The organism is Candidatus Poribacteria bacterium (assembly GCA_021295755.1).
In the GTDB taxonomy this organism is placed as follows: Bacteria; Poribacteria; WGA-4E; order WGA-4E; family PCPOR2b; genus PCPOR2b.
In genome coordinates this window covers 4,414-53,607 of the sequence record JAGWBT010000028.1, presented here as the reverse complement: position 1 = coordinate 53,607, position 49,194 = coordinate 4,414, and the positions used below count along the sequence as shown (strand labels likewise).

46 protein-coding genes are annotated in these 49,194 nt (G+C 47.9%); 24 read left to right on the top strand and 22 right to left on the bottom strand.

What is annotated here, in order from left to right:
* Positions 1–121 precede the first annotated feature (121 nt).
* The gene (locus J4G02_05730) at positions 122–1,105 is read left to right on the top strand and encodes a Gfo/Idh/MocA family oxidoreductase (protein ID MCE2394079.1); all 984 of its coding nucleotides are present in this window, start codon (positions 122–124) and stop codon (positions 1,103–1,105) included.
* 47 nt (positions 1,106–1,152) lie between these two features.
* On the opposite strand, the gene J4G02_05725 is transcribed toward J4G02_05730, so the two are convergent.
* On the bottom strand, positions 1,153–1,335 hold the full coding sequence (locus tag J4G02_05725; protein MCE2394078.1) for a hypothetical protein: 183 nt from the start codon (positions 1,333–1,335) through the stop codon (positions 1,153–1,155).
* 97 nt (positions 1,336–1,432) lie between these two features.
* Here J4G02_05725 and J4G02_05720 point away from each other — a divergent pair, with 97 nt between their 5' ends.
* Positions 1,433–2,197, top strand: a complete 765-nt coding sequence (locus J4G02_05720; protein ID MCE2394077.1) for a phytanoyl-CoA dioxygenase family protein — start codon at positions 1,433–1,435, stop codon at positions 2,195–2,197.
* Positions 2,198–2,208: 11 nt separating this feature from the next.
* Here the strand turns inward: J4G02_05720 and J4G02_05715 are convergent, their stop codons facing one another.
* On the bottom strand, positions 2,209–3,252 hold the full coding sequence (locus J4G02_05715; GenBank protein MCE2394076.1) for a dipeptidase: 1,044 nt from the start codon (positions 3,250–3,252) through the stop codon (positions 2,209–2,211).
* A gap of 115 nt (positions 3,253–3,367) precedes the next feature.
* Here J4G02_05715 and J4G02_05710 point away from each other — a divergent pair, with 115 nt between their 5' ends.
* Both J4G02_05710 and J4G02_05705 read left to right on the top strand, forming a co-directional pair.
* On the top strand, positions 3,368–3,616 hold the full coding sequence (locus tag J4G02_05710) for a hypothetical protein (GenBank protein ID MCE2394075.1): 249 nt from the start codon (positions 3,368–3,370) through the stop codon (positions 3,614–3,616).
* Positions 3,616–3,900, top strand: a complete 285-nt coding sequence (locus J4G02_05705; protein ID MCE2394074.1) for a hypothetical protein — start codon at positions 3,616–3,618, stop codon at positions 3,898–3,900. Before J4G02_05710 ends, J4G02_05705 begins: the two co-directional genes overlap by 1 nt.
* A 108-nt stretch (positions 3,901–4,008) precedes the next feature.
* Here the strand turns inward: J4G02_05705 and J4G02_05700 are convergent, their stop codons facing one another.
* From J4G02_05700 to dnaA, 19 genes are all read right to left on the bottom strand, one after another.
* Entirely contained in the window at positions 4,009–5,754 is a 1,746-nt protein-coding gene (locus tag J4G02_05700) for an ABC-F family ATP-binding cassette domain-containing protein (protein ID MCE2394073.1), read from the bottom strand.
* 88 nt (positions 5,755–5,842) lie between these two features.
* Positions 5,843–6,277 carry a glycine cleavage system protein H gene (locus tag J4G02_05695; protein MCE2394072.1) on the bottom strand — a complete coding sequence of 145 codons (435 nt, stop codon included), beginning with the start codon at positions 6,275–6,277 and terminating at the stop codon, positions 5,843–5,845.
* 56 nt (positions 6,278–6,333) lie between these two features.
* On the bottom strand, positions 6,334–6,948 hold the full coding sequence (locus J4G02_05690; protein MCE2394071.1) for a YigZ family protein: 615 nt from the start codon (positions 6,946–6,948) through the stop codon (positions 6,334–6,336).
* Between the two features lie 132 nt (positions 6,949–7,080).
* Entirely contained in the window at positions 7,081–8,238 is a 1,158-nt protein-coding gene (locus J4G02_05685; GenBank protein MCE2394070.1) for a hypothetical protein, read from the bottom strand.
* A 151-nt stretch (positions 8,239–8,389) separates the two neighbouring features.
* A complete protein-coding gene (gene folP / locus J4G02_05680; protein ID MCE2394069.1) occupies positions 8,390–9,223 on the bottom strand; it encodes a dihydropteroate synthase in 834 nt (277 codons plus the stop codon).
* Positions 9,220–11,088: an ATP-dependent zinc metalloprotease FtsH gene (gene ftsH, locus J4G02_05675; GenBank protein MCE2394068.1), complete on the bottom strand. Its 1,869-nt coding sequence runs from the start codon at positions 11,086–11,088 to the stop codon at positions 9,220–9,222. The genes folP and ftsH overlap by 4 nt, the downstream gene beginning before the upstream one ends.
* Before the next feature lie 173 nt (positions 11,089–11,261).
* Positions 11,262–11,537, bottom strand: coding sequence for a transposase (locus tag J4G02_05670; GenBank protein MCE2394067.1), 276 nt, complete (start codon positions 11,535–11,537; stop codon positions 11,262–11,264).
* A gap of 5 nt (positions 11,538–11,542) precedes the next feature.
* Positions 11,543–11,725: a helix-turn-helix domain-containing protein gene (locus J4G02_05665; GenBank protein ID MCE2394066.1), complete on the bottom strand. Its 183-nt coding sequence runs from the start codon at positions 11,723–11,725 to the stop codon at positions 11,543–11,545.
* 235 nt (positions 11,726–11,960) lie between these two features.
* The gene (locus tag J4G02_05660; GenBank protein MCE2394065.1) at positions 11,961–12,929 is read right to left on the bottom strand and encodes a hypothetical protein; all 969 of its coding nucleotides are present in this window, start codon (positions 12,927–12,929) and stop codon (positions 11,961–11,963) included.
* A gap of 89 nt (positions 12,930–13,018) precedes the next feature.
* Positions 13,019–14,812: a hypothetical protein gene (locus J4G02_05655; GenBank protein MCE2394064.1), complete on the bottom strand. Its 1,794-nt coding sequence runs from the start codon at positions 14,810–14,812 to the stop codon at positions 13,019–13,021.
* A 26-nt stretch (positions 14,813–14,838) separates the two neighbouring features.
* Complete coding sequence (locus tag J4G02_05650; protein ID MCE2394063.1) at positions 14,839–16,284, bottom strand: tetratricopeptide repeat protein; 1,446 nt, start codon at positions 16,282–16,284, stop codon at positions 14,839–14,841.
* Between the two features lie 26 nt (positions 16,285–16,310).
* Positions 16,311–18,770 (bottom strand): DNA gyrase subunit A, encoded by a 2,460-nt coding sequence (gene gyrA, locus J4G02_05645; GenBank protein MCE2394062.1) that lies wholly within the window; start codon positions 18,768–18,770, stop codon positions 16,311–16,313.
* A gap of 44 nt (positions 18,771–18,814) precedes the next feature.
* On the bottom strand, positions 18,815–19,144 hold the full coding sequence (locus J4G02_05640; GenBank protein MCE2394061.1) for a hypothetical protein: 330 nt from the start codon (positions 19,142–19,144) through the stop codon (positions 18,815–18,817).
* Positions 19,145–19,323: 179 nt separating this feature from the next.
* Complete coding sequence (locus J4G02_05635; GenBank protein ID MCE2394060.1) at positions 19,324–19,791, bottom strand: cupin domain-containing protein; 468 nt, start codon at positions 19,789–19,791, stop codon at positions 19,324–19,326.
* A gap of 1 nt (position 19,792) precedes the next feature.
* The gene (gene gyrB, locus J4G02_05630; GenBank protein ID MCE2394059.1) at positions 19,793–22,246 is read right to left on the bottom strand and encodes a DNA topoisomerase (ATP-hydrolyzing) subunit B; all 2,454 of its coding nucleotides are present in this window, start codon (positions 22,244–22,246) and stop codon (positions 19,793–19,795) included.
* 183 nt (positions 22,247–22,429) lie between these two features.
* Entirely contained in the window at positions 22,430–22,939 is a 510-nt protein-coding gene (locus tag J4G02_05625; GenBank protein ID MCE2394058.1) for a DUF721 domain-containing protein, read from the bottom strand.
* Entirely contained in the window at positions 22,923–24,098 is a 1,176-nt protein-coding gene (gene recF, locus J4G02_05620) for a DNA replication/repair protein RecF (protein MCE2394057.1), read from the bottom strand. Before recF ends, J4G02_05625 begins: the two co-directional genes overlap by 17 nt.
* A gap of 200 nt (positions 24,099–24,298) precedes the next feature.
* Positions 24,299–25,402, bottom strand: a complete 1,104-nt coding sequence (gene dnaN, locus J4G02_05615; GenBank protein ID MCE2394056.1) for a DNA polymerase III subunit beta — start codon at positions 25,400–25,402, stop codon at positions 24,299–24,301.
* Positions 25,403–25,733: 331 nt separating this feature from the next.
* Positions 25,734–27,083, bottom strand: a complete 1,350-nt coding sequence (dnaA, locus tag J4G02_05610) for a chromosomal replication initiator protein DnaA (protein MCE2394055.1) — start codon at positions 27,081–27,083, stop codon at positions 25,734–25,736.
* A 440-nt stretch (positions 27,084–27,523) separates the two neighbouring features.
* On the opposite strand from dnaA, the gene rpmH reads away from it, so the two are divergent.
* The 4 genes from rpmH to J4G02_05590 are packed head-to-tail and all read left to right on the top strand — an operon-like array spanning position 27,524 to position 30,544.
* Positions 27,524–27,658, top strand: coding sequence for a 50S ribosomal protein L34 (gene rpmH, locus J4G02_05605; GenBank protein MCE2394054.1), 135 nt, complete (start codon positions 27,524–27,526; stop codon positions 27,656–27,658).
* A gap of 17 nt (positions 27,659–27,675) precedes the next feature.
* Positions 27,676–28,680 (top strand): AIR synthase family protein, encoded by a 1,005-nt coding sequence (locus tag J4G02_05600; GenBank protein MCE2394053.1) that lies wholly within the window; start codon positions 27,676–27,678, stop codon positions 28,678–28,680.
* Between the two features lie 15 nt (positions 28,681–28,695).
* On the top strand, positions 28,696–29,265 hold the full coding sequence (locus tag J4G02_05595) for a tetratricopeptide repeat protein (GenBank protein ID MCE2394052.1): 570 nt from the start codon (positions 28,696–28,698) through the stop codon (positions 29,263–29,265).
* Positions 29,266–29,287: 22 nt separating this feature from the next.
* The gene (locus tag J4G02_05590) at positions 29,288–30,544 is read left to right on the top strand and encodes a 4-hydroxy-3-methylbut-2-enyl diphosphate reductase (GenBank protein MCE2394051.1); all 1,257 of its coding nucleotides are present in this window, start codon (positions 29,288–29,290) and stop codon (positions 30,542–30,544) included.
* Positions 30,545–30,569: 25 nt separating this feature from the next.
* Here J4G02_05590 and J4G02_05585 read toward each other — a convergent pair whose 3' ends face one another.
* Positions 30,570–31,640, bottom strand: a complete 1,071-nt coding sequence (locus tag J4G02_05585) for a hypothetical protein (protein MCE2394050.1) — start codon at positions 31,638–31,640, stop codon at positions 30,570–30,572.
* A gap of 307 nt (positions 31,641–31,947) precedes the next feature.
* Here J4G02_05585 and rpsF point away from each other — a divergent pair, with 307 nt between their 5' ends.
* The 16 genes from rpsF to J4G02_05505 form a co-directional block, all read left to right on the top strand.
* Entirely contained in the window at positions 31,948–32,361 is a 414-nt protein-coding gene (gene rpsF / locus J4G02_05580) for a 30S ribosomal protein S6 (GenBank protein MCE2394049.1), read from the top strand.
* 58 nt (positions 32,362–32,419) lie between these two features.
* Positions 32,420–32,869 (top strand): single-stranded DNA-binding protein, encoded by a 450-nt coding sequence (gene ssb / locus J4G02_05575; protein MCE2394048.1) that lies wholly within the window; start codon positions 32,420–32,422, stop codon positions 32,867–32,869.
* Positions 32,870–32,904: 35 nt separating this feature from the next.
* On the top strand, positions 32,905–33,267 hold the full coding sequence (rpsR, locus tag J4G02_05570) for a 30S ribosomal protein S18 (GenBank protein ID MCE2394047.1): 363 nt from the start codon (positions 32,905–32,907) through the stop codon (positions 33,265–33,267).
* A 358-nt stretch (positions 33,268–33,625) separates the two neighbouring features.
* A complete protein-coding gene (gene rplI / locus J4G02_05565; GenBank protein MCE2394046.1) occupies positions 33,626–34,078 on the top strand; it encodes a 50S ribosomal protein L9 in 453 nt (150 codons plus the stop codon).
* A 38-nt stretch (positions 34,079–34,116) separates the two neighbouring features.
* Positions 34,117–35,448 carry a replicative DNA helicase gene (gene dnaB / locus J4G02_05560; protein ID MCE2394045.1) on the top strand — a complete coding sequence of 444 codons (1,332 nt, stop codon included), beginning with the start codon at positions 34,117–34,119 and terminating at the stop codon, positions 35,446–35,448.
* A 75-nt stretch (positions 35,449–35,523) separates the two neighbouring features.
* Positions 35,524–36,372, top strand: a complete 849-nt coding sequence (locus tag J4G02_05555; protein ID MCE2394044.1) for an ABC transporter permease — start codon at positions 35,524–35,526, stop codon at positions 36,370–36,372.
* Positions 36,373–36,472: 100 nt separating this feature from the next.
* Positions 36,473–37,210: an ABC transporter ATP-binding protein gene (locus J4G02_05550; protein ID MCE2394043.1), complete on the top strand. Its 738-nt coding sequence runs from the start codon at positions 36,473–36,475 to the stop codon at positions 37,208–37,210.
* 21 nt (positions 37,211–37,231) lie between these two features.
* Positions 37,232–38,797: an MCE family protein gene (locus J4G02_05545; GenBank protein ID MCE2394042.1), complete on the top strand. Its 1,566-nt coding sequence runs from the start codon at positions 37,232–37,234 to the stop codon at positions 38,795–38,797.
* A gap of 31 nt (positions 38,798–38,828) precedes the next feature.
* On the top strand, positions 38,829–40,187 hold the full coding sequence (gene radA, locus J4G02_05540; GenBank protein ID MCE2394041.1) for a DNA repair protein RadA: 1,359 nt from the start codon (positions 38,829–38,831) through the stop codon (positions 40,185–40,187).
* 83 nt (positions 40,188–40,270) lie between these two features.
* Positions 40,271–41,935, top strand: coding sequence for a 2-C-methyl-D-erythritol 4-phosphate cytidylyltransferase (gene ispD / locus J4G02_05535; GenBank protein ID MCE2394040.1), 1,665 nt, complete (start codon positions 40,271–40,273; stop codon positions 41,933–41,935).
* A 41-nt stretch (positions 41,936–41,976) separates the two neighbouring features.
* Positions 41,977–42,450 (top strand): 2-C-methyl-D-erythritol 2,4-cyclodiphosphate synthase, encoded by a 474-nt coding sequence (locus J4G02_05530; GenBank protein ID MCE2394039.1) that lies wholly within the window; start codon positions 41,977–41,979, stop codon positions 42,448–42,450.
* 61 nt (positions 42,451–42,511) lie between these two features.
* A complete protein-coding gene (cysS, locus tag J4G02_05525; GenBank protein MCE2394038.1) occupies positions 42,512–43,963 on the top strand; it encodes a cysteine--tRNA ligase in 1,452 nt (483 codons plus the stop codon).
* Between the two features lie 123 nt (positions 43,964–44,086).
* Entirely contained in the window at positions 44,087–44,701 is a 615-nt protein-coding gene (locus J4G02_05520) for a hypothetical protein (GenBank protein MCE2394037.1), read from the top strand.
* An 84-nt stretch (positions 44,702–44,785) separates the two neighbouring features.
* On the top strand, positions 44,786–45,385 hold the full coding sequence (locus tag J4G02_05515) for a hypothetical protein (protein MCE2394036.1): 600 nt from the start codon (positions 44,786–44,788) through the stop codon (positions 45,383–45,385).
* Positions 45,386–45,397: 12 nt separating this feature from the next.
* Positions 45,398–46,573 carry a DNA-processing protein DprA gene (gene dprA, locus J4G02_05510; protein MCE2394035.1) on the top strand — a complete coding sequence of 392 codons (1,176 nt, stop codon included), beginning with the start codon at positions 45,398–45,400 and terminating at the stop codon, positions 46,571–46,573.
* Between the two features lie 79 nt (positions 46,574–46,652).
* Positions 46,653–49,194: DUF3857 domain-containing protein (locus J4G02_05505; GenBank protein ID MCE2394034.1), on the top strand; the 2,542-nt coding region annotated here is incomplete at its 3' end.

Below are 49,194 nucleotides of genomic sequence, written 5' to 3'. Positions count from 1 at the left end.
GTGTGTCTATACGGGAGACGGATATTCTCAAAGCAATGCGAGAATCCCAATCCTTGAGGGTTGGGAGTAGGTCAAAGATTACGCAGGCTAAAGCAAAAATGGCAACTTAGAGGAGTACCGTATGAAAGTTGCAGTGATTGGGTTAGCGGGCGTTGGTCGCGCCCATGTTGATCGGTGGGCGGGTAATCCTGACGCCGAGTTGGTCAGCGTATGTGACATCGTCCCACAAATTGCAGACGATTTCGCGTCACAGTACAGTGTCCAAGGATATACCTCTGCGGAGGCGATGCTGGATACGGAGGATCTGACGGCAATCAGCATTTGTACACCCCCGAAAATTCATCTCGCTTTAACACGCGCAGCGGCCGAGCGTGGCATCCACGTACTGTGCGAGAAGCCGATGGCAAGCACGGTTTCGGACTGTCAGGCGATGATCGATGTGTGCAAGTCCGCGGGTGTCGTTTTGCAGATTGGGCATAAGAAACGATTTATCCCACCACTCCTACGTTTGAAGGAACTGACGGAAGGTGAATTTGGACCGATTCAGTACATGGTTCACCGGTATCCGCATCCGGGGATGTCGAATAAAGATTGGTTCTGGGCAGAGGACGACGGCGGTGGACCTATCCTCGAAAACGCTGTGCACGCCGCAGACATTCTCGGCTTTTTGATGGGAGATGTCGAACGAGTTTACGCCGAGGGCGGGACCTTCTTTGCACCACATCGGAAGCCACAGATTGACTGTGCGATGTTCACGCTGCGCTTCAAAAGCGGCGCGATTGGGGTTGTTAATGCCGGCATGGTTTCGATGGGAGGGTTCAGTTTTGAGGATTTCTACGTCGCTAACGAAAACGGCGTCGCTGAAGTGACAGGCGGATTCGACCGCGTGGACACTTTGCATTATTCCTTCCGAAATGATCCGGAGACTTTGCAGGAGGAAAACTACCCGGATTTTGATTCTTTTCGTGCAGAGATTGAGCATTTTATCGAGTGCATTCAAACGGGGAGCGAACCACGGGCAAGTGGTGAAGCGGGTATGAAAGCGGTGGCGATTTGCCGTGCGGTGAAGCGGTCAGCAGAGATTGGGGAGCCAGTTAAACTGTAGGATTCAGAAGGAGAACTATGTTGAAGTAGTGTTCATAGATGAGACGATTATTTCTCGTCAGCAGTAGCACGACCTGAAGCAGAGGACACAGCAGTTTCAGTACTGCCAAGGGCAAGCGTAGAAATCCCTTGATCCTCTAGCAGCACGTGGCTTTGCACTTTGGCTGTATGCGCGGATTCGATGAGATCTTCAGTTTTTAATTCTTTGACGTAATCATCTAGTGTTTTCATAGCGACCTCGTCAGAAATCAAAACCTTATTGTATGCGAAGTATACCATCAAATGCGAGTACGAGTAAAGCGAAATTGAAATATCAAAGGAGAATCCTATGAAACTCACGCCACAACAGGTTGAACAGTTTCAAGAGAAAGGGTATCTCAAAATTCCACATCGCCTCATCGCAGAAAATCACCTCGATTTGCTGCGCGAGCATTATGATGCGCTGTTTGCGAAAAAACGTGGGACAAGCGGTGAGGGGTTGCGCAACCTCGCCGTCGTCGGTGAGGCGGAGCAGGACGAAACCGCAGACCGTTCGGAGGAGATGCTACAGATCATGGAGATGTGGCGCTATGATGAGATGTACCGTCAACTGCTCTATCACGAGCCACTATTGGACATCGCCGAGAGCTTGATTGGTCCTAATATCCAGTTGTTCCATGATCAAGCCCTCTATAAGCCTGCCCGCCACGGTGGCGAAGTGCCGTGGCATCAGGACAACGGCTATTGGCGTTGTACGCCGGCGAACCTCGTGAGTATCTGGATGGCACTCGACGATGCCGATGAAGAGAATGGGTGTATGAACGTCGTCCCCGGCAGCCATTTGGAAAGCGCGCCAGATCATGACCGCGCCGTATCAGAGAAGGGGAAACTTCCTGCGTTGCTGCAGGCAGACGTGGATGAAAATCGTGCGGCACCTATACCGCTCAAAGCGGGATACGCAATGGTGCATCATTGTCTGATGCTGCACCAGACCAATCCGAATCGGTCACAGCGCAGGCGCCGGGCGATGGTTATTCACTATATGCCGACCGGCACGCTTAACGGTAAGGGTGAGCCAATGACGGATCGTCTGTTGCTGCGTGGAGAGTTGTAGGGGAGCAATATTTATCCGGGACACGCCTCTGCGAACGCCCGCAGATGATTTTCGCCTAGAATCTTCCTGATTGATGCCGTCGAATAACCTCGCTCCAACAACGCTTCGGTAATTTTCGGAAACTCTGTCGCATCCCTGAGTTGTTCGCCGCCACCATCGAAATCAGATCCGATACCAACGTGGTCATCTCCGACCAGATTGACGATGTGATCGATATGATCGATATAACGGGAAAATGAGGGTGCATCGTCGTCAATGAACCACGTTACAAAGGTCGCACCGATGACCCCGCCGTTTTCGGCAATGCGCTTAATCTGTTCGTCAGTTAGGTTGCGCGGATGACCGCAGAGTGCTTTACAGTTGCTGTGGGAAGCGATTACAGGGCGTTCGGCAATTTCCAGCACATCCCAAAAGCCGCGTTCACTGATGTGGGAGACATCGACAAGCATCCCCAGTCGATTCATCTCTTTCACCAGTTGGACGCCAAATCGGGTGAGTCCACCACCGCTATCTGTTTCGGCGTTGCCAGCGGCCGCCCATGAGGTTGGGTCGTGGGTCAACCCAACAGATCGGACACCCAAGTGGTGGAGGCTTTTCAGGATGTTCAGGCTCCGCTCCACACCGTCACTGTTCTCAATGACCAAAATTGCAGCAAGTTTGCCCGCCGCTTTTGCCTCTCGAATATCTTCCGCTGTCTCCGCGATGATGATTTCATCGGCGTGCGTCTCGACCTCCGCCTTAAAAAAGCCGATGGCATCTAGGGCGTAGCTAAGATGGTTCTTCCACGCTCGCGTCACATCAATGGCAAAAAAGGCAGCGTCCACCCCACCTTGACGCATCTTTGGCAGGTTGATCTGGATATCCATCTGGCTAGCTACCCGGTCTAGAGGGCCACGCATATATGCAATTGTTCCATCGTGCCGGACGCGGTCAGGGGTCTCCTTATCCGCAATACTGACGTTTCCCCGACGGATATGCCCGACAATCGTATCGTTGTGAGAATCAATGACGAGGGCTTCATTATGAAAGTCGATAGACGACAATTCTGATGTCAAAGCTATGGTCTCCTTATCCTAGAAGAGGCTCCGGTTGAATCTTGCTATTGACGATTCGTTCGTCAAAATGGTATAGTAGTGGCCACCTTAATATCTGACTGAAGGGGAAAGAATTATGCCAACCGTTGAACCAACCAACTACAAGGCAGTCATCAAAATTGTTCGCGACTGGCCACCTGCTAGCCGCTTCTCACTCGTGCAAGATGTTCTAAAAACACTTGTACTAGAAGAAGTAGAAAAATCTCGATCTAAACGCAATACCTTGGAAAAGGCTCTCGGTCTCCTATCAACAAACCAAGCAGCACCGTCGGATGTAGAAGTTCAACAGTGGCTTGACGAACATCGTATGGAGAAGTACGGTTGATGCACATTTTATTTGATATCAACGTCGTGCTGGATGTCCTTTTGAAACGTAAACCTTGGGTCACAGAAGCTATAGCCGTTTGGCGGGCCAACGATGAGGGACAAATTATCGGATACATTTTGGCTTCCGCGATGACCGATATTTTTTATATTGCGCGTCGATTGGCTGGATTGGAAATTGCTCGTACGACGGTACGCACCTGTTTGGAAGCCTTCGAGATTTGTACAGTCGATCGTCAGGCTCTAGAGCAAGCGGAAGCATTGCAGGAATTGACGCGATTGTGACCCGCGACAAAGACGGCTTCAAGACTGCAACCATACCTGTCTGGACACCAGCGGAATTGTTGACTCAACTTCATTGAAGTACACAGATCTGATGGTGACAATCCCCTATCACACATCAGCCACCCGCTGTGCTTTCACCCGCCGTTTCTTTTTCGATTTCTTTGAAGTTGAAGCAACTCGCAACCTCTCCCTCCGCTGTTTTTCCTGCCGCTCTACCTTTTTTGCCTTCTCGGCTTCCTCTTTTGCTTGCATCGCTTGCCGCTTTTGCTCTCGAACGTGGGCTTCATACTCGGCGTAAGTTCCGAAAAATAGATTCGCCGTTCCGTTCTCAAAGATCAGCAGTTTGTTGACGAGACTGTTCAGAAAATAACGGTCATGAGAGATCATAAAAATGGTTGCCGGATATGCTGCCAATGCCTCCTCAAGGACTTCACGCGACGGTATGTCTAGGTGATTTGTCGGTTCATCAAGTAGGAGCACATTTGCATTTTCGAGGAGCAGCTTGGCGAGCATGACGCGGCTCTGTTCGCCGCCGCTGAGGTCGCCAATCCATTTGAAGACCTCATCATCAGAGAACAGGAACCGTCCGAGAAAACTGCGAATCTCGCCCTGTTTTTGTGTCGGACGCAACGCCCAAATCTCATCAATAATTGTGTTGTCTTGGTTTAGCCCGACAAGCTCTTGGTCGTAATACCCAAAATGGAGATTGTGCCCAACCTTCAACTTCCCTGAAGTCGGCAGTTCGTTTCCGAGCATCATTCGGAACAGTGTGGTTTTTCCAACGCCGTTGGGACCGATGACACCGACAACATCCTGACGATAGATTTCCATATTCATGTCCTCAAAGATCTGCTTATCGCCATATCGCTTTCCCAAACCCTGACACTGCAAGATGTCGTTTCCACCCCGTACATCCGGCGTGAAACGGAGTTTGATTGTTTTCTCATCGGTCTCTGGTTTCTCCACGCGTTCAAGACGGTCGAGCAACTTTTGCCGTCCTTGTGCCTCCCGTGTGCGTTGCCCAGCCATATTGCGACGGATAAAGTCCTCTTCATGAGCGATATACCGTTTTTGCTTTTTATATTCACGTTCCTGCGCTATTTTTTCAGTTTGTCTGATTTCGAGATATTTGGTGTAGTTTCCGGGGTACTCCGTGAGCTTGTGGTTTCGTAACTCGATAATCTTACGGGCAACGCGATCCAAAAAGTAGCGATCATGTGAGACGATGATGACTGCCCCTTGATATTCGGTATTCAGGAAGTTTTCCAACCATTCAATCGCTTTGATGTCCAGATGGTTAGTAGGTTCGTCCAGCAACAACAGATCGGGATCTTCGAGCAGCAATTTTGCGAGCGCGGCACGACTTTTCTGTCCGCCGCTCAAGACACCAGTCTTCAAATTAAAATCGCTGTCACGAAATCCTAATCCGCCCAGTGTTCGATTTGTTTGATACTCATAGTCGTAGCCACCCATGCGTTCGTGCTGTTCTTGCAACCGGGCATATCTATCTAGCAGATTTGGATCTTCTACCATCTCTTCACTGAGCAGCAGCATCTCATCTTCGAGGTCTCGCCGCTTCTGAAAGACTTTGAACATCTCTTGCCGGAGTGAGCAATCGGCTTCCAAATTGGGCTCTTGGCTCAGATACCCGATTTGTAGTCGTTTCGCGTACCCAATGTTCCCTTTGAAATCCTCGATTATACCGGCAACAATTTCTATGAGCGTAGTTTTACCAGTTCCGTTCTTTCCAATCAATCCAATCCGATCGCCATGTTCAATTGACAAAGAGACTTCGTCCAGAATGAGGTAAGGGTCATACGATTTTGTGACTTGGTCCAATCTGACTAATGACATAGAGATCCTTTGTATCGCAGAAGAAGAATAGGGGATCTATTTGAGGCGGGGGAGTGTAACAAAAGACTTTTGAGGTAGATTACTCCAGTTAATAAGCCTCATCCTCGTCGTAAAAATCTTCCTCATCCATGTATTCATCGTCGAGTTCTTCTTCCTCATAGTCAGTGTACGCATCGACATCCATCAATACATCAAGCTCCCTGGGACTCTCGATGCTTATCCGACAGATCCAGCCATCCCCCTCAGGCGAATGATTAATTAGATCCGGATCCTCATCCAGCGTGGTGTTGATTTCTTTAATCTCTCCGGTTGCTGGTGCATGGATAGGAAAAGTATTACCATCAGTCACTTCTACTCTGCCTAGCGGCTCATCCTGTTCATATTCATCGCCAACTGTGGGCAGCTCAACAAAGATAATATCACCATACTCTAGTTGGATGCGCTCGGTGATCCCAACGACCCCGTCGTTCTCTCCAACTTCAACCCATTCATGTGTAGTTGTGAATTTTTTTACCTCGTTCAAGATTATTCCTCCTGTATTGCTTAATGTCTACACACTCAAGATTCAATACCAATAGATTATACAGTTACAGGATCAATCACGTCAATATCAGCGTTGATTCCTCGCAGATTCTCTTGAAAGTTTTCAACTTCCCGTTGACGAATCTGCAGATGTACGGTTGCATGTTGATCATATTCGACGTTAATCACCTTTCCTCCTAATCTGCTGCACAGTTTGAGGACCGAACCAATCTGTTCATAAGGTGTCCTCACCTGTAGTGTCTTATAAAAAATCTGAGTTTCAATTTTTGCGCTCGCTAAACATTCCCTCGCACATCGACCATAAGCCCGAATAAGTCCACCGACGCCAAGATTGATGCCGCCGTAGTAACGGACGACGATGCAGACAACATTTGAGAGTTGAGACGCGGTTAGCGCTGCTAAAATCGGGGGACCTGCGGACTTTCTCGGCTCACCGGCATCAGTAGCATATTCGCGCTTTTCGCGCCCCCATCCGATACTGTATGCGCAGCAGTAGTGTGAGGCGTTGGGATATTTCTCTTGGACGAGTGCCAGAAATCTTTTAGATCTCTGTATCGTATCAACTGATGTGACAAGCCCAAAAAAGCGGGATTTCTTGACAACCAGCTTTGATTCCGCCATCCCAACGATCGTTTTGTATTCGTCTGACATAGTGGTTGTGATATGCGAAACGTGGGGCGTAATACGACAGAGCATCCGTGGTTGGTGGAGGTTAATCCATCATCTTAGTGCTGTCGTATCTCTCGTTTGTCACCGCTTAGATGCCTCTTTCTTTACTTTTCCTCAATAACGCTGCTCAATTGAAAATGAATACACCGATTTACCATTTTCGATGCGGACCTGCTCCCCGTCATTTCCCGTCGGCCGAATCTGCGGTGTATAGGCTACGTTTATATAAATCCCGCTAATCTGCAGGCCAAGACCCAATGTCAGTCCTTCAGTCTTCCAGAGTCTATCCTCGAACTCAACTTGCCCAGTTTCGAGACTGAGGACCGAGCCGAATCGTTTTTCGATGTGACGCAGATAACCTATCCGTCCACCGATGAAATCACGATACCAGACAGTTCCACCAAAGTTGGTTCGGACACCATCCTCAAAGGGTGGGTTCAGATCCAAACCAATCTGGATATCTACATTTCTATAATGGAATTGATAACTCCCGCCCAGAAGGACATCTCGGCGAATCCTATCGGGAATAGAGTTATCAGTGAATGATAATCCGTTACTCAAGTTTCTAATCACGGCACCGATGCGCAGGGATTCGCCTAATTGCTGGATTAGTCCTAAATTATAAGCGTAACCGTGTCCGATATGCCGATTGTTCTCGGCATCCTGTACTTTAGATCGCAGCCATCTGGCATCAGCACCGATAGCGAATCCTCGAAACAGTTTAACTGCATAACTGACTCCAACCGCAAAGTCAGTCTCAGGGAAACTGTTCGTCGCTTTTCCAAGGTGATTAACGCGGCTGAATCGTCCTTCATGTCCGACCGCGAAATCGAACCCAAAGCCTCCTGCGGCATCCAAAGGCTTGCTGTAGTTTATAACCTCAAGTCCTGATGCGCGAAGCGCGTATTGATTGTGATCCTCGTATCGTTCAAGATCGTTCAATTTTGTGATGATGGCAACAGTGCGCGGAAATCGTGAAATGTTTGTGACGAGACGGTTACTATTGATGAAACTAAGTCCGGCAGGATTGCTGTTAAGGGCATTTGTCCCCGAAATTGAACTGACAGAGTTATCCCCCAGCCTCAGGTGTTTTGCTGATGCAAGCCTTCTGAGGAACGTATTTGTTGATGCGTGAAACTCTTCGTTGACGGCTTGGGCTGAGGCGAGATTTGTCCCACCGAAGAGAAGTAACAGTGTGATAAGCACGACTGCGAAGTCATGTATTGCGTAAGACGCGAAACGTGAAAAGTCGTACGATTGGCTTTTATTCATATTTGTAGTTGCTCATCAGGGAGGTATTCGTGCACACAGATTCCCGGCACATTGACCTCAACAATATCAATACCTATAATCAATTTTCGTATGTTGCGCCTTTGATTCGTTGTATGTAGACAACCGAATCTTCAGTTTTTTGGGAGGGATTTTAATCTGTTCGACGATGAATCGCATCTGTCATTTGGGCAATTTGACACATTGCCTTTACATCGTGGACGCGAACGACATCTGCACCGTGGGCAATCGCCCACGCGACCGTCGCAGCGGTGCCTTCCACCCGATCATCCGGATTGGGCAGATTAAGAATCTTGCCAATGAATGATTTTCTGGAAGTACCAATAAGGATGGGCTTATCTAGGCTCTGAAACGCATCGAGACAGCGTAAAATCTCCAGATTATGTTCGGCGGTTTTACCAAATCCGATACCGGGATCAATCATAATCCGACCGGGACAAACTCCCTCTGCTTGCGCTTTATCAATCCGTTGTCGGAGAAAAGTCAAGACCTCAGGGATTAGATCGCTATACACCGGCGAGCGCTGCATTGTGCGGGGAACGCCTTTCATGTGCATGAGAATCAACCCAGCGCCCATCTCCATAACAACTCCCGCCATATCTGCGTCACTTAGCGCCGTAATATCGTTGACAATATGTGCGCCTGCTTGAAGCGCACTACGTGCAACAATGGGTTTATAGGTGTCAATCGAAAGCAGTGCTTCCGTTCCGTTTGCAAGGGCTTCAATCACGGGTAGGACACGGGCTAACTCTTCATCTGTGGAGACAGGTAAGGCTCCCGGGCGAGAAGATTCGCCGCCGATGTCGATAATGTCCGCACCATCTTCGATCATCTGGTGGGCGTAGGCAATCGCGCGGTTGGTATCGAGATAGCGACCACCGTCAGAGAAGGAATCCGGGGTGACGTTGAGGATGCCCATGATCCATGTACGTTCCCCGAAAGTAATCGATTTTCCTCGACAATTCATGATGCAATCGGAGAAAGTTGAGGACGGGGCCCAAGTATCTCTTCAATATCTTCTGTGATGAGTGTTTCGCGTTCGAGCAACTCATCAGCTAGCTTCTTCAACCCATCAAGGTGCGTTTCAATGAGGTTTCTCGCCCTATTATAGCACTCCATAACAATGCCATGGACAGCTTCATCAATTTCAATGGCTGTCTTGTCGCTATAATCTTGGTGATGCGCGATCTCTTTGCCCAAAAAAACCTGCTCTTCACGTCGTCCGAAGGAGAGCGGTCCAAGATCGCTCATGCCCCATTGCGTAACCATCTTACGGGCAATATCGGTTGCTTGTTCAAAGTCGTTCTGCGCCCCCGTGGTCAATTCACCAAAGATGAGTTCTTCGGCAACGCGTCCACCGAGCGCGGTGGTAATACTGCCAAGGAGATATTTTTTGTTGAAGTTACGACGTTCTTGAATCGGAAGCGCCACTGAAACACCGAGCGATCGCCCACGAGGAATAATGGTGGCTTTATAGTTCGGGTCATTTTCGGGAATAACGTGTCGCAATAAGGCATGTCCTGCCTCATGGTATGCGGTGACCCGTCTATCATCATCACTAATAATGAGGCTACGACGTTCGGGTCCCATCAGTACACGGTCTTTGGCCTCATCAAAGAAAATCATTTCAACAGAATCTTTGTCCTCTTTGGCTGCAAGCAAAGCGGCTTCGTTCACCATATTCTCGATGTCTGCCCCCGAAAAGTAGGGGGTCGCCTTCGCGAGTCTCTCCAAGTCCACATCTGGGTCCGTTTCAATGTTCGCTGTATGGACTTTGAAAATATCTTCACGCCCTTTGACATCAGGGAGGTCAACGACAATTTGGCGATCAAAACGTCCCGGTCGGAGGAGCGCCGGATCTAACACATCGGGGCGGTTTGTTGCAGCAATGAGAATCACACCCTCGGAAGTATCGAATCCATCCATCTCCACGAGAAGCTGGTTTAAGGTCTGTTCGCGCTCATCATGCCCACCACCGATGCCTGCGCCACGATGTCGTCCAACGGCATCTAGTTCGTCAATAAAGATGATGCAGGGTGCATTCTTCTTTCCCGTCTCAAACAGATCCCGAACCCGGGAAGCACCGACCCCTACAAACATTTCAACGAAATCGGATCCGCTGATACTGTAGAATGGGACATTAGCTTCCCCGGCGACAGCACGCGCAAGTAAGGTTTTTCCGGTGCCCGGCGGTCCCATCAACAGAACCCCTTTTGGAATACGTCCACCGAGTCGCTGAAATTTCTTCGGATCTTTCAGGAACTGGATTACTTCTTCTAGCCCTTCTTTCGCCTCATCGCAGCCAGCGACATTGGCAAAGGTAATTTTCGATTCGCTTTCAGAATGAAGCCGAGCGCGGCTTTTTCCAAACGATAACGCTCGATTACCTGTGCCTTGCATCTGCCTTGAAATGAAGATCATGATCCCTAGGAAGAGCAAGATCGGCAAGATTGTCGAACCGAAGATTACAATCCACTGGGGAACAGCCGATGAACGTTCGTTATCAAATGGAATTTGGTACTCAACAAGTTTTTCTTGAAGTGGGTATTCAGAGTAAATATCACGACTGGTCCGAAATTCCTGAAACGTTGCTGGTTCTCCTCTACCTCCACGCATTTCATCCAGATCTAGAATGGGCTGTGGATCCTTGAATTTTCCTTTGATCCACTCTTTACCGATTTCGATTTTTCCTTCAAATAGGTCCTTGCTATTTGGTTGTCGCAGATAGGCATAAAATTCCGATGCCGCAAGCTGATGTACCTTTTCCTTACCTGAACTTAAAAAGTGGTACATGGCATAGGCAACAAATGACGCCATAATCAACCAAACCACAATACTTTTCGCACTCTTATTCACAGCACTTAACCTCTCTTCTATATCTACAAAAGATTCCGGGTGATACTTAGGGAGTGACGTTTCTTGATGGCTAAAAGTTTATTTTTCTTGAATCAATATCACTCCGCGCAGCTGAAGTATACCAAATCTACCTCTAAATATCAAGTCAGTTACCCCTCCCTAAAGGATTGAGGCTTGTTGCCCGTTTCCCGGGACTTACAAGGTTTCGCGCTTCTGTTCCCGATAAATCGGGATTTTTCGGGGGTGTTTGCTACCACCGCACCTCCACGCAAGGCGACAGTCGCCTTTTTGATGTTTATCGCAGCATTGTGGTCACGGTCTAACTGGAGACCACAATCTGGACAATTAGGTATTCTAACGGATAGTGATTTCTTGACAACCGTATCACAACCTGAGCATTTCTGAGAGGTATCCTTGGGATTCACTTTCGTCAACAAGGTGTTAGGTGATTGGCTTGTATCTTGTAACTCAAGGATTCGCCATGCTTTTGGTAGGCTTGTTTCCACATAGCCAGAGCTTGGTTGTAAAGCGTTTGACATCCTTCAAGAATAGCATCAAGCGTCTTACGTTGTTTAGTCGTCGGATAGATTCGGTATTGGTATGTTTTAACCATTGCGATTCAACTTTCTGGTTCCGCAAACACTCTTCCACAAAAGCCAATGCGATTGTACCCGATTCACACTGTTTTTTTCAACAAAAAAGAGGTGCAATTTCCTCCCCGCTCTAAAGAACGGAATCTCCACTGAGGAGATTTGATAACCCAAGTATCCAAGTAGGGAACAACGATTGCTGTTCCCTACGTTTTGGTTTAGATTCAGAGGGAGTTTCAGTAAGCGCACTAACTCTCCTTACGCCACAATTGCTAGCGCACGGACTTCACCGAATTCATGTGAAAGCTTGGACCACGACGCACCATCATCGGCGCTGCGGAAAAGCTGACCGTTGACGCTACAAGCGAACAACCAGCCGGGCACCTCCGGCTGACGTGCCAAACACCAGATTGTGCTGTTGGCTGTCAATCCAAGATCGGCGCGTTCCCACGATTTGCCGAGGTTATCGGTGTAGAACAGTCCGCCTTCATCTCCAGGAGGACCGTTTCCGGCTCCAATATAAACTCGGCCTGTACCGTTCATCGGAACATACATCGCCGCGCGACAATAGGGCCAAGGGAACCCGTCCCCGACACTGAGTGGTGTCCATTCGTTCATGTCTGTCGTAACACATACATCGTTATTTGTCGCAGCAACGAGTGCCTTGCGATCGCCGGGGACAACCGTCAGCCCATGAATGTCAAGGCTGCTTAGTCCATCACTTCGCTCTACCCATGTCTCACCCCCATCGGTGGAGAGACGTAACCCGTCAATCTCAATCCCTGCATAGATGGTCTGATCATCTTCCGGATCAATTGAGATCGACGTTACGCGCGGTATGATTGGCACACCCTCGCACTCCTCAGCAAGCTCAACATCCAACCGGTTCCATGTATCGCCCCCATCACTTGATTTGAAAAGGGCGGACGGACAGGTACCTGCGTAGAGAATATCGGGGTTATTGGGGTTGATTGCAATTGCCCAGATTTGGAGCCCATCCATAGGGGAATTGATCTGTTCCCAATCATCTCCACCATTTTGTGTGCGGAAAATGCCGGTTTCTGTTCCTGCAAAGAGAATTGATGAATCATTGGGATTTGCAGCGAGGGCACGAATATCAGCTTCCGGAAACATTCCGCTACTTGCTCGATCCCATGAATCACCACCATCATTGCTGCGCCATACACTTTGACCTACTGTTCCTGCGTAAAAAGTTGGTGTTGCCATGTGTAACCTCCTTGAATCGTAAAGCGTGATGCGTAAAAGGAAAACGACAGAACCTATCTTTTAAGCACTGGTTCTGTTTGTTTTAACATCTACTCGTTGTGTTTTTGTAGTTCACCGGATCCAACCGATTCCCCCAAGAAGAAAATCTCCCATCGGATGCTTTCAGGGGTGACCTCCGGAGAAAGATAAAGCGAATATGTGTAAATCGCTCCATCTTGTACAACTTTCATTGGGGTTGCTGATATAATGCGTTCTGCATTTTGCGCAACTGTGATTTGTGGCGGACTGCCACCAATTGAGTGATTTGGAATGGCGATGATATCCCAATATCTTGGATGAACAGGATTGGGCAAGACTGTTGCGTTAAACTCTACCTTTTCAATAATCTGCTGGGCGCCATAGGTGTAAGATGATATGTTGTGTCCTGATAAATCGTGATCGGGCTGGACACTTGGGATAAGCGTGACTTTCCCGACCTCCTGCCCAAAATCTAGGATAAATAGACTCCCTTTTCCCATCTCAGTCAACGACATATCGTGCACTGTCATCGGTTGTTCGCCTTGAAACTCAATTACTTTGACATCATAAGGGAGAAGATCATCGCCTTCAAAGGCAAGACTCAGACTACCATTCTTAGCGTTAGGGTAGAAGGGAATATAGTCTGATGCATAGCCAGCAAGTACGTTGTTTTCAACAGACACAGGATATGAGCGATGCTCACGGTGGTACCGGAGCCTTAGTTGCTCATTCTGATAACCGTACCGCCCATCGGCAAATTCGGTATCATCTAGATAATTCGCGACCTTCCAATCGGCATAGATAACGGGGAACGCCGCTTCTACACCACGCGAGTGCAAGGCATTATTGATGCCGGAGATTCCGTTTGCTCGATCTTTCACGATTGCGGCGATTGTTTGTGAACCGCCGTAGTGTTCATGGAGATAAAGCATCCATAAGTAGACTGCACCGTAATGAGCGAGTTGGCTGCGCGCTCCTTGGGGCCAATCTATTAGCGAGATACGCGGATTCTGTTGAAATGATGAGATATGGCTTCTTACTCGATAGCCACAAACGAACATAGCGTATTCAGCACAGCCTTCATTGACCCAGATTGCTTCATCTACATCATGCCGCCAGTGGATGAGATGCTCAAATTCGTGGGCAAGCACACCGAAGGCTTTCTCGCTCCCTGCGTTTAGGGGATCGGTGTCCAGATAGAGCATATCGAGTTCGTTGCTACGCACCGGAATACCTATCTCCGGGTGTCTCAGAATGCCTCGGTGCTGGTTCACGGGGCTGAAAAACCCTGCGACGAAATTGCTGCCTCGTGTTGCTTTGTCACGGATATTCAATAAAAGCAAATAGATTCGCTTATCGCCATCAATATCTGGCGGTGCCCCAAAAAGCTCCGTTTCGATTTCATAGATCCCACGATTTGAATCAGCCGGTGTCGTTTCATCAAATGCACGGCGCACGGAGCGAACTGTTTGTTCATTCACTGTTCGTAACCACTGCGAATCCTCAACGAAGATGTAACAGAACTCACCAATCGCTCGCAATGTAGCTTGAACGATATATTGTTCGTGGGTGTTAAAATTGACCGAGAAGAAATCCCTGCGATCTCCGAGTGTCAGTTGACGTGCATTTGGTTGAGCAGGTGCAGAAGGAACTTCAGAAGCCTCCTTGAGGATAGACCCAAAGTGTTCATAAAAATAGGGAGTGCCATCGATCCAACCATAAGCGGTCGACACTCCCAGCAGAACGTAAAGCGTAATCCGTAAAACGTGAAGCGTGAAACGTGAAACAGATTGTCTATTCCATATACCCTGAATAAACCCATGGACCCATGAACTCATGAACGCACCATTTCCCCATTTTCTCATTTTCCCATGTCCTCATTTTTCGGAGTTCACTCCTGTCCATGCTTTTTCAGTTTCTCTAGAATCGTGGTATCACCGGGTGATAGTTGAATCGCTTTTTGCCACGCTGCAACTGCTTCCTTCTTAAGTCCTTTTTTTAGATAAACCTCTCCTAGATGATCTTGGACTTCTACACTATTCGGCATGTAGATAACGGCTTTTTCGAGTTGTTTCAATGCGTCATTCAACTTGCCCTGCTTGAAATATGCCCAACCGAGGCTATCCAAATAGGCACCATTTGCTGGAGATTTTTTCAAAGCTTTCTGGATTAGTTTCACAGCTTCGTCTAAGTTGGTTCCAAGTTCGGCAAAGAAATATCCGAGCGCGTTGTAAGCCTCTTCACGTTCGGGTGAGAGCGCAATTGTTGTTCTGAGATAGTGTTCCGCTTGTTCAAAATTCCCAATCTCTTGGTAAGCAATTCCGAGCCAGTAGTTTGCATCAGGGTTATTGGGAGTTGTTTCTAATGCTTCCTTTAAAATTTCAATTGCCTCGTTTTCCCGCTCCAAGACGACGTAGAGGCTCCCAAGACGTGCCCGGAACTGTGCTAGCAAATCATTGTCGTGGTCGTGTTTGTGATTAGCAGGTGGGGCTAGTCGTTGCAGTTGAGAATAAGAGTAAATTGCTTTCTGGAGGTTTTCTGCTGCAGCCTCTAACTGGTCTTCTTGATATAACCGATCGTGCTGCTCAACACCCAATTTCCACAGTGCGTCATGTGCTCGCCATAGGTCGCGGTTGATTTTGATTGCACGTTCGTAAGTGGTGATTGCTTCCTGTTTATCCCCCAACTGGTTATAGAGACTGCCCAACCGTAGATAATACAGCGGCTGATAGGGCATGATACGAATCAGCTCTTTGAAAGCGTTCGCAGCAGATTGGTAGTCTCCCATCTGTTCCCCAATGTCGCCAAGGTAGTTATACGCGCTGAACGGCCGTCCATTTTTCTCAAATCCGTAATGATCGGGATCTAGTTCGACGACTTTTTGGAATGTCGCAACAATATCATCCCATTTATCTTTGTGCTTTGCATTTCCGTATCGCCAAATCATAACCTGTCCGAGCAGGTAATAGGGCATTGGTTCTCCAGGGGCAATTTCAATCGCTCTCCGGCAGTGTTCCTCCGCAGCTGGAAGGTCGAACATCTCCATGCTAAGGCGCGCCAATTGAGTATGGACAAAGGCGGAAGCTTCATGTTCACGCAGAATCTGTTGATACTCTTTTTTTGCAGGGGACAGTTTAGCCGTTACCCGGAAATAGGTGGCGGAGATCAAATGGGCATAAACCCGCATCGCACGTTTATATTCGGGACCCAATGGCTTATCAACGACCCGAACGTTGTCCACCATTGACTCTGATGCTGCTGCGTCAGAAGCGTTCAGTTGTGCATTTAAGTTCACCACTATCAGGGTAGCGAGCGATATCGCTGATAGACGTATCATATTAAGACCTTTCTATAGGTGACTTATCAACTTTCCTCAACTTCGGGTTCGTTACCATTTTGGGAGATTTTTCCAACATCAACAACACTCTCCTCTTTCCGCAAGGACATCAAACGCACGCCCTGCGTATTTCTCCCAATCGTGCGGATATCGTTGACTGCCATGCGTGTCAACATGCCGTTTGAATTCACAATAATTAGCTCGTCATCGTTCGACACCATTTTCGTTGCAACAACAGGTCCGTTACGGGTGCTTGTTTTAATCGCAATCACACCTTTTCCAGCGCGTCCCTGCAAACGATAATTCGCCAACAACGTACGTTTGCCGTAACCATTTTCCGTCACGACCAACACGGTCTCGCTCTCATCGGCCGCAGCAATCATACCAATAACGAAATCGTCTTGTGCCAAACGGATTCCACGAACGCCCGCTGCCGTCCGTCCCATCCTACGAACTTCCCCTTCATTGAACCGGATGGATAACCCAGATCGTGTGACCAATAGGATATTGTGATTACCTTCGGTCAAATGCACCCCGATAAGTTTGTCACCTTCGTCGAGATTGATCGCAATAATACCGGCAGAATATGGCCTACTAAAAACTTCAAGGCTGCATTTCTTGACAACGCCTTTCTCCGTTGCCATAAAAACAGACCGATCTTCATCAAACTCACGCACAGGTACAAACGCTGTGATCTTCTCATCGTTTTCTATTCGCAGCAGATTGACAATTGCTTGCCCCGATGCAGTACGACTCCGTTCTGGAATCTCGAAGACTTTCAGCCAATAACATTTGCCGCGATCGGTAAAGAAGAGGATATATTGATGGGCTGATGCGATAAAGACATGTTCGGGATAATCCCCTTCCTTGCTCTGCATCCCAATTACACCCACCCCGCCTCGATGCTGACGACGATAGGTGGTAATTGGCACTCGCTTGATGTAACCCTCGTGAGAAATAGCGACAACCATCTCTTCATCAGCGATGAGGTCTTCAATCTCAAACTCGGTCACCGCATCAACGATTTCGGTCCGTCGTTCGTCAGCGTATTTGGCTTTTAGTTCTAATAATTCCTCTTTGATAATGTTAGTAATGAGGATTTCACTATCAAGGATTGTCCGCAACTCTTCAATCTGTTCGAGAAGGTTTGCGTACTCATCATTAATTTTCTGTCGCTCCAGCCCTGTCAATTGGCGGAGCGTCATGGTTAAGATCTCACTTGCTTGCACCTCCGACAGATCATAATTTTCTATTAATAGGTTTCGAGCCTCTTCGGGAGATTCCGCGGTTTGAACAGTGTCGATCACATCTTCAATGTTGTTTAAGGCGATACGATACCCTTCCAGAATATGTGCTCGTCGTTCACAGACGTCAAGATCGTATTGCGTCCGACGGCGAATGACCTCTCGACGATGTTCGAGATAGTAACTCATGATCTCCGTCAGAGACAGCACTTTGGGCAACCCATCAACGAGGCATAGCATAATCGCGCTGTAGTTGGTTTGCATCTGCGTATGCTTGTATAGCTGGTTCAATATCACCTGTGCAATCTCACCCCGTTTGAGCTCAACAATAACCCGTATGTTTTGATCGGACTCATCCCGGATATCGGAGATTCCTGTGATTGTCTTACCGGCGACAAGATCATACATCTTCTGGAGTAAGTGATTTTTCTTAACTTGGTACGGAATCTCTGTGATGAGGATGCGTTCTCTGCCTTCTTTGGTTCGCTCAATAACCGCTTTTCCTCGGACGGTGATTGAGCCTCTACCATTGGCGTATATGTCACGAATACCGGTGCGTCCGACAATCTCGGCTGCTGTCGGGAAGTCGGGACCAGGGATATGCACCATGAGATCTTCAAGGGTTGCTTCTGGATTCTCCAGCAATAGAATTAACCCATCAACGATTTCCCCCAAGTTATGCGGCGGAATTCGTGTCAGGTATCCCACGCCAATACCGGTTGTCCCGTTGACTAGCAAGTTTGGTAACCGTGCCGGAAGTACGGTCGGTTCGGTTGTCGATTCCTTGTAGTTGGGCTGAAAGTCAACGGTATTTTTGTGGATGTCTGCCAACATCTCATCCGCAATCCGCATCAAACGGCACTCTGTGTAGCGCATTGCTCCCGGTGGGTCGTCGTCAATGGACCCAAAATTCCCCTGTCCGTCCACCAAAGGGTAACGCATGGCAAACTCTTGAACCAGTCCAACCAACGTATCGTAGATTGGACCGTCGCCGTGTGGATGGAAGTTCTTCATGACCTCACCAACGACAGCCGCACACTTGTCATAGGAGCGTCCTGCCGTGAGGTTCATCTCTCCCATGGCATAGAGGATGCGTCGCGTGCTGGGCTTCAATCCATCTCTGAGGTCCGGAATCGCCCGGTTGGTGTTCACGCTCATCGCGTAGGTGAGGTAGGATTCCCTTAACTCATCTTCAATATATCGCGTGACAATATTGGTATTTTCATCGTTTCGTGTTAGCACGTTCTGCTTTACTCCTTGGTATAATTTATCGGCAAATGTATGTTCTAAAATACTCCAATTTCTTGAACCGTGATTAGTATATCTTCTTGCTGAAATTGAGACTTTAAAATCTCTTTGTATTCCTCAAAAAATCGGGTTGTTGACTCGGAAGGTTCAAAGTCGATGGTAGTATAAATGACGATGAGATCGCGATAGGCTTCACTTTCTCCACTCCATAAGCCACGCAATGGAAATTCACACAGGACAGTAGTCAATCCACCAAAGCGTTCGTAAAGGACATCATCAACTTGATCAGATCTTTCATCTTCAATTTGTCTTCCATCATTGTAGCGGAGAGGCAAGTAAATGTCGTATTTTTTCACTCGGACTAACAACAGTGTCTATCTCCTCAAATGGAAGTTGTTTTTCCTGTAGTATTTGTAGATGCCGATTTGAAATCAGATAGATGTAATCCTTTGACACTCGCGTGATAGGTCCTTCTTGGAGCAATGACTTCCAAGTTTTGTGCCATGTTTCTCTAGGGATCTTTACTTTAATCATTTCTCTGTTCCCTTTACGGTTCAGGGTGGATTGGGTCAACCCAATAGACTTCCTCCGGTGGCTCTACCGGTTCAATATCCAAGTTGACGACAATTGGCTCTTGATCGCTCCGCACTAAAACACAGGAGAGAGGTTCGTCCGTGCTGGCGTTAATTTCTTGGTGTGGCACGAAAGGCGGCACATAGATGAAATCACCGGGACCCGCCTCTGCGACAAATTCAAGCTGCTCTCCCCACCGCATACGTGCGCGCCCCTTCACCACATAAATCACACTCTCCAACGCGCCATGATGGTGTGCGCCGGTTTTTGCGTTCGGTTGAATATTCACCGTGCCAGCCCAGAGCTTGTTAGCTCCAGCGGTCGCACGATTGATGGCAGCGGCACGGGTCATACCGGGGGTCTGCGGCGTATTGATATCAAGCCGATCGCTGCGGACAATTCTCACGCCACTGTCACGCCAATCCACGACATCATTTGACATCTTACGCCCCGTACAGGTCGAGATTCACCTGATTCCCATATTTTTCGATAAAGACACGCCGTGGATCAACATCATCACCCATGAGCAGGGTAAACATCCGATCCGCCTCGACAGCATCCTCCATCTTGACCTGAAGCAGAATTCGTGATTCACGGTCCATGGTCGTGTCTTTCAACTGATCTGCGTTCATCTCCGCAAGCCCTTTGTAGCGGGTAATATTGATACCGCGCCGCCCGATGTCCTCAATGACACCCAGCATTTCCCAGACGGTATTCGATTTTCGAGGCTCCCGGTCACCATCTCGGATGGTAAAGATCGAATTACCGTTACTATTCTCGACTCCATTTGAGCGATCGAAATCGTGAGGCACTATATCAAATCTGTTTAACCCATCAATGAGCTGATCCAACTCTCGGATTTCGGACATATCTGAGACATCTTCAATCACCGCCTCGCTCGTCTCCTCAAGATCTTCGATCTCCAACTGAGAATTTGTATTCTGCTCAATCAACTGATCAATCTCCTCATCCTCAAAACGGTAGAACTTTCCCCTATCGGTTTGAACTTGGAATAAGGGGACGGTCTCTTCACCCCGAAAACGTTGACCAAAAATGCGATCTGTATCAATCCCTTTTCGTCCTAACTCGTTTAATGAACCCTCAATTTTTCGGATGGTCTCAAGAATTGTGCGAAACTGTTTTTCTGTGTACGGTTTAGCACGCCGGCTGTTGGTTAGTTTCGCGCTTTCCATCGAAGCTTCCAAGAGATAATCATTCATCTGTTCGTCGCTTTGGAGATATTGGGCGCGACGCCCCTTCCGGATTTGATACAGCGGCGGTTGAGCGATGTACAGATGTCCTTCCTGAATCAATTGGGGCATCTGACGGAAGAAGAAAGTCAAGAGCAAGGTGCGGATATGTGCGCCATCAACATCGGCATCAGCCATGATAATCACCTTGCTATAGCGCAATTTCTCCAGCGTAAAATCTTCCTGACCAATCCCCGTTCCCAACATAGTGACAATGTCAATGATCTGATCGTTCTTGAGAATCTTATCTAAGCGCGCCTTGGCAACGTTAATGCCTTTTCCCTTCAACGGCAATATTGCTTGAAAGCGCCGGTCACGTCCTTGCTTTGCTGTTCCACCGGCTGAATCGCCTTCAACGAGAAATGCTTCACACAGTGCGGGGTCACGTTCGGAACAATCGGCAAGTTTGCCGGGCATTGATGCGGAATCCAGTATCCCCTTCCGGCGGATAACTTCCCGCGCCCTTCGAGCAGCATCCCGTGCTTGCGCGGCTTGAATACTCTTTTGGATAACCCTTTTGGCAATGTTCGGGTTTTCTTCGAGGTAGCTCTTTAACTTCTCATTGACGAGAGTCTGCACAATCCCCTCAACCTCGGTATTCCCTAATTTTTGTTTTGTCTGTCCTTCAAACTGTGGGTCAGGGACTTTGACGCTAATAACGCCGGTCATTCCTTCACGAATATCCTCACCCGACAAATTGATCTTTACATTCTTTAGCAGATCATAAGACTTAGCATAAGCGTTGAAAGTCCGTGTGAACGCGCTTTTGAAACCGCTCTCATGAAATCCACCTTCGGGGGTGCGGACATTATTGGCGTAGGAAAAGAGATTTTCGGAATAACCGGTGTTGAATTGCAGCGCAATCTCGATCGAAACATCATCTCTGAGTCCCTCTATGTAAATGGGATCTCTGTGGAGGACCTCTTTGTTCTGGTTATGATATTGGACAAACGACGAAATGCCACCCGCGTACTGAAAAACACGAGTTTCCCTCTCCTTACCGTCTTCGGTAAGCCGCTCATCTTTGAAGACAATCTTGATACCACGATTGAGAAACGCAAATTCGCGGAGGCGCTCTGCCAAGACATCATGTGAGAAGTGAATGGTTTCAAAGATTTCTGAATCTGGCATGAAGGTTGTCGTTGTACCTGTTTTTTTACTCGTGCCGACAACTTCAACCTTTGTCAAGGGTATGCCACGCGCATACTTTTGATGATGTACCTTCCCATTTTGTCTAACCTGGACATGAACCCATTCCGATAGGGCATTGACAATAGAAGCACCTACGCCGTGCAGACCGCCAGCGGTTTTATATCCAGAACTTGCACGTCCGTCAAATTTCCCACCGGCATGCAGAGTGGTCATCACAACCTGTAACGCAGAAGCGCCACTTGCATGTCGCCCCACCGGAATACCACGCCCCTCATCACGCACAGTTGCGCTGCCGTCGGCGTGCAGGGTAACTTCCACCTTCGATCCGAAGCCGGCAGCGATTTCGTCAATTGAATTATCGACTAACTCTTTGATCAGGTGGTGTAGCCCCGTGGGACCAGTGCTACCGATGTACATACTAGGACGTTTGCGAACCGCTTCTAATCCTTTAAGTACTTGGATATTTTTCGCAGTATAAGAAGAAGCGTTCCTCATATATCTACTCCTTTCATCAACTTCTATTGCTAACTACTATTATACTAACCTCTATTACTTATCTTTAACGCAAGTTGCTAGTTGTCGGCATATTCAAACCAACAACCCCTAATCCCCGTACAATCGACGGTTTTGTGTCGAGATGTGAATCTCGACCTACAGGTTCTAATGGATTTTTAATAACTAGCAACTTAGGTTATCTTTAACTAAAGCGCGTTGGCTCTGTTTGATAAAGAGTCGCTTTAAGTGCGCTTTCAGATCTGGATCCTCGACCGATGCGACGATCTGATCAATGCGTTTTAATGTCTCCCTATCTAATTCAACAGTCTCTAATTTAAGACGTTTTGGACGGTGAAAACGTTGACTTTTTGAATATTTTGTCGAATGAATCGGCTTAACAGAAAATTCCAAGGTTTTCACCGCAGGAAAATTGACAGCTTTGTTGATCTTGGGAATTATTTTCCCTCTCGATACCTGGAGTTCGTTGACCCAGACAGGGGCGAGAGCATAAACTGTTAATTTCCCATTAACGAGTGAAATCGGCTGAGTGTTGCGAGCGATCAGCGCACCCACCGCTCCTTTCCAAGCGGCAAAGACTTGTGTTTCAAGAACTTTGTGATCCAATCCATAATCACGAATCAGCCCATCAAGCAGCAGATCGATCCGTTCTGTTTTCTCAGTTGACTTGTCCATCATGCACCGTAAATACGCGGCAATCACCTAACTCTGGCACCCATGCCTCCTGCCGCGTTGAAGTGATGAATGTTTGTGCATTCAATCGTCCGAGCAAGTGAAATAAAAAGGACGAACGCTCCTCATCCAATTCTGAGAAAACGTCATCCAATAGAACGATAGGAGTTTTACCTGTGGTTTCACGTATTAATTCCAATTCCCCAAGTTTGAGGGCTAAGGCAATTGTTCGTTGTTGCCCCTGCGATCCAAAAGCCTTTGCTTCCTGAAAATACATCGCTCCGGCAGACTGCGATTCCAGTATTAATTTGAAATCGTCCCGGTGGGGCCCCACCGAAGTCATACCCCGCAGAATATCGTAAGATCGGGAAGATTGTAGCCCCTTGCGAAATAGTTCTGTCGCCTCCTGCTCGATCGCGTCATTAATCTTTTCAGGAGAAGGTTGGTATTTCAATTCGAGTATCTCACGATCTCCGGTCAATTCGGCGTGCTTGGCTCCAACGTAAGCCTTTAATTGGTCAAAAAGTCTCGCACGTGTTTGGACGATAGAGATTCCTTCGGCAATGAGTGTATCATCCCACGGATCGAGGAAGTCTGGCCTGGCCTGTTTCGACCGAACTTGTTTCAGCAACTCGTTGCGCTGCTTCAGCGCAAATTGGTAGTTTTGGAGAGAATTCAAGTACGCCGAATTGATCTGGGAAATCAAAAGATCGATAAAACGCCGACGGTCTGCGGGAGACCCTTTGACTAAAGTGAGTGACTCAGGGGAGAAAAAGACAACATTGAACTGACCAATCCACTGAGAAAGTTTTTTCTGAATAATCCCATTGAACTTGAAACGCTTCTTGCCACTCAACTCATTTGAGACTTCAACCGTCATCAAGTCTAGTGGCTGCAGATTGTGGGGTTCTGGATCCGGCCGCGCATCATCTGCAGCGGCAATCTCCCCTTTGAGGTAAAACCAACTCTCGTTGTGCCGTATCAATTCATTATCAGGGTAGGTGCGGTGTGATTTCGCCGTACTGAGAAAATAAATTGCTTCTAGTAGTGTTGTTTTCCCCTGCGCGTTTTCCCCAACAATCAAGTTCACTCGATCGGTGAATTCAACTTCACAATCAGTATAACTACGAAAATTACGCAACACAAGTTGGTTTAGTCTCATTGTCGTGAGGTGCTTTTAGCGGGCGCGGAGAGCCTGTTCAGTTGCATCTGTGTCATACTTAGATTACGGTCAATAGTCAATGTTTCGGGCAAAGCCGTGGACCAGAGTAATACCATCCCTGCGTTAAAACCGTTAAAGCGTGGACCCTATGACATCTTCTGTTATGAGTCCTCTCACGATTGGGCAGACAATCGCAACTGTTATGAGTCAAGCCGCATCGGCATGATTAAGCAGAGATGCCCATCATCGTCAACAGGCTTTAAGACAGCCGCACTGAGGGAATCTTTGAGTTCCAAACGGAAATCTTCGGCTTGGATATGTCCCACAGCTTCCACGAGGAAACGCGCATCAAAAGCAATCTGGATTTCTCCGTCGCCGCTTGTGACATCTACTGTTTCATACGCCTCGCCAAGTTCGGGTGTCTTCGCAGAGATGCGCACTTTGCCGTCCTGAACGTCCAAACGGATTGAGTAGGTTTTCGGGTTGGATAATAGCGATACTCGCCTCAGCCCTCCTAGCATTTTGTCGACATTAAGTGTCAGGTGGACCTCGTTATCGCTAGGGATAATCTGTTGATACTTGGGGTATTCTCCCTCAACCAATCGAGAGGCCAAAGTGGAATCATCATCAGCGAAAATGATCTGGTTTTCTAGCAAGCAGACTTTAACCTCCGCTGATTCTGCAAAGGTCTTGGTAATCTCCCGGACCGCTTTGAGTGGAATGATAACCCCTATCGGTTCTTGAGGTGGTGGCATCAGTGTATCACTCGATGCGACAGCAAGTCGTCGGCCATCAGTTGCGACAATCTGAGTTATTTCGGGTGTCAAATCAAAATAGAGTCCATTCAAGAAGTATCGCGTTTCCTCAGTGGAAGCAGAAAACTCGGTTTTATCAATCATCGAACAGAGCAAGTCACCATCAATAGTGAAAAACGCTCCCGTAATTGAGGGAAGATCCGGGAACTCATCATCAGGAAGTCCGATAATTTTATAAACGCCTTCTCCACAGGTAATTTCGATTCGATCGTTTGCCGTTGTTGCAAGCCTTATCTCTTGGTCTGGCAACTCACGTACAATTTCAGAAAGCTTTCTCGCCGATACGGTAATGGCACCCTCCTCAACGATAGTACCGGGAACCACGGTTTGAATGCTAACTTCAAGATCGGTTGCTGCAATCTCGATTTGTCCGTCCGTTGCACGAATCAGGATATTCGACAATATGGGAAGTGTGTTCCTTCCAGCAGCTACACCTTGTAATACTTGAATACATCTAAACAGATCTTCTTTTGCAAAAACTAATTGCATCTTCTTTCTCCTAAAAAATTATGTTTCTAAGTTAAATCTTCATAAATACTTTTTGACGATTTATCATTATATATTCCTTATCTACTCTCTATTCTATTAATTTATATATTAATAATAGTAGTAGTAGGGGATGTGGATATGTGTATAACTCCCCTAAACCCGCGCCACGACTGGCTGGAAGCCTGTGGATAACTTGTGGATAACTTTTTGACTTATCCACAATCTATCCACAGCCCCAAAGTTATCCACATCTATCCACAAACCATCCACAGGTTATCCACAGGGTTATCCACAGGTTATCCACATTAACGATTTAACAAATATATTTCTATTATTTAATATCTTCGATTAAAAAGTTAATTGTTTGGTACAGCTCCGCATCTGTTCGGATGCTCTCTTCAATTCGGTTATTAGCGTGCAAAATGGTCGTGTGATCTTGCCTCCCGAAAGCATCAGCAATTTCCATAAGGGACAGATTGGTTAGTTGACGGCAAATATACATAGCAATCTGTCGAGGCACAACCACCGCTTTTGTGCGTGTAGAGGATTTGAGGTCACTGATTTTGAGGCGAAAATAGCCTGCCACCGCTTTTTGAATATCTTCTGCTGTGATAGCTTTAGAGTTAATCCGGGGCGGTGGTGCGGTGAAGTCGTTTAACACATTGCGCGCAAAATCGACTGTCAACTCCTCATTGAAAAGGCTTGCTTCTGCGGCGACCCTAATGAGCGATCCCTCTAGGTCCCGAATGTTTGTTTGAATCGCTTCGGCAATGTAGCTTAAAACAGAGTCGGGAACATTTTCCAAGTTTTGGTCTTCACATTTCTGGCGAAGGATAGCAATCCTTGTTTCAAATTGTGGTGGACTGATGTCTGCAACCATTCCCCACTCAAAACGGGAGCGTAATCGTTCTTCAACGGTTTCAAGATTTTTCGGCGGGCGGTCGCTTGTCATCACAATATGATTTGAATTTTGGTGAAGTTCATTAAAAGTATGGAAAAATTCTTCTTGGGTGCCCTCCTTACGTTGTAAGAATTGAATATCATCAATAAGAAGCACATCGACTGTCCGATATTTGCTTCGGAAGTCGAAGGCGGTTGTGCGAGTGATGATAGAATCAATGTATTCATTCATAAAGGTTTCAGAAGAGATATAGAGCACTTTCTGCTTGGAATGAACCTCTTGGATTCGGTTACCGATTGCGTGCAGCAGGTGAGTCTTACCCAATCCAACACCACCATAGATGAAAAGTGGGTTGTAAATCTTGCCTGGGTTTTCCGATACAGCCAGTGAAGCCGCATGACTCAAACGATTTCCAGTTCCTACAACGAACCGATCAAAACTATATTCGGGATTAAGGGTTGTATCAGTTGAGGGGGCATCATCATCAGGAGCATCAGGAGCAGCTGATGCCGAAGATTCAGGTTGTCTTTTTCCGTCGGGCTGTGCAGCGATGATTTTGAGCCGACAATTTGCGCCAATCTGTTTCTCTAAGAGACCGTTGATATCAGGAAGAAAACGGCTTGCAATTTGCTCCTGTGTATACACACTCGGAACTGAAACTGTCAGTTCACTTTCTGTCAGAGCCATTGGTTTGGCTTGACGGAGATAAACATCTTCACGAATGGTGTCGCCCAACTCGGACAGAATTTTCAACCAGATTTGATCCGGGGTATACCGCATTATATTAATTCCTATAATAATTGGAGGGGGCTTTCAGGGAAATTCAAGCGATATAGCAATCAACTATTGATATAAAAAGGTTGGGTTCCCTAACCGGTGTGTCCGCTAAACAACTGGAAACCAAAATGAGGAAAAAATCATAACTACAAAATTAACAGCGCACTACTTAAGGACAAAAACTATCTGCTCTAATCGCAAGTTATCCACAGGTTATCCACAATTTGTCCACAATTTGTTTGACTATAGTGAGACGGGGATTAGATTTAGTTTCTATCCGTCAGAAGGTCTGCTGTAGTATATCATAAAACATGGTGTAAAATCAAGCCAAAATCCGATCTATCCGCGGGAAAAAGGCTTGACAAATCCTAACCTGATAGACTATCATTCCTTCGCTTTGAGTTGATTGTTTAAAAACTAAAATTAGTTAGGAGCAGGTACTGATGAAACGTACATATCAACCTCACCGTCGCAAACGAAAAAATAAGTTTGGCTTTCGTAAACGGATGTCTACGCGGGATGGCCGGAAGATTCTCTCTCAGCGTCGTGCAAGAGGTCGAAAGATCCTCACCGCTTAACAGGATATACACCAATGGTGTTGCCCCTCGGAAAACTCAAGATTGATCTGTTGGAGCAGCTTCTACCTCAACCGGATCGGGATACTCGTGTCATTGTTGGACCGAAAATCGGCGAGGACGCTGCTGTAATAGACTTCGGCGAATCGTATCTGGTTGCTAAGACGGATCCGATTACCTTTGCAACCGATGAGATTGGCTGGTATCTTATCTGCGTCAACAGCAACGATATTGCAACAATGGGGGCAGTTCCCAAATGGCTGTTGACGACGATTCTTCTACCGGAAAACCGGACGACTGAAGCGTCGGTTCGCCGTATCATGGAACAGATTAACGCCGCATGTAATCATTTTGGCATTACGTTGTGTGGCGGCCACACTGAGATTACTTACGGTCTAGATAGACCAATTGTTATTGGGCAAATGCTCGGTGAAGTTGCCAAGGACAAGCTAATCGTTTCATCAGGGGCGCAGGCGGGGGATGATCTAATATTGACGAAAGGGCTTGGCATTGAAGCTACGTCAATCATCGCCCGTGAGTGTGAAGCGGATCTATTGGCGAAGTTTTCTCCCACTTTTCTTGATCGAGCAAAGGGGTATTTGACCTCACCGGGAATCTCAGTGCTGGAAGAGGCACTGATTGCTGTCGAAACGGGCGGTGTCCATGCAATGCACGATCCAACGGAAGGCGGCGTCACAACAGCCATCCACGAGCTTGCACATGCTGCGAACTTGGGGGTGGTCGTCTGGCACAATGCGCTGCTCATATCGGATGAAACAGCGCAACTTTGTTGTGAGTTGGATCTGAATCCGCTAGGAGTTATCTCCTCTGGTGCGTTGCTGATTGCGGCGGACCCAACGAAAAGCAACGAGATCGTATCGGCGATTATTGAACGCAATATTCCCTGTCAAATTATTGGCCAGTTACTACCGCCGGAGAGCGGTTGTTGGATCGAGACGGATAGCCAACGCTGTCCACTCCCTATTTTTGAGACGGACGAGATTACGAAGGTCTTTAGCGAATGAGAGGGAGGCGACGAAATGAAAACGTTGTTTATTGCTTTTTTAGTTGGGATCTGTTGTTTTCTGTCTGCCTGTGATGTTCGGACAAGGAATGATCAAGAGCCGATTACTATCGACTTTTATGAGAAAGGCTATTATATCGACGGGGAAGGCTATGTTGATAATATAGAGAAAGATGAAACAGCAGTTGCCTCCAAACAGGATCCTGCATCTGCAGAAACATATTGGAATCTTGGGACAGGTAAACTCTACTTGGAGCAGGGTGAACTTGATAAAGCGATTGTAAAATTCAAAAAGGCAGTCCAAGCTAACCCGGGCTTCGTTGAAGCACATTACCTGCTCACTGATGTCTATTCCCTCAAAGGTGAAGGGATTCTATCACGCAAATCGCTTGAGACAGCGATGGCTTTGGAAGGGAGCTACATTATTGATACTACGATAGGGACAATAGATAGGACTCATACTATTATAGGATCGACTCCACCTGCCGTTATAAGGTCTGAAGAGATAATAGAACTCCCTCCTGAATTTTTTGAAGATCCGGGTAAAATAGGTGTACCTCGCAAGTGGGAGTCTCGACCTAAGTAGCCATCCGTGGGAACGGTGAGAAATGCCAAGAGAATTTAACGTCCCCCTTTTTTACCGAAGCCCCATCATTTCTGTGGTGAAGCAAGCCCGCCGGGGGATCGACCCTCGTAAGCGTGACCTCGCCCCTTCTATCTTGGACTTTGGTCCGGTGCGTTTCAAGATTGCGCGCCACTTTGGGTTCTGCTACGGTGTGGAGAACGCAATCGAAATTGCCTACCGGGCACTGGACGAAAATCCGGATAAGCGGATCTTTCTGCTGTCTGAGATAATCCACAATCCTCACGTCAACACAGACCTCCGTGAGCGGGGGGTGCAATTCCTCTGCGAAACGTCGGGTAAGCAATTAATCCCTTTCGATGAATTGACGCCTGCAGATGTGGTTATTGTGCCTGCCTTTGGTACAACACTGGAAATACAATCTGAACTGAATAAACGCGGCATTAATCCCTACGCCTACAACACAACCTGTCCTTTTGTAGAAAAGGTGTGGAAAAAAAGTGAGGAGATTGGCAAGCAGAATTACACTATCGTGGTGCACGGCAGGCGATACCACGAGGAGACGCGAGCGACATTTTCCCATGCGAAATCGGGAGCGCCCGTAGTGGTTGTACTGGATTTGGCTGAAGCAAAGAACCTTGCTAAAGTGATATGCGGAGAAGCTGACCGAGCGTTTTTCTTTGAATATTTCGCGGATAGTTACTCCCCCGGCTTTGAGCCGGGTCGTGACCTGAAGCGTATTGGTGTTGTCAACCAGACGACGATGCTAGCAACCGAAACACAGGCAATCGCTAATCTACTTCGGCAGGCGATGATGGATCGATACGGTGAGGAACACATTGACGAACATTTTGCCGATACCAAGGACACCCTCTGCTACGCGACTAAAGAAAATCAGGATGCCACACTCGCTCTCATTGACGACCGCGGCGACTTAGCCTTGGTGGTGGGTGGGTACAATTCCTCCAATACCAGCCACCTTGTCGAGTTGTGTGAAGGTAAAATGCCGACGTACTTCGTCCGTGATGCCGGGGAGATCGAATCACCTCGGTCGATCCGGCACTGGGACATTCACGCAAAAACTATGTGCGAAACGACCGACTGGCTGCCGATGAACCCTCGTGATGACAAACCCGTTGATATTATCCTGACCGCGGGTGCTTCTTGTCCCGATGCCTTGCTCGATGAGGTGCTGTGCAAAGTTGTCTCGTGGTTTCCCCAAACCCTTCCTGTCGATGATGTTCTTGCGCCCTACCGGGACGATGAAGGCTTCGATCCGTAACGAATTAGGAAAGTTTCCGCTCTGGCTAGTTAGCGCGGATGATTTTCCACCCTTCCTCTGTGTCTGCTAAGACCAACGAAAGTTCACCAAAAATCCGTTCGGCTTTTCCATTGTCTCTCGGTGTATACTGGAGTAGGTAGATTCCGTTGACAACAACAGTTTCATCAATCACGTTCCGGTGGATGTGAATCTCTGTCAGTGTCATGTTGATCTGATGATGTTTTTGAAAAAAATCAGCGGCTCTGGTTTGGATATCCTTATATGTTCGCCCATTGGAATTATAGTTTGCTGAGAAGCAAGACATGACCTTCTCAAGATTGGCATTGTCGTATCCCTCTTCATATTGCTTTAACACCATCTTTATCAATTCCTCGTCACGCGATGACACCTCTGCCTGTGGGGCAAGTGCCTGAGCCAACTTCTGTGCTGTCTGACCCGTTGCTATTGGATATCCCCACACTTCTAGTTCCATGACCCGCCCAAGTCCTTTTACTTCATAGACAGGTTTTTCCCGCGACATATACTGATAAACCCGTTCCGTATCATTAGTTGACACAGGTACAAGGCGGATGTGTTGGGCAAACAGCTTGCCACGAATGTCGTGCACCCGTTTCCCTTTGGTGTTATCCCTTGCTGTGTACTGCCTATCTTTCGTATCGCCTGTTGGAATCAATCCCCAGCCTGTTCCGTGCCAATATTCAATCCGGTAGTCCTTGAGCCCGTACTTTGCAGCGGGATACTGTTCGGAATCGATTGTGTACATAACAATTTGCCGGATGTCAACGGGTTCGGGCAGATTGATTCGCACATACGGTCGTCTGTTTAGATCTGAGGTGCGTAGATGTTCCAGAGTACACCCCCAACCGCTGCCTTCATCCCATGTTTCCGAAGAGATGTCTCCATCAATCACCTCTTCGGGCAGGTGATTGGGGAGGTGTTGTGAGGCTTCAGCGGCTGCCCCCTTGCTGAGGAGAGCAAAATTGTTGAGTTCTGGGGGCGGTTCAAAGAGCGGGCTTTGTAGCGTTTGGGTTTGGCAACCGATTACAGTAATAAGCAAAAGCCCAGTGCCAAAACGGAAACAGATTTTGGATAACATTGTGGCTACTCCTTTCAACTAAAGATGGTATGCGGATCCATACCATTGCATCCACACAAATTATAGTCAACGCACCCGATGTTGTCCATAAGAATCTGCTCTTGATACATATTTCTACGTTCAGCGAAAAACGGTTGATAAAGCAAGCGAATTATGGTATAATTTAACCAATCTCTGCTCCATCATTGACTGATTATGAATTTTGGTATTGTTATTATGAGGGAGATGCAGGAGATTTTTTCGCTGCGAGTAAATATCGGTCAAAATTTAGATTGGAGCCATTCGTCCAAAGGGAGGTACGAGAGCAGTGGGTCAATACGAAACTATTTTTATTATTAACCCAGATATAGATGAAAGCCAAGCAGATGGCGTTATTGAAGGCGTCAAGACGGCTATCGAATCTGGTGGAGGTAAGGTCCTAAAGGTAGATCCATGGGGGAAGAAAAGGCTCGCTTATGCAGTGAAGCAGCACAATGATGGCTATTATGTGCTTATCGTGTTTGAAAGTAGCCCTGAGTTTGTAACTCAACTGAATGGTCACTATCGAATTACGGAACTGATTATCAAGCATATCGTTGTGCAATTTGAAGGGGATCTAACCGCACCTACGCCGGGCCATCCGTCGGCAGCACAGGAAGAAGAAAGCGACTCGACAGATGCTCGTTCTTTTAAAGATGTTGAGAGCGAAGACGAAGATGCAAACGAGGATAAATACATTTAATGCTTATTGATACGGCTGATAAAGATAGCATCAGCCAAAGCATAAGGAGACAATAATCATGGCAAGCTACAACAAGGTCATACTTATGGGAAACCTTACCCGTGATCCGGAGTTGCAGTATCTTCCGAGCGGAACGGCTGTGGCAAGAGTTGGTATCGCTGTTAATCGTGTTTACAACGATCGTCAGTCTGGCGAGAAGAAGGAAGAAGTTTGTTTTGTAGATCTTGATGCTTTTGGAAGAACTGCTGAAGTTATCAACGAATACTTTCAGAAAGGTCGTCCCATATTAGTTGAGGGGCGCCTGAGATTCCAATCATGGGAAACCGATGATGGTCAAAGACGAAGTAAACATAGCGTTATGGTTGATCGGTTTGAATTTGTAGGCGGTCGTCAAGATGATGACGGTGTTGGTGCTTACGACCAAGCGTCACCCGGATCGATGCCTTCATCACCCGAATTTTCCGGGGAAGAGGGACCGTCGACGACTGACGACGACATTCCTTTCTGAGATTAACCGCTGTATAAAATTAACGAACATGAGGAATGAAAAGCGGGCGCGGTCAATGCCCGCTTTTCTTCTGTATTACAAATTGGAGGACTAAAATTGTGGCAAGGGAACAACGGGGTGACAGACGGGGTAACACAAGAGATAACCGTGACAACTTAAGAGATAACCGTGAGACGCCCTATCGAAGAGGACGTCGCAAACGGTGTCGATTTTGCATGGATAAAGTCGATTTCATTGATTATAAGAGTATTGAAATACTCAGAAATTTTATGACGGATCGTGGTAAAATTCTGCCACGACGGGTTTCGGGAAACTGTGCAAAGCATCAAAGGGAAGTAACACGATCCATCAAACGTGCGCGTAACATTGCCTTAGTGCCTTTTACAACACAACAGTAGATTAGTCAGAACTTACGCACTTCAGAGTTTAGACCTGTTAGTGCCCTGACAAATTCCTGACATTTGGCGAGGTTATGTTGCCATTTCAGTGAAAAAACGGTTCATAAACAGTGCGTATATGTCAGGTCAGCAAGCTGTCTACACGCCCCTTCTGCTGCGTGGTACAAATCTACAAACGCTCTGAAGCTAGGGTCCATCGGGGTTCAGAGAGACACCCGCCAATGATGACCCCCCGATGTAAGGTTGAAATTTTTTTTGACCTGTCAGTGCCCTGACAAATCTCGGAATCGTACCGGTGTGTGATGAACCAATAAACCAATTGTAAATATGCTTAGTCAAAAAAATTGAGAGGCATTTTATGGAAGTTATTCTCAAAAAAAGAGTTGAAACGCTTGGAGATGAGGGGGACATTTTAACAGTTGCCAACGGTTATGCCCGTAACTATCTCATCCCCATGCAACTAGCAGTTCGAGCAACAGAAAAAAACCGACGGATGCTTGAGCATGAACGACATTTACTAGCAACCCAAGGTGAAAAAGCGAAAGTAAAAGCTGAAGAACTCGCAAGCCGTATCGCAGAAGTCACTTGTACAATCCAAAGACGCGCTGGGGAAAACGATCGACTTTTTGGATCGATTACCTCAATGGATATCGCGGAAGCACTGGCGAGCCAGGATATTGAAGTAGATCGGCGGAATATTGAACTAGACGAACCGATTAGAGAGCTAGGTGTTTTCACAGTTCCTATCCGCTTTCACGCTGACGTTGCCGCAGATATTCAGATTGTTGTTGTTCGTGAAGAGTCATCTTGACGAACAGACTTCGCTAGTCATAAACTCCGGGTTGAACGATGAATACCAAAACTACGGAACTCCTTCACGACAGGGAAGCAGAGCAAGCTGTGCTTGGATCCATGATGGTAGATAGCGCAGTGATTCCCCGCGTGATCGCTATTCTCGGTCATACTTCGGAGGATTTTTTTACTGCAGATCATCAGCTCATTTGTGCGGCGATTCTTGCGGTCTATGAGCGTCATAACAAGGTGGATCCGCTCCTTGTGTCGGATGAGCTCGAAAGAAAAAATGAACTCAATCGAGCGGGTGGCGATCTTTACCTCTATGATCTGCAAGCCCGTATTGTCGAAACGGAAAGCACCGAGTTCTATGCACAGATTGTTCGAGAGAAATCGACACGCCGGCAGTTAGTGCAAACGGGAGAGCAGATCAGCAATCTAGCGCGTGACCAGGATCAGGAACTCCGGGATGTGCTGGATCAAGCCCAAGAAGGAGTCTTTCGTCTCGGTCAAGCGGAGGATGACCAAGGATTTGTATCGGTTGGCTCGATTGTCAAGGAAACCTTGGCAGGGATCGAGCAACTCTTCCATAAACAGGACCAATACGTCGGTATACCGACGGGCTTTACTGATTTTGATCTAATGACTTCGGGGCTGCAGCGTGGTGATTTGATTATTATTGCGGCGCGGCCCAGCATGGGCAAAAGTACGTTAGTATTGAATATGGCTCAGAATATTGCTATTGAGCAGGAATTGCCAGTTGCGATATTCAGCCTTGAAATGCCCACGCAGCAGGTGCTATTGCGGATGTTGGCTGCTGAAGCCCAGATTAACTTTGGTCACCTTCGCACTGGCAATTTGACGGGCGAGGACTGGACAGGCTTGACGCAGGCGGTCAGTAGCCTAATGTCCGTGCCAATTTTTATTAATGATACAAGGGGGGTGACCGTACAGACGCTGCGTGCAGAGGGGCGCCGTTTGAAAGGCGAACACAACGATCTCGCGGTAATTATCGTTGATTATTTGCAGCTGCTGAGTGGGTCGGGTCGATATTCCGGACGGGTAGAAGAGATTTCTGATATTTCACGTGCGCTCAAGACCCTTGCTTGGGAACTGGATACACCGATTATTGCATGTTCCCAGTTGAGCCGTGAGGTTGAGAAACGTCCGGATAAACGTCCGCTATTATCCGATTTACGGGAATCTGGAGCTATTGAGCAGGACGCTGATCTAGTTGCATTCTTGTATCGGGAAGACTATTACGATGAAGCTGCAGATGACCAAGGAACTGCCGATCTGATTATCAAAAAGCAACGTAATGGGCCCACAGGTACAGTCAGATTAGAATTCAATAAAACACAGATGCGGTTTGCCAACATGTCCTATTAGTTAGGGATAGGATCGTTAAATCCCTTATGTAGGCATCCTTAAGTTTTTTGCGACCTTTATCCCGTGTGTCCCGCTATGAATGACCAATCTCCTATCCAACGCCAGACGCTATACGATTCCCGCAACTTCTTAATCCGCTTTATCGATTTTGCAGGCAGCCGAGCCTTGAACTGGATATCTGGGCTTGGGAGTGCGACCATGCTGGTGTGGGAGACTTGGGCGTTAGCCTTTAGGCCTCCACTTCAACTTAAACTGCTAGTCCATCAGTTGTATTTGATTGGTGTCAACTCGATATCGGTGGTGCTGATTTCTGGACTTTTTACCGGCATGGTCTTAGCGACACAGGGCTACCATCAGCTTATCCAGCTTTCGGCAGAGGGTACACTTGGTAAATTTGTCACCGTATCTGTCGTTAAAGAACTGGGACCGATGGTCACTGCATTTGTACTTGCCGGACGAATCGGGGCGTCGATTACGGCGGAACTGGGGACCATGAAGGTGACGGAACAGATAGATGCCCTTGAGGTTATGGCAACTAATCCGGTCAAATACCTCGTTGTTCCCCGTTTTCTTGCTTGTGCAATCATGCTGCCGATCCTGACCCTTTTTGCGATTGTTTTTGGCATTGCCGGTGGCTATCTCGCAGCCATTATCCTGTTTGATATGAATGGTCTCTTTTTCCTTAAACTAGCCCAAGCAAATTTGTTTATTAACAGTATTGTTATCAGTCTTGTTAAAGCATCAGCGTTTGGGATGGCAATTGCTTCGATAGGTTGCTACAAAGGTTTTACAATTTCTTCAGCGGGCGGTGCCGAAGGGGTTGGCAAATCGACAACAGGATCAGCGGTAACGTCGTTAGTTTCTATCTTGGCTCTGGATGCATTTTTGAACCATTTCCTTTATACGGTTTGGGGGTTGCAATAACCGGCGGAACGCAATAAGGGGCGAGGTCTATCAATATTACACTTGGTCCCTAACTGTGTCGTGACTCTACGGTCTGTGTCGTGACTCTACGGTAAGTGAAATGATTTGGATTGAAGATCTTTGGAAAAACTTTGAAAACAAAGAGGTTCTCACCGGCCTTGAACTTTATATCCCACGTGGCGAGACATTGGTCGTTATGGGACAGAGTGGCTGTGGGAAAAGTGTTCTGCTCAAAATGATTACCGGGCTAATGAAACCGGATCAAGGACAAATCTGGATTGATGGCGAAGATATCACCCAGTTCACACGAAAAGCATTGAACCGGACCCGTCGAAAGCTCGGCATGCTTTTCCAATCGGCAGCCCTTTTTGACTCGATGACTGTTGCGGAAAATGTTGGGTTTATGGTTTCCCAGCACATGAAACTCAGTAAACGTGAAATTGACGAAATTGTTGCCGAAAAGCTGCATTTAGTCCAACTCGACAGCACTCAGGACCTGAGACCAGCAGAACTCAGTGGGGGTATGCGCAAGCGGGTCGGACTCGCCCGTGCTATTGCGTGCAATCCAGAAGTGATACTATACGATGAGCCGACGACAGGGTTAGATCCGATTACAGCCTTAGAAATCAACCGACTCATACGCGATCTGCATCAGAAGCTCCAAGTGACTTCTGTTGTTGTTACGCACGATATGGCGAGTGCCTTTTCAGTCGGCACAAGGATGGCAATGATACACCAAGGTCAAGTTATTGCTCACGGAACCCCGGATGAAATTTGGAAGATTGATAACCCGGTTTTACAGCAATTTATTGCTCATGAAAACCATCATCAAAATTAACGATTGCAGGTGAGGTGATTAATGGGGGCGTGGAGTGTGCAGCTCAAGGTGGGACTTGTTGTCATTATTGGTGTTGTTCTCCTTGTGATTTTGATAGTGAATGCCGCTAACTCCCCTTGGAGTGTGAGTGGCGAACTGGTACGTGTCAGCTTTAATAATGCTGGTGATCTCCGCGTTGGTGCGAAGGTTCAGCTTGCCGGTGTACAGGTCGGCAAAGTCACGGGTGTTGAACTGAATCAAGACGGAACCCGTGTTGAAGTTCAGATGCGGGTCAAGGACGCCTTTCAACGGCTGCGCCAAGGGTGTCAGGTAAAAGTGGGAGTCATCGGCTTTGTCGGCGAAGCGTATATTCATTTGACGAATGGTCCCGTTGGGAATCCAAACTTGAAAACAGTGGATCTTCCGCTGATAGGCACAGATCCGCTTGACCTTTCGGAACTCGCTACACGAGGGGACTATATTGTTAGACAAGGCACACAATTTCTTGAATCCGTGAACCAGTTTATGGAAGCGAATCAGGAGAACCTTAGCGCAAGTGTTGTGGAAATGGGGGCGCTCATTGAGCAAACTAGCCGCGCTTTAACGGAGGTAGTAGGTGCTACGCAGGACGCTGTACAAAATCTGAACCGTATCGCACAGGAAAACGATTTTCGCTTGGCGCAGACCTATAAACGGTTTAATCGTCTGATGGATAGATTAGAAAGTGATACTTTACTAATCAGTAGTCAGATCGGCGACATTAATCGAGCGGTGCTTGATTTGGTAAATCGTAATACGTCCCCTGTAGAACAGGTAATCGCTGACTTGCAGGCAAGTGCTACAAATTTTCACCAGTTGTCTCAGCAATTAGATCAAAATCTCGCTGAATTGACTTCCGAACTTTCGGATCTGATTGCACAGAGCAAGGAGGTCATTGCCACTGAAACACCTAAAGTCGACCAACTGCTCGAAAGCCTTACCAGTTCGACCCAAGGGTTGGATGGGCTGCGCGATAATGTGAACCAACTGCTTTATACCGTGCAGGGTGGGGAGGGCAGCATCGCTCAGTTGTTGAATGAACCGGATGCGCTCAATGAAATGCGGAAAACGATGAAAACGGTAGACGAGACAATGCTCGCATTTCAAGATTTATCTCGGACGTTGGATCAGGGCTCGGAGCAAATCAAGATACCTGAATTTGGCTGGGATTACGAACTCAGATATTTAAGCCTTGAGGAGAGTCTGCACAACGAGTTAGGTGTTTTGTTATTTCCCCGGAATAAGCAGCGATACCGTCTCGGTTTAGGAACGCGTGCAGAGGAGATAAAGGTAGACTTCCAGTACGGTTATGACTTCACCGACCATCTGCGAGGTCGCGTTGGGTTCATGCGCTCCAAGGTTGGTGTGGGATTCGATGTGTGGCTGCTCGCCCGAAGACTTGGCATTAGCTTAGAGGGCACACATCTGACTAGCAAAAATCCAGAACTCGGCGCGGAAGTGGCGTGGCGGTTTTTTCGGAATGGACAGATTATTATCGGCGCAGAGGATTTGACATCGGGTAATATTCGCTATACAGCGGGACTTCGGTTCTTGTCGAAAAACTGGTAAACTGGCTTAGACACTGGGACGAATACCTAAAATGGCAAAAGAGAGTCGACAGTTTGTTTGTCAGGAATGTGGTCACTCCTCTATCAGATGGCTTGGGCGCTGTCCGGGGTGTGATAACTGGAACACTTTCGTAGAGGAGATAGAGGAAGCGGCATCTGTACATCCCCGACTCGCAGCGCAGCCTGCGAGCGATCCTGCGCCTATTACGCGGATTAGTGCGAGCGAATCAGACCGGCAACTCACGGGGATTGGTGAATTTGACCGAGTCCTTGGCGGTGGGATTGTGCCGGGGTCTGTGGTGTTGATCGGTGGCGATCCGGGAATTGGTAAATCGACAATACTGTTGCAAGTGAGCGATGCGTTGAGCCGCACTTATGGGGGAGTGCTGTATGTGTCGGGCGAGGAGTCAGTTGCCCAAACAAAGTTGCGGGCAAACCGGCTCGGCATCACCTCTGATTCGTTGTACGTTCTGTGCGAAAATAACCTGGAGCAGATAGAATCACAAATCACACAGGTCGATCCCCGTATGGTTGTTATTGATTCGATCCAAGCGGTCTACCTCCCCGGGTTACAATCTGCTCCGGGTAGCGTCGCACAGGTTCGTGAGAGCGCAGCACAATTATTGGTTATCGCTAAAAGTAAAAATATCCCAATCATCCTCGTTGGACACGTAACCAAAGAGGGTTCGCTGGCAGGTCCCCGTGTTTTAGAACACATGGTTGATACGGTCCTCTACTTTGAGGGTGAGAAGCAGCATATCTACCGTATTCTGCGTTCTGTGAAGAACCGATTTGGTTCGACCAACGAAATCGGGATCTTCGAGATGTTAAGTCGCGGTCTTGTCGAGGTCAAGAATCCATCAGAGATGTTTATCAGTGAGCGACAGGAGAATACCTCCGGATCGGTAGTGGTGTCGAGTATTGAAGGCACCCGCCCGCTCCTGCTAGAACTCCAAGCGTTGGTTTCTCCCGCAAACTTTGGTTTTCCCCGCAACACAGCAGCGGGGGTGGATCGCCAACGCATTGCACTGTTGATAGCGGTCCTACAGAAACGAATCGGGCTTGACATCGGTGATTCGGATGTATTTGTCAATATTACAGGCGGGATGCGCGTTGAAGAACCGGGTATTGACTTAGGTGCTGCCATTGCGATAACATCGAGTCACCGAGATATAGCAATTGATTCGCGAACTGTTGTTATTGGCGAAGTCGGTCTGGGTGGGGAAGTTCGTGCCGTTGCGCATATTGAGAAACGGCTACTGGAGGCTGCAAAGTTAGGTTTTAATCGTGCAGTTTTCCCCGAATCCAATCGTAAAGGCTTAGAGTTGAAGGAAGATATTGACTTGGTTGGTGTCAAAGATCTCTACGGTGCACTAAGTGCACTACTATAGGAAAGGGGTGATGCGAAGCATCAATGTAATTTTTGAGTTATCCACGTACTAAGTGTACTATTACAAGAAAGGGGGTGGCTCGGGTGCAAATTTGGATTATCCGCATTGCTTTTACATTGTTTGGTGCAGCGTTGGGATTTATCATCGGTGATGCCACAGGAGGTGCTACCGGTGATATCACAGGAGGCGCTATCGGTTTTCTTGCTACTATCATTCTGGTAGGAATTGAATTCTCAATTCCGCGCCCGCTACTACGGGATTTTTTCGCCTGCTTCGCTGGACTGACATTCGGTTTGATTGTGGCCGGTCTTATCATTTATATTATTCGAGCAACAACCGGCGCAATTAGCCTAGCACTGACAGGGGGCATTGTGCTTTCATGCGCTTATGCAGGGACAATGATTGTCTATCGCAGGCGAGATGCGTTTGCGCTATTTTCCCTCACAACACACGGTATACAATCCAAGTCTCCAACAATTAAGGTCTTGGATACGAGTGTGATTATTGATGGACGGATTTTGGATATTTGCCAAACAGGATTTATTGATGGCGTGTTTGTAATTCCCCGATTTGTCTTAAATGAATTACAACACATCGCGGATTCTTCCGATCTACTTCGTCGCAACAAAGGACGACGTGGCTTCGAGATTTTACGTTTGATGCAAAACAATCCTGACATCGATGTTGAGGTAACAGAGGAAGATTTTCCCGAAGTTCCAGAAGTGGACGCCAAGTTAATCCATCTCGCTCAAGAGATTGGTGCGAAAATCATTACCAATGATTTTAACTTGAATAAGGTCGCTGAACTTCAGGGTGTGACTGTGCTCAACATCAACGAGCTTGCGAATTCCGTTCGTCCGGTCGTCGTTGCCGGTGAGGTTATTCAGGTACGTGTTCTTCGCGAAGGTAAAGAACCGAACCAAGGTGTTGGCTATCTTGATGACGGGACAATGGTCATTGTTGAGTATGGTAGGCAATATGTTGGACAGACAATCGATGCGATTGTCACCCAAACATTGTTACGCGTACGAAGACTGATGAAATGGACACTGATGAACCAGAGGACGTGCGTTCTTATTCCCGCAGCTGGCCGCGGAAACCGGATGGGTCGTCATCGTACTAAGAAGCCGTACTTAGAGCTTCTTGACAAGCCGATCCTTGCGCATACGATCGGCGTATTTGATCAGAGCCCTGTTGTCGACGCGATCTTTGTGATTGTGGGTGAAATGGATTTCGACGCCTGCCGATCTGCGGTAATCGAGCCGTACGACTTCCAAAAGATTGCTCGGCTTATCCCCGGTGGCGAAACACGGCAAGATTCTGTCTTTAACGGGTTGAAGGCGCTCCCGGAGGATACGGATTTCGTCGTCGTTCATGATGGGGTCCGCCCTTTTGTGACCGATGACATGATTTTTACCTGTCTCGAAGCGGCAGCAGATTCCGGAGCAGCAGTCGCCGGAGTCCCTGTCAAGGATACCATCAAAATCACGGATAGGGACGGATTTGTCGTCGATACACCGGATCGGAACCAACTTTGGGCGGTACAGACACCGCAGGTGTTTCGGAAGGATTTGTTGATCGAAGCCCACCGACATGCCCAGCGAGATCAGATCCAGTTGACCGATGACGCAGCGCTGGTTGAGCAACTGGGTTTCAAAGTGAAGTGTGTCATGGGAAGCTATGACAATCTGAAGATCACGACGCCGGAAGATCTGATTGTTGCTGAAGCGTTGATGAATAAAGGATAAAAAATCAGGAATAATAGACATCTACAGGTCTATAAACTACCATGCGTGTAGGAATTGGTTACGATGTTCACCGATTAGGGGTAAATCGTAAATTAATACTCGGTGGGGTAACGATCCCATACGATTTAGGTTTGATTGGACACTCCGATGCAGATGTACTGACCCATGCCATCTGCGATGCACTGCTAGGGGCAGCAGGTCTGGGTGACATTGGTCAACATTTTCCTGATACGGATGCAGCGTATGCCGGAATTGATAGCCTAATCCTGCTGGGTAAGGTGAAGGCGTTAATTTCTGCAGATTACGCAATTCAGAACGTGGACAGCACGGTGATTATGCAACGCCCCAAACTGGCGCCTTATATCCCTTCCATGCGCCAACGCCTTGCCGAGACGCTAGGTATTCCAAGCAATCGGGTGAATGTCAAAGCGACAACATCGGAAGGACTTGGCTTCATTGGCGAAGGCAAGGCGGCTGCCGCTGAAGCTGTTGTTTGTCTCAGTGAATTAAGGTAGGTGTTAGTGGATAACACCTCGGCCCCCGATTGGATTGGGATCTAAATTAGAAAGAAAACTGATGGCATTAAAGATTTACAATTCCCTCACAAGGCAGTTGGAAGAGTTTGTGCCGTTATATGAGGGAAAAGTTTTGATGTACAGTTGTGGGCCCACGGTCTACGATTATTTTCATATCGGTAACGCGCGCACGTTTCTAATTTCTGATATCATTCGTCGGTATCTCGAATATAAGGGTTACACCGTCACGATGGCTCAAAATCTGACGGATATTGACGATAAAATCATCAATCGTGCCAATGAGCAAGGGATTGAAACTTCTGAACTTGCTCAGAAATATGTGGATGCCTATTTTGAGGACTCAAGCAACCTAGGGATCCGTGCCGCTGATGTCCATCCCAAGGCGACTGAGCATATTTCGGAGATAGTTTCCCTGATTCAGACGTTAATTGACAAGCAGGCAGCTTACGAAATTGATGGAGACGTATATTACCGCGTCAACCACTTTGCGGAATATGGCAAACTCTCTCATCGTAAGCCGGAGGATCTGCTTGCCGGTGCTCGCGTTGAGGTTGATGAACGGAAGGAAGATCCACGGGATTTCGATCTTTGGAAAAAGTCGAAAGCAGAGGAACCGTGGTGGGATAGCCCTTGGGGGAAGGGCAGACCCGGGTGGCATATTGAGTGTTCTGCCATGGCGATGAAACATCTCGGCGAAACGATTGATATTCACACCGGTGGGCATGATCTCATATTCCCCCACCATGAAAACGAGATCGCCCAGAGCGAGGTGGCGACGGAAAAACCCTTTGTCCGATATTGGATGCACGTCGCATTCTTGCAGATTGATGGACGACGGATGGGCAAATCAGAAAGCAATTTCATCTTCGTCCACGATGCCTTGCAGAAATATGCTCCTGAAGCGATCCGCCATTTTCTAATTTCCGCACAGTATCGTCACCCGTTAGATTATAACCCAACTAGCTTGAGTGAATCGAGCAGTGCTGTTCGACGGTTGAATAACTGTCTTGATGCCCTCAAACCGTATCGAGATGTAAACGGCGACGCCTCTGAGGCGTTGAACGACGCTGAAGCCGCCTTATTCCAATCTATCAATACGATGCGTCAAGGCTTTGAGTGGGCAATGGACGACGATTTTAATACCGCCGGGGCGTTGGGGGCGATTTTTAAGCTCGCCGGCGAAGTAAATCAATTTCTCGCATCGACCGAAGACTCATCTTCGGATGGGAAAAGCAGCGTCCTAGGTCAAGCGTACAAAAGTTTGGTTGAGGTTTGTAGTGTGCTTGGCATATACGCGGAGGAGGAAGTCCCTAACGATGCCCATGCAGCCTTGACAGAGCAACTGATGGATCTTATTCTGGAGGTGCGTCAGGATGCGAGACAACGCAAGGATTGGGAAACAGCGGATAAAATCCGCGATCAGTTAGAGCAACTCAACGTTGAGCTGCAGGATAGTCGGGCGGGAACAACTTGGAAGATTATCAAAGGGTAGAAGCGGCAAAAGCTGAAAGTGAGCAGGTGTGAGAGTGAGAAAGTGAGAAAAAACGAGTTCCGATTTATCGGATGAGCACCTAACGCATTACGTATTACGCACTGTTTTTTCGGGGGTATAACGATGGATCGTTATTTGGGACTATTATCTGTCTGTCTTTATCTTTTATCATTGTTTGGTTGTGCACTTGTAGCGAAACAGGAGTGGAGCAGCAATTACGCTTCGATAGAGGGGGTAAGGGCAACGAACGCAAGGATGATTGACGGCAACATCAGGACGTTCGGGGAATCAGCATTTCGTGAAGGATCGCAGGACGGTTTCGGTCCCGCCCCGACCTCGCAGGCAATCGTCATGCTCCCCGAAAGAAAGGTGATTCGCCGAGTTGTCATTCATTCGGACAATTTGAAGAAATTCACCGTATATGCGGATAAAGGGAGCGAGGATTGGGAGGTCATCAAAGAGGTTAACAATGTCACGTCGAACCCCATTGATTTATCCGTGAATGCACCGTTTCCCACTGACAAAATCCGTGTTCGTGTGCTCGGCACAACCGACGACGCCTCACTGCGTCGGGGTCAACGGAGACGGAACTTTTGGGCGAGCGGAAATCGCCGCGCACCAGCCAAGATTTACGAAATTGAGTTATACGGTTATCAGTCAGCGAAAGTTGCAGGTGCAGGGGATGCAGAAGACCCGAAGGGTCAAAGCGAAGCAGAGCTTGATCAGTTGTTGAAATAGGATTAATAGGAGTGAGGTGTGATGGACAGATTATCACGCCGCATGTTCTGCGTTTTACTAAACTAAAAATTAAGGAGGCAAGATATGCGTTTTATAGGAGTAACTTTTCTAATACTAGGGTTAGTTTCCACACTGGGATGTTTGGGTCCGAGCGGACCTCCGATACAGTGGAGTCAAAACATCGCTCCATTTGCGGAGTGTCAGGATCCAAAGCTGAATGATGATAATACATTCTCAGTTGGGGAAACTTCAAGGCTCATTATTGAGAAACAGACGATGCTCACCAAGGCAGACCAAGAAGAAGAAGAGAACTTTACGCAGGCAACGCTTACATGGGCAAAACCACAGCCCGTTCAGCGTATCGTTGTGGTAGCAGATAAAGGTAAACTTGAATTCTTTGAGGTCCAAGTTGTGGATGAATCCGGGGAATGGAAGACGATTAGAAGTGTCAAGAATCACTATCAGGACCAGTTCAAGTTAAAGTTACCGGAGCCAATTCACACCCAAAAGTTGCGTCTGAAGGTCCCTAAAAAATGGGAATCCCGGCGTGTAGGAGGGCAGAAGCGTAGAACGAGAGGCGAAGGCGGCGCAGAGGTTGACATTTTTAAGCCGATCCGCGATATTCAAGTGTACTATGCCCTGCCGCCTGAAGAACCGGCAGCACAGCCGGCAACGGAACAGTAAAATTCGCCGATTATGCTATCCGCTGATACGAAAAGTCTTATTCATCTCAACCTGATTCCGGGTATCGGAAATCATACCATCCGACGCCTGTTAGCGGCTTTTGGATCCGCGGAGAAATCGCTTGCTGCGACATCCGCGGAGTTAGCCCAGATCGATGGGTTGACTCCCGATGTTCGGCAACAGCTAATTGATGGTAGATCGCGCGCTCCTCTCGCGCAGGAACTTGAACTGATCGATCAGCATCAATGCCACATCGTCACTATCAACGACGACACCTACCCACCGCTCCTCAAGCAGATTGATGACCCACCCGTATTGCTTTATATCACCGGTGACTTTCCCTTACAGGACACACCGAGCATCGCAATCGTTGGATCGCGCAGCCCGACCAAATACGGCAAAACGACCAGCCAGCAGTTAAGCTATCAACTCGCAGAACGCGGTATAACTATCGTGAGCGGATTCGCCCGCGGCATTGATACCTGTGTGCATCGTGGTGCCCTTGAAGCGAGTGGGCGCACGGTCGCTGTGTTCGGATGTGGTTTGAGTATTATCTATCCGGAAACGAATCGGGCACTTGCAGCGGAAATCATCGAGTCCGGTGCATTGGTTTCCGAGTTTCCAATGACGATGCCGCCCCGTGGAAAAAACTTTCCCCGCCGCAATCGTGTGATTAGTGGTTTAACGTTAGGCACGCTTGTTGTTGAGGCGTCTGAGCGGAGCGGTTCGCTCATTACAGCACGTCACGCCGCCGAACAGGGACGTGAGGTGTTTGCCGTGCCGGGGCAGATCTTTTCCGGGGTGTCACGAGGCACCCATTCCCTCATCAATCAAGGTGCGACGTTGATTAATAGCGTTGATGACCTGCTTGATGCCCTACCCCAAAACTACACGCAGATCTTAGGTGGAAAATCGCTCGAACCACCTTCCGCAAAACAACCCGACAAAATTGCCCGCCCTCAATCGGTCGAAAAAAGATCGACCCCCACCTCTCAGCCAAAGACAAACCTCAATCTAACCCCCGATGAACAGACTGTGCTATCAGCGATGGGGGCTGATAGCGTCCATATTGATGAGATTACGCGGGTGACGCAGCTGCCGATCGGAAAAGTTTCCTCACTCCTGGTCATGCTTGAGTTGAAAGGGATTGTTCAGCAGCTGCCGGGGAAACAGTTTATGAAGAAGTAGATTTATGAGCACAAGAAAGCGGTATCATACCCATGAAGAAGGGTATGATACCGCTACGTGAAACGTAAGGAGAATAATCGTGGCAATCCGACATTTCGAGACAAGTGTTTCTCTGATTGCGATCCTGTTATTGTTGAGCGGTTGCTCAATCTTCAGTCGAAATCAACCCGGCGAAAAGGTGATTGTCGATCCGCTGATCGAACGAAATAAGGCATGGCGCAAACAGGTCGAGGCGGGAAATCTGGCACTCCAAGATGGGGACTTGACGGGTGCCCTCGAAGCCTACCAAGCCGCACTGACGATTAAACCGAAGACTAGTCAGATCCAATTCCAAATTGCCAAGCTGTACTTCCAACACGGGGCATACGAAAAAGCGAGGGACGCCTTCGCCGCCACAGTAACGCTTGATCCCAAGAATATGGATGCGCGCAATTCTTTGGGCTACATCTATGAGCAACTGAACAACTATGAAGCTGCAGCGCAGGTTTACGAGAATACTCTGAAGGTTGAGCCGCATAACCTGTACGCACTTAACCATCTCGGTTTGGCTTACAAGCAACTGGGCAGGGTCGACGATGCCGAACGGGTTTTACGAAAGGCGGTGGAAGTTGATCCAAAATCTGCACGACCTGACAGCAAGAATCTGCGTAACTATCTCGCCTTGATTTACTTGGAAAAAGGGGACATCGGCGAAGCCATCGCCGAATTTAGGGAGTCAATTCGGCTTTTCCCAAAGGATATCTGGTCCCGCCAAAACCTTGCTTCTCTCTACGAAGCGCATGGACGTTACTACGAAGCGCAGCTCCAGTACCATAAAATTTTGGAGATCGATCCACAAAATCTGCTGGCTCCGACACGCCTCCAAGCACTTGCACAGTTAGACCGATCTGTCTCAGTATCTATTGAAGTTGCGCCTGTGGATCTAATTGACGTTGACATTGAAGCGGTGATCGCTGCGGCCCCTGATGCGGCAGATTATCCTGATGCTGACGCGATCATCCTACTCAACCAGTTTAGTCACGAAGTCACCCCATCGGGAAAATCCCGTTACACTACCCATCAGGTGGTCAAGATTCTGACGGAAAGAGGGGTGCAGAACTATGATGACATCGCTATCCCGCACACACCCAAGGCACAATATATCACTGTCAACATCGCGCGGACTATCACCCCTGATGGTTCCGTTATTGAGCCGCCGGAGGAAGCGTTCAATGATGTGACACCGCCGGGGCTGCTCGCCTACAACCTATATTCCGATTCGATGTGGCGAGTTATCTCAATGCCTGCCCTAAAACCGGGGGTGTGTATTGAGTATCAGGTTACGCTTGAAGACGCAGGAGCGGAGTCGGTTGGGAGCACCTCGTGGTTTTGGGGTGGCTACAGTTTTCAATCCACAGATCCGACCCTGCAATCCGCATATGCTTTACGTGTGCCCAAAGAGACGGACTTCAAGTGGAAGACGATCCATTGCCAGCTTAATCCCCAGATATTACACGAAGAGGAGACTAGCACATATCTCTGGACCCACGGCGAAACACCCGCGCTCAAGACGGAGTACAATATGCCGGCGACCAACGATATTGTGCCACGCTTGAGTTATTCGTCTGTGGAATCTTGGGATGCCGTTTACAATTGGTACAGGGAAACCGCAAAGGACCGATACACCGTTGATCAAGCGATTGAGGAAACCGTCGAGGAACTCACCGCAGATCTTCTCACGGAGGACGACAAAATTCGGGCGATATACCACTTTGTGGCATCGCAGATTCGCTACGTCGGGATTGAACTGGGGCAAGGTGCATATCAGCCCACACCCGCCGATCAGGTCCTCAGGGTCCGATACGGCGATTGCAAGGACAAAACTACCTTGATGATTTCGATGCTTGATCTGGTTGGTGTTGAGGCGTTTCCGGTGATGCTGAACCCCGCGCCGTATCAACGCATCAATCTTGAAATCCCCTCGCTCGGACAGTTTAGCCACTTGATTGCTGCGATTCCACGTGGTGACGGCTACTATATTTGGCTCGATCCAACCGCCGACACCTGCAGCTACGGCGATCTTCCTGTACGGAATAGGGGGCGCACAGGGTTTATCCTCCGAAACGAGCGGGGTGAGTTTGTTGATATTCCCATCTCTACACCAGAATCCAATCAGTTAATCGTTGACACGGAAATCGTGTTGACAGAGGATGGGACGGTTCAGGGGACCATGCGGGTTGATACCCTTGGGCAATACAATATCGAGGCGCGGTTAGAGTACAAGCAGGTGCCGCCAAGTGCGTGGAAGGATACCCTCGCTGTTGGACTTAGCAAACAATTTCCCGGCGTCCGAGTTGATTCGGTGCAAATTTCCGATTTGGCGGATCTCAACGTACCCGTGCAGCTCAACATTGCTTTTACCGCCGAGAATTACGCTGAGCCAATTGATAACCGCTTGGTGTTTCCGTTGCCGAGCGATGAGTTTTCAGACTATGCGGAGATTTTTGCAGCGGCTGAACGTCAACACCTACTGGATTTGAGTTACCCGATGCAGATGAAGAAAACAATCCAGATTATGCTGCCGGAGGGATGGACGGCGACCTTTCCGCAAGATGTTCGTCTGGAAAATCGCTTTGCTAGGG

Bases quoted from the DNA above. Each gene is read 5' to 3' on its own strand.
- ssb (MCE2394048.1), top strand. From the start codon at position 32,420: ATGGCAAGCTACAACAAGGTCATACTTATGGGAAACCTTACCCGTGAT.
- J4G02_05655 (MCE2394064.1), bottom strand. From the start codon at position 14,812: ATGAGAAAATGGGGAAATGGTGCGTTCATGAGTTCATGGGTCCATGGG.
- J4G02_05685 (MCE2394070.1), bottom strand. From the start codon at position 8,238: ATGAATAAAAGCCAATCGTACGACTTTTCACGTTTCGCGTCTTACGCA.
- radA (MCE2394041.1), top strand. From the start codon at position 38,829: ATGGCAAAAGAGAGTCGACAGTTTGTTTGTCAGGAATGTGGTCACTCC.
- J4G02_05595 (MCE2394052.1), top strand. From the start codon at position 28,696: ATGAAAACGTTGTTTATTGCTTTTTTAGTTGGGATCTGTTGTTTTCTG.
- J4G02_05625 (MCE2394058.1), bottom strand. From the start codon at position 22,939: ATGGACAAGTCAACTGAGAAAACAGAACGGATCGATCTGCTGCTTGAT.
- J4G02_05550 (MCE2394043.1), top strand. From the start codon at position 36,473: ATGATTTGGATTGAAGATCTTTGGAAAAACTTTGAAAACAAAGAGGTT.
- rplI (MCE2394046.1), top strand. From the start codon at position 33,626: ATGGAAGTTATTCTCAAAAAAAGAGTTGAAACGCTTGGAGATGAGGGG.
- gyrB (MCE2394059.1), bottom strand. From the start codon at position 22,246: ATGAGGAACGCTTCTTCTTATACTGCGAAAAATATCCAAGTACTTAAA.
- J4G02_05545 (MCE2394042.1), top strand. From the start codon at position 37,232: ATGGGGGCGTGGAGTGTGCAGCTCAAGGTGGGACTTGTTGTCATTATT.
- dnaB (MCE2394045.1), top strand. From the start codon at position 34,117: ATGAATACCAAAACTACGGAACTCCTTCACGACAGGGAAGCAGAGCAA.
- J4G02_05590 (MCE2394051.1), top strand. From the start codon at position 29,288: ATGCCAAGAGAATTTAACGTCCCCCTTTTTTACCGAAGCCCCATCATT.
- J4G02_05660 (MCE2394065.1), bottom strand. From the start codon at position 12,929: ATGGCAACACCAACTTTTTACGCAGGAACAGTAGGTCAAAGTGTATGG.
- J4G02_05650 (MCE2394063.1), bottom strand. From the start codon at position 16,284: ATGATACGTCTATCAGCGATATCGCTCGCTACCCTGATAGTGGTGAAC.
- dnaN (MCE2394056.1), bottom strand. From the start codon at position 25,402: ATGCAATTAGTTTTTGCAAAAGAAGATCTGTTTAGATGTATTCAAGTA.
- recF (MCE2394057.1), bottom strand. From the start codon at position 24,098: ATGAGACTAAACCAACTTGTGTTGCGTAATTTTCGTAGTTATACTGAT.
- dprA (MCE2394035.1), top strand. From the start codon at position 45,398: ATGCTATCCGCTGATACGAAAAGTCTTATTCATCTCAACCTGATTCCG.
- J4G02_05515 (MCE2394036.1), top strand. From the start codon at position 44,786: ATGCGTTTTATAGGAGTAACTTTTCTAATACTAGGGTTAGTTTCCACA.
- folP (MCE2394069.1), bottom strand. From the start codon at position 9,223: ATGAATTGTCGAGGAAAATCGATTACTTTCGGGGAACGTACATGGATC.
- rpsR (MCE2394047.1), top strand. From the start codon at position 32,905: ATGAAAAGCGGGCGCGGTCAATGCCCGCTTTTCTTCTGTATTACAAAT.
- J4G02_05705 (MCE2394074.1), top strand. From the start codon at position 3,616: ATGCACATTTTATTTGATATCAACGTCGTGCTGGATGTCCTTTTGAAA.
- J4G02_05555 (MCE2394044.1), top strand. From the start codon at position 35,524: ATGAATGACCAATCTCCTATCCAACGCCAGACGCTATACGATTCCCGC.
- J4G02_05700 (MCE2394073.1), bottom strand. From the start codon at position 5,754: ATGTCATTAGTCAGATTGGACCAAGTCACAAAATCGTATGACCCTTAC.
- J4G02_05530 (MCE2394039.1), top strand. From the start codon at position 41,977: ATGCGTGTAGGAATTGGTTACGATGTTCACCGATTAGGGGTAAATCGT.
- J4G02_05520 (MCE2394037.1), top strand. From the start codon at position 44,087: ATGGATCGTTATTTGGGACTATTATCTGTCTGTCTTTATCTTTTATCA.
- J4G02_05725 (MCE2394078.1), bottom strand. From the start codon at position 1,335: ATGAAAACACTAGATGATTACGTCAAAGAATTAAAAACTGAAGATCTC.
- J4G02_05665 (MCE2394066.1), bottom strand. From the start codon at position 11,725: ATGGTTAAAACATACCAATACCGAATCTATCCGACGACTAAACAACGT.
- J4G02_05585 (MCE2394050.1), bottom strand. From the start codon at position 31,640: ATGTTATCCAAAATCTGTTTCCGTTTTGGCACTGGGCTTTTGCTTATT.
- J4G02_05635 (MCE2394060.1), bottom strand. From the start codon at position 19,791: ATGTCAAATGATGTCGTGGATTGGCGTGACAGTGGCGTGAGAATTGTC.
- J4G02_05730 (MCE2394079.1), top strand. From the start codon at position 122: ATGAAAGTTGCAGTGATTGGGTTAGCGGGCGTTGGTCGCGCCCATGTT.
- rpmH (MCE2394054.1), top strand. From the start codon at position 27,524: ATGAAACGTACATATCAACCTCACCGTCGCAAACGAAAAAATAAGTTT.
- cysS (MCE2394038.1), top strand. From the start codon at position 42,512: ATGGCATTAAAGATTTACAATTCCCTCACAAGGCAGTTGGAAGAGTTT.
- J4G02_05720 (MCE2394077.1), top strand. From the start codon at position 1,433: ATGAAACTCACGCCACAACAGGTTGAACAGTTTCAAGAGAAAGGGTAT.
- dnaA (MCE2394055.1), bottom strand. From the start codon at position 27,083: ATGCGGTATACCCCGGATCAAATCTGGTTGAAAATTCTGTCCGAGTTG.
- J4G02_05710 (MCE2394075.1), top strand. From the start codon at position 3,368: ATGCCAACCGTTGAACCAACCAACTACAAGGCAGTCATCAAAATTGTT.
- J4G02_05690 (MCE2394071.1), bottom strand. From the start codon at position 6,948: ATGTCAGACGAATACAAAACGATCGTTGGGATGGCGGAATCAAAGCTG.